At 69.1% G+C, this 57,671-nt stretch carries 54 protein-coding genes and 1 pseudogene (2 of these 55 running past the window's edge); 4 read left to right on the forward strand and 51 right to left on the reverse strand.

What is annotated here, in order from left to right:
* The 39 genes and pseudogenes from gltB to QRN27_RS17150 form a co-directional block, all read right to left on the reverse strand.
* A protein-coding gene (gene gltB / locus QRN27_RS16960) for a glutamate synthase large subunit (protein WP_285043234.1) crosses the window boundary here: on the reverse strand, window positions 1-3,484 show its 5' portion. It extends 1,079 nt beyond the left edge of the window; the window shows 3,484 of its 4,563 coding nt (coding positions 1-3,484); the start codon lies at window positions 3,482-3,484; the stop codon falls past the left edge of the window.
* A 121-nt stretch (window positions 3,485-3,605) separates the two neighbouring features.
* Window positions 3,606-4,619: a prolipoprotein diacylglyceryl transferase gene (gene lgt, locus QRN27_RS16965; protein WP_502929540.1), complete on the reverse strand. Its 1,014-nt coding sequence runs from the start codon at window positions 4,617-4,619 to the stop codon at window positions 3,606-3,608.
* A 122-nt stretch (window positions 4,620-4,741) separates the two neighbouring features.
* Window positions 4,742-5,554, reverse strand: a complete 813-nt coding sequence (gene trpA, locus QRN27_RS16970; protein ID WP_285043235.1) for a tryptophan synthase subunit alpha — start codon at window positions 5,552-5,554, stop codon at window positions 4,742-4,744.
* The gene (gene trpB, locus QRN27_RS16975; protein ID WP_285043236.1) at window positions 5,551-6,801 is read right to left on the reverse strand and encodes a tryptophan synthase subunit beta; all 1,251 of its coding nucleotides are present in this window, start codon (window positions 6,799-6,801) and stop codon (window positions 5,551-5,553) included. The genes trpA and trpB overlap by 4 nt, the downstream gene beginning before the upstream one ends.
* Window positions 6,798-7,574 carry an indole-3-glycerol phosphate synthase TrpC gene (trpC, locus tag QRN27_RS16980; protein ID WP_285043237.1) on the reverse strand — a complete coding sequence of 259 codons (777 nt, stop codon included), beginning with the start codon at window positions 7,572-7,574 and terminating at the stop codon, window positions 6,798-6,800. The genes trpB and trpC overlap by 4 nt, the downstream gene beginning before the upstream one ends.
* Before the next feature lie 2 nt (window positions 7,575-7,576).
* Window positions 7,577-7,807, reverse strand: coding sequence for a DUF6704 family protein (locus QRN27_RS16985; protein ID WP_285043238.1), 231 nt, complete (start codon window positions 7,805-7,807; stop codon window positions 7,577-7,579).
* Window positions 7,808-7,910: 103 nt separating this feature from the next.
* Entirely contained in the window at window positions 7,911-8,579 is a 669-nt protein-coding gene (locus tag QRN27_RS16990; RefSeq protein WP_285043239.1) for a Trp biosynthesis-associated membrane protein, read from the reverse strand.
* 13 nt (window positions 8,580-8,592) lie between these two features.
* Entirely contained in the window at window positions 8,593-8,982 is a 390-nt protein-coding gene (gene hisI / locus QRN27_RS16995) for a phosphoribosyl-AMP cyclohydrolase (RefSeq protein ID WP_285043240.1), read from the reverse strand.
* Window positions 8,979-9,743: an imidazole glycerol phosphate synthase subunit HisF gene (gene hisF / locus QRN27_RS17000; RefSeq protein WP_285043241.1), complete on the reverse strand. Its 765-nt coding sequence runs from the start codon at window positions 9,741-9,743 to the stop codon at window positions 8,979-8,981. The genes hisI and hisF overlap by 4 nt, the downstream gene beginning before the upstream one ends.
* A gap of 47 nt (window positions 9,744-9,790) precedes the next feature.
* Window positions 9,791-10,630, reverse strand: coding sequence for an ATP phosphoribosyltransferase (gene hisG, locus QRN27_RS17005; RefSeq protein ID WP_194670028.1), 840 nt, complete (start codon window positions 10,628-10,630; stop codon window positions 9,791-9,793).
* 107 nt (window positions 10,631-10,737) lie between these two features.
* Window positions 10,738-11,001 (reverse strand): phosphoribosyl-ATP diphosphatase, encoded by a 264-nt coding sequence (locus tag QRN27_RS17010; RefSeq protein WP_194670027.1) that lies wholly within the window; start codon window positions 10,999-11,001, stop codon window positions 10,738-10,740.
* Window positions 11,002-11,067: 66 nt separating this feature from the next.
* Window positions 11,068-11,736, reverse strand: coding sequence for a ribulose-phosphate 3-epimerase (gene rpe / locus QRN27_RS17015; protein ID WP_285043242.1), 669 nt, complete (start codon window positions 11,734-11,736; stop codon window positions 11,068-11,070).
* A gap of 10 nt (window positions 11,737-11,746) precedes the next feature.
* Window positions 11,747-13,234: an RsmB/NOP family class I SAM-dependent RNA methyltransferase gene (locus tag QRN27_RS17020; RefSeq protein ID WP_285043243.1), complete on the reverse strand. Its 1,488-nt coding sequence runs from the start codon at window positions 13,232-13,234 to the stop codon at window positions 11,747-11,749.
* A complete protein-coding gene (gene fmt / locus QRN27_RS17025) occupies window positions 13,231-14,160 on the reverse strand; it encodes a methionyl-tRNA formyltransferase (RefSeq protein WP_285043244.1) in 930 nt (309 codons plus the stop codon). The genes QRN27_RS17020 and fmt overlap by 4 nt, the downstream gene beginning before the upstream one ends.
* 28 nt (window positions 14,161-14,188) lie before the next feature.
* Window positions 14,189-16,147: a primosomal protein N' family DNA-binding protein gene (locus QRN27_RS17030; protein ID WP_350224108.1), complete on the reverse strand. Its 1,959-nt coding sequence runs from the start codon at window positions 16,145-16,147 to the stop codon at window positions 14,189-14,191.
* 2 nt (window positions 16,148-16,149) lie between these two features.
* Window positions 16,150-17,343, reverse strand: a complete 1,194-nt coding sequence (gene metK, locus QRN27_RS17035) for a methionine adenosyltransferase (RefSeq protein WP_194670022.1) — start codon at window positions 17,341-17,343, stop codon at window positions 16,150-16,152.
* Window positions 17,344-17,544: 201 nt separating this feature from the next.
* Window positions 17,545-17,802, reverse strand: a complete 258-nt coding sequence (rpoZ, locus tag QRN27_RS17040; RefSeq protein ID WP_056005756.1) for a DNA-directed RNA polymerase subunit omega — start codon at window positions 17,800-17,802, stop codon at window positions 17,545-17,547.
* Between the two features lie 68 nt (window positions 17,803-17,870).
* On the reverse strand, window positions 17,871-18,749 hold the full coding sequence (gene gmk, locus QRN27_RS17045) for a guanylate kinase (RefSeq protein ID WP_285043271.1): 879 nt from the start codon (window positions 18,747-18,749) through the stop codon (window positions 17,871-17,873).
* Window positions 18,750-18,777: 28 nt separating this feature from the next.
* Window positions 18,778-19,623, reverse strand: coding sequence for an orotidine-5'-phosphate decarboxylase (pyrF, locus tag QRN27_RS17050; RefSeq protein ID WP_285043245.1), 846 nt, complete (start codon window positions 19,621-19,623; stop codon window positions 18,778-18,780).
* On the reverse strand, window positions 19,620-22,910 hold the full coding sequence (gene carB, locus QRN27_RS17055) for a carbamoyl-phosphate synthase large subunit (protein WP_285043246.1): 3,291 nt from the start codon (window positions 22,908-22,910) through the stop codon (window positions 19,620-19,622). Before carB ends, pyrF begins: the two co-directional genes overlap by 4 nt.
* Window positions 22,910-24,076, reverse strand: a complete 1,167-nt coding sequence (gene carA, locus QRN27_RS17060; protein WP_056005767.1) for a glutamine-hydrolyzing carbamoyl-phosphate synthase small subunit — start codon at window positions 24,074-24,076, stop codon at window positions 22,910-22,912. The genes carB and carA overlap by 1 nt, the downstream gene beginning before the upstream one ends.
* A complete protein-coding gene (locus QRN27_RS17065; RefSeq protein ID WP_285043247.1) occupies window positions 24,073-24,666 on the reverse strand; it encodes a PH-like domain-containing protein in 594 nt (197 codons plus the stop codon). Before QRN27_RS17065 ends, carA begins: the two co-directional genes overlap by 4 nt.
* Window positions 24,666-26,033, reverse strand: coding sequence for a dihydroorotase (locus QRN27_RS17070; protein ID WP_502929541.1), 1,368 nt, complete (start codon window positions 26,031-26,033; stop codon window positions 24,666-24,668). The genes QRN27_RS17065 and QRN27_RS17070 overlap by 1 nt, the downstream gene beginning before the upstream one ends.
* Entirely contained in the window at window positions 26,026-26,985 is a 960-nt protein-coding gene (locus QRN27_RS17075; RefSeq protein WP_285043248.1) for an aspartate carbamoyltransferase catalytic subunit, read from the reverse strand. The genes QRN27_RS17070 and QRN27_RS17075 overlap by 8 nt, the downstream gene beginning before the upstream one ends.
* A pseudogene (gene pyrR / locus QRN27_RS17080) lies at window positions 26,982-27,527 on the reverse strand (bifunctional pyr operon transcriptional regulator/uracil phosphoribosyltransferase PyrR); the annotation flags it as partial. The pseudogene pyrR and the gene QRN27_RS17075, both read right to left, overlap by 4 nt.
* 68 nt (window positions 27,528-27,595) lie before the next feature.
* Complete coding sequence (locus tag QRN27_RS17085; RefSeq protein ID WP_285043250.1) at window positions 27,596-28,012, reverse strand: VOC family protein; 417 nt, start codon at window positions 28,010-28,012, stop codon at window positions 27,596-27,598.
* Entirely contained in the window at window positions 28,009-28,425 is a 417-nt protein-coding gene (gene nusB / locus QRN27_RS17090; protein ID WP_056005782.1) for a transcription antitermination factor NusB, read from the reverse strand. Before nusB ends, QRN27_RS17085 begins: the two co-directional genes overlap by 4 nt.
* A complete protein-coding gene (gene efp / locus QRN27_RS17095; protein ID WP_056005785.1) occupies window positions 28,422-28,985 on the reverse strand; it encodes an elongation factor P in 564 nt (187 codons plus the stop codon). The genes nusB and efp overlap by 4 nt, the downstream gene beginning before the upstream one ends.
* A 116-nt stretch (window positions 28,986-29,101) precedes the next feature.
* Entirely contained in the window at window positions 29,102-29,545 is a 444-nt protein-coding gene (locus tag QRN27_RS17100; RefSeq protein WP_285043251.1) for a type II 3-dehydroquinate dehydratase, read from the reverse strand.
* 53 nt (window positions 29,546-29,598) lie between these two features.
* Window positions 29,599-30,696, reverse strand: a complete 1,098-nt coding sequence (gene aroB, locus QRN27_RS17105; RefSeq protein WP_285043252.1) for a 3-dehydroquinate synthase — start codon at window positions 30,694-30,696, stop codon at window positions 29,599-29,601.
* Entirely contained in the window at window positions 30,693-31,211 is a 519-nt protein-coding gene (locus QRN27_RS17110) for a shikimate kinase (protein ID WP_285043253.1), read from the reverse strand. Before QRN27_RS17110 ends, aroB begins: the two co-directional genes overlap by 4 nt.
* On the reverse strand, window positions 31,204-32,418 hold the full coding sequence (gene aroC, locus QRN27_RS17115) for a chorismate synthase (RefSeq protein ID WP_285043254.1): 1,215 nt from the start codon (window positions 32,416-32,418) through the stop codon (window positions 31,204-31,206). The genes QRN27_RS17110 and aroC overlap by 8 nt, the downstream gene beginning before the upstream one ends.
* Before the next feature lie 76 nt (window positions 32,419-32,494).
* Window positions 32,495-33,406: a shikimate dehydrogenase gene (locus QRN27_RS17120; protein ID WP_285043255.1), complete on the reverse strand. Its 912-nt coding sequence runs from the start codon at window positions 33,404-33,406 to the stop codon at window positions 32,495-32,497.
* A 17-nt stretch (window positions 33,407-33,423) separates the two neighbouring features.
* Entirely contained in the window at window positions 33,424-35,055 is a 1,632-nt protein-coding gene (mltG, locus tag QRN27_RS17125; RefSeq protein WP_285043256.1) for an endolytic transglycosylase MltG, read from the reverse strand.
* Window positions 35,056-35,068: 13 nt separating this feature from the next.
* A complete protein-coding gene (gene ruvX, locus QRN27_RS17130) occupies window positions 35,069-35,536 on the reverse strand; it encodes a Holliday junction resolvase RuvX (RefSeq protein ID WP_285043257.1) in 468 nt (155 codons plus the stop codon).
* Between the two features lies 1 nt (window position 35,537).
* Window positions 35,538-38,192: an alanine--tRNA ligase gene (gene alaS, locus QRN27_RS17135; RefSeq protein ID WP_285043258.1), complete on the reverse strand. Its 2,655-nt coding sequence runs from the start codon at window positions 38,190-38,192 to the stop codon at window positions 35,538-35,540.
* Between the two features lie 68 nt (window positions 38,193-38,260).
* Window positions 38,261-38,494, reverse strand: coding sequence for a hypothetical protein (locus tag QRN27_RS17140; protein ID WP_056005804.1), 234 nt, complete (start codon window positions 38,492-38,494; stop codon window positions 38,261-38,263).
* Between the two features lie 159 nt (window positions 38,495-38,653).
* Window positions 38,654-39,283, reverse strand: a complete 630-nt coding sequence (gene rpsD, locus QRN27_RS17145; RefSeq protein WP_056005806.1) for a 30S ribosomal protein S4 — start codon at window positions 39,281-39,283, stop codon at window positions 38,654-38,656.
* Between the two features lie 222 nt (window positions 39,284-39,505).
* A complete protein-coding gene (locus tag QRN27_RS17150; RefSeq protein WP_285043259.1) occupies window positions 39,506-40,948 on the reverse strand; it encodes a replication-associated recombination protein A in 1,443 nt (480 codons plus the stop codon).
* A 161-nt stretch (window positions 40,949-41,109) separates the two neighbouring features.
* Here QRN27_RS17150 and QRN27_RS17155 point away from each other — a divergent pair, with 161 nt between their 5' ends.
* The 3 genes from QRN27_RS17155 to QRN27_RS17165 all read left to right on the forward strand — a co-directional run bounded on the left by QRN27_RS17155 (window position 41,110) and on the right by QRN27_RS17165 (window position 44,051).
* Window positions 41,110-41,916 (forward strand): peptidylprolyl isomerase, encoded by an 807-nt coding sequence (locus tag QRN27_RS17155; RefSeq protein ID WP_285043260.1) that lies wholly within the window; start codon window positions 41,110-41,112, stop codon window positions 41,914-41,916.
* A gap of 133 nt (window positions 41,917-42,049) precedes the next feature.
* Window positions 42,050-43,279: a DUF349 domain-containing protein gene (locus QRN27_RS17160; RefSeq protein WP_502929542.1), complete on the forward strand. Its 1,230-nt coding sequence runs from the start codon at window positions 42,050-42,052 to the stop codon at window positions 43,277-43,279.
* Window positions 43,280-43,373: 94 nt separating this feature from the next.
* A complete protein-coding gene (locus tag QRN27_RS17165; RefSeq protein ID WP_285043262.1) occupies window positions 43,374-44,051 on the forward strand; it encodes a hypothetical protein in 678 nt (225 codons plus the stop codon).
* On the opposite strand, the gene QRN27_RS17170 is transcribed toward QRN27_RS17165, so the two are convergent.
* The 12 genes from QRN27_RS17170 to thrS form a co-directional block, all read right to left on the reverse strand.
* A complete protein-coding gene (locus QRN27_RS17170; protein WP_056005819.1) occupies window positions 44,038-46,293 on the reverse strand; it encodes a RelA/SpoT family protein in 2,256 nt (751 codons plus the stop codon). The two genes, QRN27_RS17165 and QRN27_RS17170, sit on opposite strands and share 14 nt — an antisense overlap.
* A 47-nt stretch (window positions 46,294-46,340) precedes the next feature.
* Window positions 46,341-47,381 carry a protein translocase subunit SecF gene (gene secF, locus QRN27_RS17175; RefSeq protein WP_194670003.1) on the reverse strand — a complete coding sequence of 347 codons (1,041 nt, stop codon included), beginning with the start codon at window positions 47,379-47,381 and terminating at the stop codon, window positions 46,341-46,343.
* A complete protein-coding gene (gene secD / locus QRN27_RS17180; RefSeq protein ID WP_285043263.1) occupies window positions 47,381-49,132 on the reverse strand; it encodes a protein translocase subunit SecD in 1,752 nt (583 codons plus the stop codon). Before secD ends, secF begins: the two co-directional genes overlap by 1 nt.
* A 64-nt stretch (window positions 49,133-49,196) precedes the next feature.
* A complete protein-coding gene (locus QRN27_RS17185) occupies window positions 49,197-49,577 on the reverse strand; it encodes a preprotein translocase subunit YajC (protein WP_285043273.1) in 381 nt (126 codons plus the stop codon).
* 72 nt (window positions 49,578-49,649) lie between these two features.
* A complete protein-coding gene (gene ruvB / locus QRN27_RS17190) occupies window positions 49,650-50,681 on the reverse strand; it encodes a Holliday junction branch migration DNA helicase RuvB (protein ID WP_056005830.1) in 1,032 nt (343 codons plus the stop codon).
* The gene (gene ruvA, locus QRN27_RS17195; RefSeq protein WP_056005833.1) at window positions 50,678-51,304 is read right to left on the reverse strand and encodes a Holliday junction branch migration protein RuvA; all 627 of its coding nucleotides are present in this window, start codon (window positions 51,302-51,304) and stop codon (window positions 50,678-50,680) included. The genes ruvB and ruvA overlap by 4 nt, the downstream gene beginning before the upstream one ends.
* Window positions 51,301-51,933, reverse strand: coding sequence for a crossover junction endodeoxyribonuclease RuvC (gene ruvC / locus QRN27_RS17200; protein WP_285043264.1), 633 nt, complete (start codon window positions 51,931-51,933; stop codon window positions 51,301-51,303). The genes ruvA and ruvC overlap by 4 nt, the downstream gene beginning before the upstream one ends.
* Window positions 51,934-52,027: 94 nt before the next feature.
* Complete coding sequence (locus QRN27_RS17205; protein ID WP_056005840.1) at window positions 52,028-52,789, reverse strand: YebC/PmpR family DNA-binding transcriptional regulator; 762 nt, start codon at window positions 52,787-52,789, stop codon at window positions 52,028-52,030.
* A gap of 97 nt (window positions 52,790-52,886) precedes the next feature.
* Entirely contained in the window at window positions 52,887-53,483 is a 597-nt protein-coding gene (pdxT, locus tag QRN27_RS17210) for a pyridoxal 5'-phosphate synthase glutaminase subunit PdxT (RefSeq protein ID WP_285043265.1), read from the reverse strand.
* Between the two features lie 42 nt (window positions 53,484-53,525).
* Entirely contained in the window at window positions 53,526-54,431 is a 906-nt protein-coding gene (gene pdxS / locus QRN27_RS17215) for a pyridoxal 5'-phosphate synthase lyase subunit PdxS (RefSeq protein WP_056777507.1), read from the reverse strand.
* A 99-nt stretch (window positions 54,432-54,530) separates the two neighbouring features.
* Window positions 54,531-55,091, reverse strand: coding sequence for an HIT family protein (locus QRN27_RS17220; RefSeq protein WP_056005849.1), 561 nt, complete (start codon window positions 55,089-55,091; stop codon window positions 54,531-54,533).
* Complete coding sequence (gene thrS / locus QRN27_RS17225; protein ID WP_056777511.1) at window positions 55,088-57,055, reverse strand: threonine--tRNA ligase; 1,968 nt, start codon at window positions 57,053-57,055, stop codon at window positions 55,088-55,090. Before thrS ends, QRN27_RS17220 begins: the two co-directional genes overlap by 4 nt.
* A 137-nt stretch (window positions 57,056-57,192) precedes the next feature.
* Between thrS and QRN27_RS17230 the strand changes: the two genes are divergently transcribed.
* Window positions 57,193-57,671: the 5' portion of a lysoplasmalogenase gene (locus tag QRN27_RS17230; RefSeq protein WP_162239328.1), read on the forward strand. It continues 205 nt past the right edge of the window; 479 of the gene's 684 nt are visible here — the first part of the coding sequence; it begins with the start codon at window positions 57,193-57,195; the stop codon falls past the right edge of the window.

Here is a 57,671-nt window from a genome sequence, read left to right on the forward strand (position 1 = left end):
AGAAGTTGACGACGAACTCCGGCTTGCCGGTGAACCGCTGCCGGAGCACGGGGTTCTGGGTCGCGACGCCGACCGGGCAGGTGTCGAGATGGCAGACGCGCATCATGACACAGCCGGAGACGACGAGCGGTGCGGTCGCGAACCCGAACTCCTCCGCACCGAGCAGCGCACCGATGACGACGTCACGACCGGTCTTCATCTGACCGTCCACCTGTACGACGACGCGGTCGCGCATGTTGTTGAGCATCAGGGTCTGCTGGGTCTCGGCGAGACCGAGCTCCCAGGGTGTGCCGGCGTGCTTCAGCGAGTTCAGCGGGCTCGCGCCCGTCCCGCCATCGTGGCCGGAGACGAGGATCACGTCGGAGAGCGCCTTCGCGACACCCGCCGCGACCGCACCGATGCCCGACTGGCTCACGAGCTTCGTGTGGATCCGGGCCTTCGGGTTGGCGCGCTTCAGGTCGAAGATGAGCTGCTTGAGGTCCTCGATGGAATAGATGTCGTGGTGCGGAGGCGGCGAGATCAAGCCGACACCGGCCGTCGCGTGCCGGGTCCTGGCCACCCACGGGTAGACCTTCGTCGGCGGCAGCTGCCCACCCTCGCCGGGCTTGGCGCCCTGGGCGAGCTTGATCTGGATGTCGTCGGCGTGCGTCAGGTACATGCTCGTCACGCCGAACCGGCCCGACGCCACCTGCTTGATCGCACTGCGTCGTGTCGGGTCCAGCAGACGATCGACGTCTTCGCCGCCCTCGCCGGTGTTCGACTTCGCGCCGATGCTGTTCATGGCGATCGCCAGCGTCTCGTGGGCCTCTCTCGAGATCGAGCCGTAGCTCATCGCCCCGGTCGAGAACCGCTTGACGATCGAGGAGACCGACTCCACCTCGTCGAGCGGGACCGGCGGGCGTGCGCCGGTGCGGAGGGTGAACATCCCTCGGAGCGTCATGAGCTGCGCGGCCTGCGAGTCGACCATGTGCGTGTACTCACGGAAGATGTCGTACCGGCGGGTCTTCGTGGCGTGCTGGAGCTTGAAGACGGTCTCCGGGTTGAAGAGGTGCGGTGAGCCGTCGCGGCGCCACTGGTATTCGCCGCCGGACTGCAGGCGCTCGTGCGCGGTCGACGCGGCGTCCTCCGGGTAGGCGTAGCGGTGACGCTTCGCGTTCTCCTCGGCGATCACGTCGATGCCGACGCCACCGAGCTTTGTCTCGGTACCCGTGAAGTAGGTCTCGACGAGCTGCTCGCTCAGGCCGACCGCTTCGAACGCCTGCGCGCCCGCGTACGAGGAGACGGTCGAGATGCCCATCTTGGACATGATCTTCAGAACACCCTTGCCGAGCGCCTTGATGACGTTCTTCACGGCCTGCTCGCGCGTGACGCCCTGGATGAGACCGCTTCGGACGAGGTCCTCGCAGCTCTCCATCGCCAGGTAGGGGTTGATCGCTGAGGCGCCGTACCCGATCAGGAGCGCGACATGGTGGACCTCGCGGACGTCGCCGGCTTCGACGACGAGCCCGACCTTCATCCGGTTCTCGGCGCGGATGAGGTGGTGGTGGACCGCGGCGAGGGACAGCAGCGACGGGATCGGGGCGAGATCGGAGTTCGAGTCGCGATCGCTGAGGACGATGAACTCCGAGCCTGCGAGGATCGCCTCGTCGACCTCGGCGCACATCTCGCGGAGCCTCGACTCGAGGCCTGCGGCTCCGTCCTCGACCCGGTACAGCGCCCGCACCGTGGCCGTCAGCGGGCTCCCGGGGGTCGGGTCGATGTGCTGGATCTTCGCGAGCTCGTCGTTGTCGATGACGGGGAAGTCGAGCACGACCTGCTTGGCGTGCTCCGGACCCCAGGAGAGGAGGTTGCGCTCCGGTCCGAGGCCGAGCTTCAGTGAGGTGACGACCTCCTCGCGGATGGAGTCGAGCGGCGGGTTCGTCACCTGCGCGAACTGCTGCACGAAGTAGTCGAACAGGAGCCGCGGACGATCCGAGAGCACGGCGATCGGCGTGTCGGAGCCCATCGCCCCGAGCGGCTCCGCGCCGTTCTGGCCCATCGGCTGGAGGAGGATGCGCACCTCCTCCTCCGTGTACCCGAACGTCCGCTGGCGGCGGGTCACCGAGGCCGGCGTGTGCACGATGTGCTCGCGCTCGGGGAGGTCGCTGAGGTTGATCCGGCCCTGCTCGAGCCACTCGCCCCACGGGGCGGAGGCCGACAGTTCGTCCTTGATCTCGTCATCCTCGATGATGCGTCCCGCGACGGTGTCGACGAGGAACATCTTGCCCGGACGCAGGCGGCCCTTGCGCTTCACCCGGCTCGGTTCGATGTCGAGCACGCCGATCTCACTGCCGAGGACGACGAGACCGTCGGTCGTCTCCAACCAGCGGCCCGGGCGCAGCCCGTTGCGGTCGAGGGTGGCACCGACGAGCGAGCCGTCGGTGAAGGTGAGGGCGGCCGGGCCGTCCCACGGTTCCATCTGCATGGAGTTGAACTCGTAGAAGTCGCGCCGCTGCTGCGAGAGACCGGTCTGCTTCTCCCAGGCCTCGGGCACCATCATCATCATCGCGTGCGGCAGCGACCGACCCGTCAGCGTCAGCAGCTCGAGCACCTCGTCGAAGGACGCGGAGTCGCTCGCGCCAGGCGTGATGATGGGGAGCAGCGGCCGGACGTCGCCGATGAGCTCGGACTCGAGCTGGGACTGCCGGGCGCGCATCCAGTTGCGGTTGCCCTCCACCGTGTTGATCTCGCCGTTGTGCGCCATCATCCGCAGGGGCTGGGCGAGCGGCCACGACGGGAAGGTGTTGGTGGAGTACCGCGAGTGCACGATGGCGAGCTTGGTCGCGAACCGTTCGTCGGAGAGATCCGGGTAGAAGGGTTCGAGTTGCAGGGTCGTGACCATGCCCTTGTAGACGAGGGTCCGGCTCGACAGGGAGATGAAGTACGCGCCGAGTTCGCGCTCCGCGCGCTTCCGCAGACGGAAGGCGAGGCGGTCGAGTGCGATCCCGGACGGCTTCGAGGGGTCCGAACCGGTGACGAACAGCTGCTTGAAGGCGGGCATGGCGGCGCGCGCGAGCTTGCCCAGTTCGTCGGGGTCGACCGGGACCTCACGCCAACCGAGCACCGTGAGCTGTTCGTCGGCGGCGATCGCGGCGATCTGGGACTGGAGGAGCGCTCGTGCCGACTCGTCGGTGGGCAGGAAGGCGATCCCGACGGCGTACTCGCCGAGCGGCGGGAGTTCGAACCCGGCGACGCCGCGCAGGAACTCATCGGGCATCTGGGTGAGGATGCCGGCGCCGTCGCCGGTGCCCGCGTCAGAACCGATCGCACCTCGGTGCTCCAGGTTGCGGAGCGAGCCGAGCGCCGCGTCGATGATGCTGTGCGAGGCGTCGCCCGTCAGGGTCGCCACCATCGCCAGACCGCAGGCGTCCTTCTCGTTCGCCGGGTCGTACATGCCCTGCTTGGGCGGGACTGCGCTGAACGAAGCGTACGGTGCATGCGCCATGGGATTACCGTCCTCACGAATGGGGGATCAGAAGCGGGACGTCACTGGCCCTGGAACGAAACGGTTGGTGAACCCCGTGCGTCGTCGGGATCCACCCGGCCGGAGAGAGGGTACGCCTGGCCTAGGAGGGTGAGCCGGTCTTGCTTGTGGCGACCGTGTCCTTGGACGTCGGAGTGGACGATGCAGTGCTCCGTGATCCACCGGCATCATCGCCGGTCGCGGCACTGCGCAGCCCCAGGTTCTCCGCGTCGGTGTCGTAGTAGTCTACCGCAGCCTTCGGATCGTTCCAGGCGCGACCGGCGACATAGGCCGACGGCTCCGTGCCGGTGTGACGACGCGACTGGATGACGATGATGGCGATACCCACGACGATCGCGAGGATGGCGGCCCACACGTTGGCGCGGATGCCGAAGAGGTACTCGCTCGGGTCGATCCGGATGGTCTCCCAGACGGTGCGGCCGGCGCCGTACCAGATGAGGTAGACGCCGAAGAGCCGACCCCACTGCGGGTTGAAGCGGCGGCCGATCCACAGGATGACCGCGACGCCGAGGAGGTTCCAGACGATCTCGTACAGGAACGTCGGGTGGAACAGTGTGCCGGCCGGCAGGCCGATCGGGAACGCCGGGTTGCTCGCCTCGATCTCGAGGCCCCACGGCAGGTCGGTCGGCAGACCGTACAGCTCGTGGTTGAAGTAGTTGCCCAGGCGGCCGAACGCCTGTGCGAGCAGCAGTCCTGGTGCCAGCGCGTCGGCGAAGGTCCAGAAGCGGATGCCCGTCATCCGGCAGCCGATGTACGCGCCGACGGCTCCACCGAGGAGCGACCCGAAGATCGCGATGCCGCCCTCCCAGATGTAGAGCGTGCGCAGGAGGTCGGCGCCCGGGTAGAAGTAGTCGCCGGGGTGCGTCAGGACGTGGAAGATCCGCGCTCCGATGATGCCGAGCGGAATGGCCCACAGGATGATGTCGAGCACGATGCCCGGCTCGGCGCCGCGCTTCGTGAGGCGACGGGAGGTCAGGATGGTCGCGACGACGATCCCGGCGATGATGCACAGCGCGTACATGTGCACCGTGAACGGACCGACGCTGAACGACGCGATGTCCGGGTTCGGGCTCGGGATGCTGAGGGGTGCAATCACTGCAGTGGTCGCCTTTCGTTACGAACTCTGATCGAGTGTACGGCCTCCGGCATCGCGGACGTGCTGAGGCTACCCTCAGCGCGCCCGTCGACGGAACGCCGCGACGGGTCCGGGCGTGCGGCTCAGCGGTTGGTGCCGGCTGCGAGCGACCGGACGACCTCGGTGACAGCGGGGACGCCGCCGTCGGCGAGGGCCTTGACGAAGACGGACCCGACGATCGCGCCGTCGGCGTATTCGAGGACGGATCGCACCTGCTCGGCCGTCGAGATGCCGATGCCCACGCAGGCGTGCTCGGCGCCGGCTGCACGGAGGCGTCCGACGAGCGTCTTGGCGGCGGCGTCGAGATCCTGCCGCGCTCCCGTGATACCCATCGTCGAGACGGTGTAGACGAAGCCCTTGGAGTGCTCGGTCACGAGCGAGAGACGCTCGTCACTCGACGTCGGGGCCGCGAGGAAGACGCGGTCGAGCCCCAGCCGCTCGCTGACGTCCAGCCACTCTGCGGCGGCGTCCGGGGTGATGTCCGGCGTGATCAGGCCGGCTCCCCCGGCCGCAGCGAGGTCTGAGGCGAAGCGTTCGACGCCGTACTGCGTCACCGGGTTCCAGTAGGTCATGACGAGCACCGGGACGTCGACCGCGGCGCGGATCGCACTGACCGCCGTGAAGACGTCGCGCAGTCTGAAGCCGCCCGCCAACGCCGTCATGGTGGCGGCCTGGATGACGGCACCGTCCATGACCGGATCGGAGTACGGGACACCCAGCTCGAGGACGTCGACGCCGTTCTGCGCCAGCGCGATGGCGGCGTCGATGCTCGTCTGGAGGTCGGGGAACCCGACCGGCAGGTATCCGATGAGCGCGCCGGCACGTTCGGTCGCGGCGGCGTCGATGGCCGTCGAGACGGCCGAGGTCACGGCGGCGCCCGCCTGCTGAGCGGTCATGCGTTGTGCCCGGCTTCGTCGAGGAGCCCGAAGTAGGCGCCCGCGGTCTCGACGTCCTTGTCGCCGCGTCCCGACAGGTTCACCAGGATGGTGGCGTCTGGACCCAGCTCCTTGCCGAGGACGATGGCACCCGCGAGGGCGTGCGCCGACTCGATGGCCGGGATGATCCCCTCGGTACGGCTCAGGAGCCGGAACGCCTCCATCGCCTCCGCGTCGGTCGCGGGGACGTACGTGGCGCGTCCGGTGTCGGCGAGCCAGGCGTGCTCAGGGCCGACGCCCGGGTAGTCGAGCCCGGCGGAGATGGAGTGCGACTCGACGGTCTGGCCGTCCTCGTCCTGGAGGACGAACGTCCGGGCACCGTGGAGAACCCCTGGACGACCACGTCCGATGGACGCGGCGTGCCGAGGGGTGTCGACGCCGTCGCCGGCCGCCTCGACGCCGTAGAGCGCGACGTCCGCGTCGTCGAGGAAGGCGTGGAAGATGCCGATGGCGTTCGAACCGCCGCCGACGCAGGCCACGACCGCGTCGGGGAGGGACCCGTTCAACTCGAGGAGCTGCGCGCGAGCCTCCTCACCGATGATCTTCTGGAAGTCGCGCACCATGACCGGGAAAGGGTGTGGTCCTGCAGCGGTGCCGAAGAGGTAGTTCGTCGTCTCGACCGAGGCCACCCAGTCGCGGTAGGCCTCGTTGATCGCGTCCTTGAGCGTGCGGGAGCCGGAGGTGACCGGGATGACGGTGGCGCCGAGGAGTCGCATGCGTGCGACGTTGAGTGCCTGTCGTTCGGTGTCGACCTCGCCCATGTAGATCGTGCAGTCGAGACCGAACAGGGCGGCGGCGGTCGCCGTGGCGACCCCGTGCTGACCTGCCCCGGTCTCGGCGATCACGCGGGTCTTGCCGATGCGCTTCGTCAGCAGCGCCTGGCCGAGGACGTTGTTGATCTTGTGGGATCCCGTGTGGTTGAGGTCCTCGCGCTTGAGGAAGATGCGCGCGCCGCCGGCGGAGGCTGCGAACCGCGGGACCTCGGTGATGATCGACGGTCGGCCGGCGTAGTCGCGCAGCAGCGTGGTGAGCTCGGCCTGGAAGGTCTCATCGACCTTCGCCGCCTCGTATGCCGCGGCGAGCTCGTCGACCGCGGCGATGAGCGCCTCCGGCATGTAGCGTCCGCCGAAGTCGCCGAAGAACGGGCCGGCTTCGTCTCGCAGGTGCGTGGGCTCGGCGTTCGCGGGCGTGGGGGGTGACAGGGTCATTCGGATGCTCCCAGGAACTGTTCGAGGGTGGCGACGGGGTCGCCAGTGACGAGTGCTTCGCCGACCAGGACGACGTCCGCGCCGTCACGTCGGTAGGCGGCGACGTCCGACGCGCCGAGCACGGCGGACTCCGCGATCTTGATCGCGTCGGCGGGGAACCGGTCCGTCAGCGAGCCGAAGAGGTTGCGGTCGAGTTCGAAGGTGCTGAGGTTCCGCGCGTTGACGCCGATGAGTCGGGCGCCGATGTCGCTCGCCCGAGCGAGCTCGTCGGCGGAATGGGTCTCGACCAGTGGCGTCATGCCGAGCTGGACGACGAGCTCGTGCAGCGACAGCAGGGTGGGCTGGTCGAGCCCGGCGACGATGAGCAGGACGAGGTCCGCGCCTGCGGCGCGAGCCTCGAAGACCTGGTAGGGCAGCGAGATGAAGTCCTTGCGCAGCACGGGGATCCGGATCGACGCACGGACGGCTTCGAGGTCGTCCAGCGAACCGCCGAACTTCCGTCCCTCCGTGAGGACGCTGACCGCGCTGGCACCACCCTGCTCGTACAGCGAGGCGAGGAGCGCCGGGTCGGGGATGTCGGCCAAGGCGCCTCGAGAGGGGCTCGACCGCTTGACCTCGGCGATGATCTTCACACGCTCGGCAGGAGCGAGTGCGGCAAGCGCATCGATCGCCGGAGGGGCATCGACCGCCAGAGCCTCGACGGCTGCAGCCGGACGGCCCGCGAGGCGCCCGAGGGCGTCCTCCTTCGCGCCGGCCATCAGGTCGGCGAGCATGTTCAGTGCTCTTTCGCCAGGGTTTTGGAGCCGCCGACGCCGTACCCGGCCTTGGCGAGGATGCCACCGGTGATCCAACCGAGGAGCAGCACACCGGCCGAGACCCAGACGAGCAGCGGCATGTCGAGCCAGAAGAAGACCGTACCGGCGGCGAACGCGACCAACATGATGATCACGGCGGTCCAGGCGGCGGGCGAGTGTCCGTGGCCGGGGTCCGAGGGGTCGGTGCTCATGGTTCTCCTTCTGTGCGGGTGCGGGTTCCAGTGTACCGGCAAGTCACGGACGGTTCCGTGCGCGGGCCACGAGTTCCCAGGTGGCCTCAGGACGTGTTTCGACTCAGCGGGTCGGGTCGTCGCCGCGACTGAGGTCGTCCCAGGCGCCGACGGGATCGGCGCTCGGGGCCGACTCGACCTGCGTGAAGCGCACGGCCTGGTACTTGCGCGACGGGCCGGGCCACATCCGGTGCGTGACCGCGGTGGCGAGGCCGGCGAGACCGAGGACGATGCCGAGGACCAGTGCGACGGCCGGCCACGCGGTGAGCGACGTCGCGGCGACGAGGTCGATGGTCGACTGGTTGCCGGCGACGCCCGTCGCCTCCGTCACCGCCGCTGCGCCGGCGGTCGCGGGAGCGGTGAGGACGGTGATCGCCGAGATCGCGACGCACACGCCGATCACCGCCTCGAGCACGCCGAGGATGATCCGGAAGACCGGCCCGGCGATCGCCAGGGCGGCGACGAGCGCCAGACCGGCCAGCGCGAGCGCCGAGAGGGCTGGGGCCGCGACGGACCCCACCACGTCGAGGGCGCCGGAGTGCGGTCCGACGCCGACGAGGCTGATCGAGAGCCAGGACTGCGTCCACGCGGCGAGGATGAGGGCGTTCGCCAGGACCGCGGTGACGAGGAGCAGTGTCTTCAGACGGCGCTGTCGGCTGCGGAGGGCACGTGCCTCGAGGTCGTCGGCCGGGGACTCCTCCGGCACGGACGGTTCTGCGTTGGTCTCGGTCATGCTCGAACTCGATTCATGGTGTCGACGATGGCGCGGCGACGGCGTCGAGGCTCCGGGCGTCGAAGCAGCTGCGGGTACCCGTGTGGCACGCTGCACCGAGCTGGTCGACCTCCACCAACAGGGTATCGCCGTCGCAGTCGTAGGAGACCCCGCGCACGAACTGCGCGTGCCCGGAGGTGTCGCCCTTGCGCCAGTACTCCTGGCGGGATCGCGACCAGTAGGTGACGCGCCCCTCGGTCATCGTGCGTCGCACGGCCTCGGCGTCCATCCAGCCGAGCATGAGGACCTCCCGGGAGTCCCACTGCTGGACCACGGCGGGGATCAGCCCCTGCGCGTCGAAGGTGAGTTGCCGGATCGCGGTCTCCGGGTCGGCACCGACGGGGATGGTGATGTCGGCGCTCATGCTCGGACCGTCCAACCCGCATCGGCGAGCTCCTGTTTGACCTGGCCGATCGTGAGTTCCCCATTGTGGAAGACGCTGGCCGCGAGGACGGCGTCCGCACCCGCTGCGATCGCGGGCGGGAAGTCGGCGAGCTTGCCCGCCCCACCCGACGCGATCACCGGCACCCGGCTCACCTCGCGCATGGCGCGGATGAGCTCGGTGTCGAAGCCGGCCTTGGTGCCGTCGGCGTCGATCGAGTTCACCAGCAACTCCCCCGCGCCGCGTTCGATCGCCTCGGCCGCCCAGACGAGCGCGTCGAGTTCGGTCTCACGACGACCACCGTGCGTCGTGACGATCCATCCCGACGCGCTGCCTGCGTGCCGCTTGACGTCCAGTGAGAGCACCAGCACCTGCGCACCGAACCGGTCGGCGATCTCTCCGAGGAGCTCGGGCCGCGCGATCGCCGCGCTGTTCACCCCGACCTTGTCGGCTCCGCTCGCGAGGAGCCGCGACACGTCGTGCGTGGTCCGCACGCCGCCGCCCACGGTCAGCGGGATGAAGACCTGTTCCGCCGTGCGGCTGACGAGGTCGTAGGTGGTCTCGCGTTCGGAGACGGTCGCGGTGACGTCGAGGAAGGTGAGTTCGTCCGCGCCCTGCTCGGCGTACCGCTTGGCGAGCTCGACGGGATCGCCGGCGTCGCGGAGATCGAGGAAGTTGACCCCCTTCACGACGCGGCCGTCGGCGACGTCGAGGCATGGGATGACTCTGGTGGCGAGTGACACGATGGCCTCCGCGGGGCGACTGGAGCGGTCTGGGATGGGGTGGGTGCTCAGAGTCGAGCCGCGTGGATCGCCGTGACGAGGATCGCGCGCGCGCCGAGCTCGTAGAGGCGGTCCATGACGTCGTTCGCCTCGCCGCGCGGGATCATGACCCGGACGGCCACCCACTCGGGGTCGCGCAGCGGCGAGATCGTCGGCGACTCGATGCCACCGGCGACCGCGGTGGCCTGCTCCAGGAGCCGGACGGGGAGGTCGTAGTCGACGAGCACGTACTGCCGCGCGACGAGGACGCCCTGCAGACGACGGATGAGGGTGGCCGTGCTGGGCTTCGTCTCGGGAGAGGCGATGAGGACGGCCGTGGAGTCGAGGATCACGGGGCCGAAGATGCCGAGGCCGGCCTTCCGGAGGGTCGTGCCGGTGGAGACCACGTCGGCGACCGCGTCGGCGACCCCGAGCTGGACGGCGGATTCGACCGCGCCGTCGAGGTGGACGAGCGTCGCGTCGACACCGGCGTCGCGCAGGAAGTTGCCCACCAGGCCGGGGTAGCTCGTGGCGACGGTCTTCCCGGCGAGGTCGGACAGTTCTGCGAACTCCCCCGCCGGACCGGCGAAGCGGAAGGTGGAACCCCCGAAGCCGAGCTCGGCGAGTTCGGTCGCCGCGGAGTGCGAGTCGAGCAGGAGGTCGCGGCCAGTGATGCCGATGTCGAGTGCGCCCGACCCGACGTACGTGGCGATGTCCCGCGGGCGCAGGTAGAAGAACTCGACGTCGTTCCGTGCGTCGACGACGTGCAGCTCTTTGGTGTCGCGACGGGTGGCGTACCCGGCCTCCTGGAGCATCTCGACGGCGGTCTCGGACAACGAGCCCTTGTTGGGCACGGCGACTCTCAGCATGTGGATCTCATCTCGTGACGTGGTGGCGAGCGGGGTGCGCGGACCCGTGGCGTCGGGGTCCGTCCGTGACGGTTCCCGGAAGCAGCGGTGCTCCGGACGCGTCTGGCCTACAGATGTCGGTAGACGTCGGCGGGGGTGAGCCCCTTCGCCACCATCATCACCTGCACGTGGTAGATCAGCTGGGAGATCTCCTCGGCCGTCTCGATGTCGCTCTGGTACTCGGCCGCCATCCAGACCTCGGCCGCCTCTTCGACGATCTTCTTCCCGATGCCGTGCACGCCGGTGTCGAGTTCGCGGACCGTGCCGGACCCCTCCGGCCGGGTCTCGGCCTTCTGGCGCAGCTCGTCGAACAGCTCGTCGAAGGTTTTCACGTGCTCCAGGGTACCGGTTCCGAGCGGAGGTGCGCGCCGCCGGGGTGGACGGAGCGGGTCAGGGGCTCAGTGGCCGTGCGTCGACGCCTCGGCGGCGGCCCGCAGGAGCGCGATGTTGGCCGCCGGGTCGGACCCGCCGTAGACCGCTGACCCGGCGACGAAGGTGTTCGCGCCGGCTTCCGCGGCGATCCCGATCGTGTCCGCGGAGATCCCTCCGTCGACCTGCAGCCAGACGTCGAGACCCGTACGCGCGACCTCGGCGGCGAGCGCGCGCAGTTTCGGCATGGTCTCCGGCATGAACGACTGCCCGCCGAAGCCCGGTTCGACCGTCATGACGAGCACCTGGTCGAACTCCGGCAGCAGCTCGAGGTACGGCTCGATGGACGTGCCCGGCTTCACGGCGATCCCGGCGCGCGCCCCGATGGAGCGCAGGCGCCTGGCCAGCGCCACGGGGTCGGTGGCCGCCTCGGCGTGGAACGTCACCGAGTACGCGCCGAGCTCGGCGTAGCCGGGAGCCCAGCGGTCGGCGTCGGAGATCATGAGGTGGACGTCGAGCGGGATCGGCGAGACGTCCTGGATCCGTCCGACCATCTGCGTGCCGAAGGTGAGGTTCGGGACGAAGTGGTTGTCCATGACGTCGACATGGACGAGGTCGGCGGTGGCGATCCGCTCCAGGTCGGCCTGGAGGTTCACGAAGTCGGCGGACAGGATGCTCGGGTTGATACGCACGGACATGTGATCGAGCCTAGCGATCGACAACTGGTTCGACCGACGCCGACGGCTTCCGCAGCAGCGCGATGAACATGGCGTCGGTCCCCTGCCGGTGCGGCCAGAGCTGCACGGCGCCACCGGGGGCGGCCGCATCGAGCGGTTCCACCGTGACCCGGTCGAGGACTTCAGCCGTGTCGATCCGCTGCATCGTCGGGTGGGCGCGGAGGGCGCTCTCCACGATGAGGGCGGTCTCGGCGACGTGCGGTGAGCACGTCACGTACGCGACGATGCCACCGGGCGCGAGCGCCAGGATCGCGGCGTCGAGGAGCGACGACTGCAGACGGGTCAGGTCGGCGACGTCCTTCGGGGTCTTCCGCCAGCGCGCCTCCGGTCGTCGACGCAGCGCTCCGAGGCCCGTGCAGGGGGCGTCGAGGAGGATGCGGTCGTACCCCTCCGGACGTGAGGCCGCGAGCGTCGCACCGTCGGCGGTCGACACCTCCACCTCGAGCGGGACACCGGCGAGTGCGCGCTCGACGAGGCGTGCCCGAGCGGGGACGAGTTCGTTCGCATCGAGGTGTGCTCCCCCGGCCAGGGCCTCGGCTGCCAGGAGCGCCGCTTTCCCGCCGGGTCCTGCGCAGAGGTCGAGCCAGCGTTCGCCGGCCGTGACCGGCTCAGCCCGGGTGAGGGCGAGTGCCGCGAGCTGCGAGCCTTCGTCCTGCACCCGGAGGCGACCGCCGCCGGTGCCGACGAGCTGGACGGGGTCTCCGCCGGAGCTCCGGAACCCGTAGGGCGAGAACCGGTTGGGCTCGGCGTCGGTCGGCCGTTCGGCGAGGCCTGGCAGCGCGACGAGGTTGACCTGCGGCGCGAGGTTGTCGGCGGCGAGGGCGGCTTCGAGCTCGTCGCCGTGCCCTTGGAGGTCCAGGGACTGGCGGATCGCCCGGACGACCCACGAGGGGTGGGCGGTCGCGATGGCGAGGCGATCGGTGTCGTTCGTGGCCTCGTCGAGGAGGAGACGCTCCCACTCGGCGGGTTCGGTCCGCGAGATGGTGCGGAGCACACCGTTGGTGAACCCGGCGGCCGAGCGCGACCCGGCCGAGCGGGCGAGTTCGACCGACTCGTTCACCGCAGCGTGGCCGGCGACACGCATGGAGAGGAGCTGATGCGCGCCGAGCCGGAGGACGTCGAGGATCGCGTCGTCGATCTCCGTGACGGGGCGCTTCGCGACGAGCGCGATCACCCGGTCGTAGTAGCCGCGACGACGGAGTGTGCCGTAGGTCAACTCGGTGGCGAGTCCGGCGTCCGCCGGATTCAGCTTCGCCTCCGCGAGACGGTGCGGGAGCAGGAGGTTCGCGTACGCGTCTGAGGTGCTGACCGCGTGGATGACGTCGAAGGCGACCCGACGGGCGGGTTGCACGGTCGACGAGTCGCGCGGCCTGGTGGGACGCTGCCGCCCTCGTCGTGGCTCCTCGACCCGGGGACGTCGGTCGCGGCGCGGTCTGTTGTCGGGTTGCTGCGCGCTCATGCGGTCACCAGCCGTTCTGCACCGTTGGCGGCGCCCCGCCACCAGTCGGCGGCCGACATGGTGGTCCGCCCGGCCGGCTGTACCTGGAGCAGCTGCAGCGGTGTGTCGCCGGTCCCCACGAGCACCAGGCCGTCGACCTGGACGACCGTGCCCGGTGCCGGAGGATCCAACGTGTGTTCGGGCGCCAGAGCGGCGGCGTGCACCTTCAGCCGTGCGTCGTCGATGACGGTGTACGCGCCGGGCTCCGGCGTGACACCCCGGATCTGCGACCACACGTCGATGCCGGAGCGATCCCACTGGATGCGGCCGGCGAGGCCGTCGAGCTTCGGTGCGAGCGTGGGCTGTCCTTCCTGGGGCACGGCGACGGCGGTCCCCGCGGCGATCCTGGCGACGACGTCCACGGTCAGCGGTGCCCCGAGTTCCGCGAGGCGGTCGAGGAGTTCCCCTGCGGTCTCCCCCGTGCCGATGGGCGTCTCGATCGTTGCGAAGACGTCGCCGGCGTCGAGCGCCGGCACGAGCTGGAAGACCGACGCCCCGGTGACCTGGTCCCCGGCCATCACGGAGCGCTGGACGGGAGCGGCTCCGCGCCAGGCCGGGAGCAGGGAGAAGTGGAGGTTGATCCACCCGTGCTCGGGCGCCGACAGGAGCGGCTCACGCACCAGCCCGCCGTACGCGACGATGACACCGAGATCAGGACGCAGGGCCGAGATGTGCGCGGTCGCCTCGTCGTCGAGCCTCGCCGCGCGGATGACGTCGAGCCCGAGGCGCTCGGCGGCTGTGGCGACGGGTGACGGCGTGAGGACGCGTTTGCGACCGATCGGCGCGTCGGGACGGGTCACCACGGCAGCGATCTCGTGCCCGGCTTCGACGAGTGCCTCGAGGGTCGGAACGGCGACGGCCGGGGTTCCGGCGAAGACGAGCCTCACGCGGTTCGGCATTCGTGGTCGGGGTGGATCATGACAGCATCTCCGGATCGTCGAATCGTACTCTGAGTGTAGGCGGGGCCTTCGGCGCTCGCCTGCCGGGGGTCGGTCGTCGGCGCTTCGCCGCTTGGGCGACGACGGTCGCTCGCAACTGCTCCGCGACCGCACGGGCGTGTCCGTAGTCGACGCGGAGGATCGCGACGGTCTCCCCCGCGTCGTCGACCGTCGGGCCGAGGACTCGGCTCCGGTACTCCGGCGGCAGGCCGGCGAGGGCAGCGTCGACCGCCTCGCGGGTGCCGGTGAGCGTCGCGCTCCTGACCGCCGGTGGGAAGCCGAGCTCGCGGCGTTCGGCGAGTTCTTCACTCGCGAACCGTGGCTGTTGCCAGAGGGCGAGGGCGTTCGCGACCGGCGCTTCGACGCCGATGAGCAGCACCGGGGCTCGTGGCGCCGCCAGCGCTGCGGCGTTCGACCACCATCGGAGGCAGTCCTCGGCCACGCGGAGCGACTCGCGCGCGAGCATGCGGTCGGCGTCGACCAGGAGGACGGCGGCGTACCCGCCGTCCGCGATCGGTTCGGCACCCCGCGTCGCGATCACGAGGGCCGGTTCCGGCCCCACCTCGAGCTTCGGAGCGTCGCCGTCGGAGACCACGACCCGGTATCGGGGGAAGGCACGACCGAGTTCCTCCGCGGTCCGGCCCGTCCCGGCCGCCGTGACGCGGAACGCGGTGTCGTGGCACGTCTCGCACGACCACCCGGTGGCGAGGTGACCGCACCAACGGCAGGAGGGCTGCGACCGTGCCGTCGCCAGGTGGAGTGGACCGTGACACACCGAGCAGTGCGCCCTCGTCCCGCAACGGCGGCAGGCGAGATGCGGCGCGTACCCGGGACGTGCCACCTGCACGAGCACCGGACCGTGGTGCAGCGCCTCGTCGACGGCCCGCCACGCGCTCGACGGGATGCGGGCCTGGCTCGTCATGGCGTCGTCACCGCTCGCGCGTGACACCACCACCCTCGGACGGACGGGGGGCGTCGGCGACACCTCGCGCAACCATCCGAGCTCGACCAGCCGCTGCGTCTCGGTGCTCCGCGAGTGGGCCGCGAAGACGAGGGCGGCCCCGCTCATCTCCTGCCTCGTCAGAGCGACGTCGCGGGCGTGGACGTACGGGGCCAGCTGTTCCTGATGGAGTGGATCCCCGTCGTCCCACAGGGCGATGAGGCCGAGGTCGTGGGCGGGTGCGTACACGGCCGAACGATTGCCCACCACGATCCTGGGAACGGGGTGCAGTCCGTCCAAGTACGAGCGGTACCGCGCTGCGGGGGTCTGCTTCGCGTCGGCTCGAGCGACGGCGGACCCGGCCCCGAGGTCCTCCAGAGCGGCGAGGAGGTGCTCGACGTCGCGATAGTCGGGCACGGCGAGGATCGTGCTGCGTCCCGCCGCGAGCTGGTTCACCGCGAGGGCCGCGAAGGTGAAGGACCAGTCGGGCAGCGACGTGCCGCCCGAGGTGGCCGTCAGTGCCGGGATCGCCGTGACCGCGTACCGCTCGCCAGGCTCGACACGGTCGAGCGTGCCGGGGGCGAAGCCTGGGACGGTGCGCCGCTCGATGACGACCGGTTCCGGCGGCGGGGTCGCTGCCCACGTCTTCTCCACCCGGACCTGCCGTGGCGGGATAGCGAGGCGCAGGACGTCCATCGCGCTGCCCGCGCTGCGATCGGCGACGCGGCGGGCGAGCGTCCAGAGGTCCGGGGTCAGCACGGGTACCGACGACACGATGGATTGCACCGGACTGAGCGTCCCGCCGAACTCGCTCGAGTCCGTGAGATCGACGATGAACCCGTTCGCCGACCTCCCCGCCGACCGGAACGGCACCGTCACCCTGGCACCGAGCACCGCGTCGTCGGCGAGCTCGGCGGGGACGGCGTAGTCGAACAGGTGGTCGAGCTGCGGCAACGGCGAGTCGAGCACCACCCTGGCGACCCTCGCGCCTGCCACGATTAGAGCCCGGCTGCTGACCGCAACGCCTCCACCCGGTCGAGACGCTCCCAGGTGAAGTCGGGGAGCTCGCGGCCGAAGTGCCCGTAGGCGGCGGTGGCGGCGTAGATGGGCCGGATGAGGTCGAGGTCGGCGATGATCGCGGCGGGCCGGAGATCGAAGACGTCCCGGATCGCGCGGGTGATGTCGGCTTCGGGCACGTGCGCCGTTCCGAACGTCTCGACGTAGAGCCCGACCGGCGCGGCCTTGCCGATGGCATAGGCGACCTGCACCTCGAGGCGCTCCGCGAAGCCGGCGGCCACGGCGTTCTTCGCGACCCATCGCATCGCGTACGCGGCCGAGCGGTCGACCTTCGACGGGTCCTTGCCGCTGAACGCTCCGCCGCCATGACGCGCCGCGCCGCCGTAGGTGTCGATGATGATCTTGCGTCCGGTGAGACCGGCGTCGCCCATGGGGCCGCCGACGACGAAGATGCCGGTCGGGTTGATCAGGTGGGTGACGTTCGAGCTGTCGAGTTCGACCGTCGCGAGGACTGGCTCGATGACGTGGCGCTGGACGTCGCGGCGCAGCTGCTCGGTCGAGACACCCGGTCGGTGCTGAGTCGACACGACGACGGTCTCGACCGTCTTCGGGATGAACCCCTCGTAGCCGATCGTGACCTGGGTCTTGCCGTCCGGACGCAGGTAGTCGAGCTGGCCCGACTTGCGGACCTCGGCGAGTCGCTCGGCCAGGCGGTGCGCGATCCAGCTCGGAAGCGGCATGTACTGCGGAGTCTCGGTCGTCGCGAACCCGAACATGATGCCCTGGTCGCCGGCGCCCTGGAGGTCGTAGGCGTCCACGCTGGACTGCTCGCGGGACTCGAAGGCGTGATCGACCCCGGCGGCGATGTCGGCGGACTGGGAACCGATCGACACGCTGACCCCGCAGGAGTCCCCGTCGAAGCCGATGTCCGACGAGGTGTATCCGATCGCGCGGATGCGGTCGCGGACGATCGTCGGGATGTCGACGTAGCCGCTCGTGGAGACCTCACCGGCGACATGGACGAGACCGGTGGTGACGAGCGTCTCGACGGCGACTCGGCTGCGCGGATCCACCTCGAGGAGTGCGTCGAGGATGCTGTCCGAGATCTGGTCGCAGATCTTGTCGGGGTGGCCCTCGGTCACGGATTCGGAGGTGAACAGGCGCAGCTCGGTCATGCGGTCTCCCGTCGGAAGTGGTGGAGCGGAGGTGGAGGGGCGGCCGTCGCAGACGTCGAGGCCAGAGCCTTCATCACTCTAGCCCAGGCCTCCGACGTGGCATCCGTCCGTGACGTGGGACGTCATCGGCGGCACGCCGTGCCCGGACACGACGAATCCGCCGGTCGTCTCGCGCCCGGCGGATTCGTCGTGGTGAGGGTGCTACTCGGCGATCGGCTTGATCTGGAGCTTGTCCTCGTTGATCTCGTGCATCGCAATGGAGAGCGGCTTGTCCTCGACGGACGAGTCGACCAGCGGCCCGACGTTGTCGAACAGGCTGCCCTCGTGGAGGTCGGCGTAGTAGTCGTTGATCTGGCGCGCGCGCTTGGACGCGAAGATCACGAGCGCGTACTTGGACTCGACCTTGGTGAGCAGGGAGTCGATGGGCGGATCGATGATGCCCTTGAGCTTGTCAGCCATGCAGGTTCACACTCCTCGTGTGGTTGTGTTCGGGGAAGATCTGATCGATGCGGGGTGCGCGTCGGACGTCAATCCCCGTGAATCTTCATCAAGTCTACGACCTCTTGGGCCGCACGGGCCACGTCGTCGTTCACGACACGGTGGTCGAACTCGTCGGCCGCGGCCAATTCGACCTTCGCTGTGCGCAGTCTCCGCTCCCGTTCCTCCTCGTCCTCGGTGCCCCGACCCACGAGCCGACGGACGAGTTCGTCCCAGCTCGGTGGGAGGAGGAAGACCAGGGTCGCCTCCGGCATCGCCGCCCTGACCTGCCTGGCGCCCTGGATGTCGATCTCCAGAAGCGCGCTGTCTCCGGCGGCGAGGGCACGCTCGATCGGCTCGCGCGGCGTGCCGTACCGATACGCGTTGTGCACCGTCGCGTACTCGAGCAGCCGGTCGCCGGCGATGAGCCCGTCGAACTCGTCGTCGTCCACGAAGTAGTAGTTGACCTCGTGCTGTTCACCCGGGCGCGGCTTCCGCGTCGTGGCGGAGACGGAGAGGTGCACCTCCGGATAGTGGTCGCGGATGTAGGCCGCGACTGTGCCCTTGCCGACGGCCGTCGGGCCGGCGAGCACCACGAGTCGGCTGCGCGCCGTGCCCGGGTACCGTTCCGCGATGAACGCGCGGAGGCGTTCCCGCTGCAGTCGGCCGAGTCCGCCGAGGCGTTTGACGGAGGAGATGCCGAGCGATTCGAGGATGCGCCCGAGCTTCGTGACCCCGATACTCGGGATGCTCAGGAGGTACTCGGTGACGCGGACGCCGCCTTCGATGCCGTCGGGCTCGGCCGTCGCGGCGTCGAGGACCTCGAGCGGCGTGCGTGCGCCCGAGGCGATGGAGGCCTTCACGGTGGCGCGTGCGCGGCGCTTGCGCACGGCCTCTCGGGAGGCGGCTGCGCGGTCGACCTCCGGCATGCTCCTCGCGCGCTGGTCCGGTTCCTGGTCAACCACGGGCGCTCCTCACGGCTGCGGCGGAGCGCTCGACGGCGTCCACGATCCCCGAGGGCCCGGCAGCGAGGATGCTGCGGGACTCGGAGACGATGACCCCTGGGGCGAGGTCGCCGTAGATGGACTCGAGGTCGGCGACCGCTGCACCCTGATGGCCGAAGCCGGGTGCGAGGATCGGGACGACCGATGAGAGCGGCACCTCGGTCAGGCCGAACTCCTCGGGGCGGAGCGTCGCACCGATGACGGCACCGATCGACCCGGTCGAACCGGGGTGGTGCCGCCGGTTCCAGTGGTCGATCTCCTCGAGGATCAACGTTGCGACGGTCGTACCGGTACGGTCCTCGGCGAGCTGGACGTCGCGTCCCTCGGGATTCGAGGTCGCCGTCAGCACGAACAATCCTTTGCCCTCGTGTTCGGCGAGCTCGAGCGCCGGCTGGAGCGAGCCGAAACCCAGGTACGGGTTCACCGTGAGCGCGTCGACTTCGAGCGGGGAACCCGGCGTCAGCCAGGCCTCGGCGTACCCCTCCATGCTCGTCCCGATCTCGCCACGCTTGGCATCGCCGATCACGAGGAGTCCGGCGTCGCGTGCTGCGGCGAGGACACCTTCCAGCGCGACGTAGCCCGCCGACCCGAACCGTTCGAAGAACGCCACCTGCGGCTTGACGATGCCGGCCCGGCCCGCGGTCGCCTCGACGACGGCCAGCCCGAAGGCCCCGGCGCCGGCTGCGGTGTCGGGCAGACCCCACGCCTCGAGCAGGAAGCGGTGCGGATCGATGCCGACGCAGAGCCGACCCGACCGGACGAAGACCTCGTCCAGCCGGGTTCCGAAGGAAGCCGTCACGAGCGTGCAGCCCGATCGAGCGCGTACTCCTGGAGGGAACGGACCTCGAAGCCCCCGCCGAGTGCCTCGAACGAGCCGACCGCGGCCGTCAACTGCGCGATCGTCGTGAAGAGCGGCTTGTCCGCAGCGACCGCGGCCGCGCGGATCTCATAGCCGTCCGCCCGGGCGGACCGGCCACTCGGCGTGTTGATGACCATGTCGACCTCGTCGCGGTTGATGAGGTCGACGATCGAGTCGTCCTCCCCCGCCGCAGTCGTCTCGCTGTACTTGCGCACCGTGCGCGCGCTGATGCCGTTCCGGTTCAGGACCTCCGCCGTGCCGTCGGTCGCGAGGATGTCGAAGCCGAGCTGCTGCAGACGGAGCACCGGGAGGATGATCGAGCGCTTGTCGCGGTCGGAGACCGAGACGAACACCGTGCCACTCGAGGGCAGACCGCCGTAGGCCGCCTCCTGGCTCTTCGCGAAGGCGCGCGGGAAGTCCTTGTCGATGCCCATCACCTCGCCGGTGGAGCGCATCTCCGGCCCGAGCACGCTGTCGACGATCTGGCCGTCCTTCGTGCGGAACCGCTTGAAGGGCAGCACGGCCTCCTTCACCGACACCGGGGAGTCGATCGGCACGCGCGAACCGTCGACCGGGGGCAGGAGCCCCGAGTCCTTGAGTTCGGCGACCGTCGCTCCGGTCATGATGAGGGATGCGGCCTTCGCCAGCGGGATGCCGAGCGCCTTCGAGACGAACGGCACGGTGCGGGACGCCCGCGGGTTGGCCTCGATCACGTAGAGGATGCCGGCGCCGATGGCGAACTGCACGTTGAGCAGGCCGCGGACACCGATCCCCTGGGCGATCGCGAGCGTGGCGGTACGGACCCGGTCGATCTCGGCCCGGCCGAGGGAGACCGGCGGCAGGGTGCAGCTGGAGTCGCCCGAGTGGATCCCGGCCTCCTCGATGTGCTCCATGACACCGCCGATGTAGAGTTCCTCACCGTCGAACAGGGCGTCCACGTCGATCTCGATCGCGTCGTCGAGGAAGTGGTCGACGAGCAGTGGCTGCACCGGGCCCACGATGCCCTGGTCCTCGATGCGCACGAAGTAGTCCGTCAGCGAAGCGCTGTCGTAGATGATCTCCATGCCGCGACCGCCGAGGACGAAGCTCGGACGCACGAGGACCGGGTAGCCGATCTCCTCAGCGACCCGAAGGGCGCCCTCGATCTCGACGGCGGTGCCGTTCTTCGGTGCGACGAGCCCGGCGGCGTCGAGGATCTGCTGGAACTGTCCGCGCTCCTCGGCGAGGTCGATGGCGGTCGGCGTGGTGCCGAGGATCGGGACGCCAGCGGCTTCAAGCCCCTTCGCGAGGCCGAGGGCCGTCTGACCGCCCAGCTGGACGACCACCCCGACGAGCTCTCCGGACTCGCTCTCCGCGTGGATGACCTCGAGCACGTCTTCGAGCGTGAGCGGCTCGAAGTACAGGCGGTCGCTCGTGTCGTAGTCCGTCGAGACCGTCTCGGGGTTGCAGTTGATCATGATGGTCTCGAAGCCGGCGGCCTGCAGCGCGAACGAGGCGTGCACGCAGGAGTAGTCGAACTCGATGCCCTGACCGATCCGGTTGGGGCCGGAGCCGAGGATGACCACCTTGCGGCGGTCGCTCGCGACCACCTCGGTCTCCGTGTCGTAGCTGGAGTAGTGGTACGGCGTGAGGGCGGGGAACTCCCCGGCGCAGGTGTCGACCGTCTTGTACACGGGACGCACGCCGAGGATGTGCCGGACCTCCCGGACCTCCTGCTCGCCGAACCCGCGCAGCTGGCCGATCTGCGCGTCGGAGAACCCGTGGTTCTTGGCGGTCCGGAGCACCTCGGTGTCGAGGCGTTCGGCTGCGGCGATCCAGTCGGCGACGTCGTTGATGAGGACGATCTGGTCGATGAACCACGGGTCGATCTTGGTCGCCTCGAAGACCTGCTCGGCGGTCGCACCCTTCCGGAGCGCCTGCTGCACCACGACGATGCGGCCGTCGGTCGGCGTCTTCGAGATCTCGAGCAGCTCGTCGGCGCTGCGGGACTCCTCACCCCAGTGGAAGCTGGAGCCGCGCTTCTCGAGCGAGCGGAGCGCCTTCTGGAGGGCCGTGGCGTAGTTGCGGCCGATCGCCATCGCCTCGCCCACCGACTTCATGGTCGTGGTCAGCGTCGGGTCCGCGGCCGGGAACTTCTCGAACGCGAAGCGCGGGACCTTGACGACCACGTAGTCGAGCGTGGGCTCGAAGCTCGCCGGGGTGACCTTGGTGATGTCGTTCGGGATCTCATCGAGCCGGTAGCCGATGGCCAGCTTCGCCGCGATCTTCGCGATCGGGAAGCCGGTCGCCTTCGAGGCGAGGGCGCTCGAGCGGGAGACGCGGGGGTTCATCTCGATGACGATGATGCGGCCGTCGGCCGGGTCGACCGCGAACTGGATGTTGCAACCACCGGTGTCGACACCGACGGCGCGGATGATGTCGATGCCGATGTCGCGGAGCTTCTGGTACTCGCGGTCGGTGAGCGTCAGGGCGGGTGCCACCGTGATGGAGTCACCGGTGTGGACACCGACGGGGTCGACGTTCTCGATCGAGCAGACGACGACGGTGTTGTCGGCCGTGTCGCGCATGAGTTCGAGCTCGTACTCCTTCCAACCGAGGATCGACTCCTCGAGGAGGACCTCGGTGGTCGGGCTCTGGTGCAGGCCGTCGCCGACGATCCGCCGGAGCTCAGCCTCGGTGTACGCGAAGCCGGAGCCGAGACCGCCCATGGTGAACGACGGGCGGACGACGAGCGGGTAGCCGAGGTCCTCGGCGTAGCCGACGGCCTCCTCGACCGTGTGGGCGATGTAGGAGCGGGCCACGTCGGCGCCGGCGTCGAGGACGAGCTGCTTGAAGATCTGGCGGTCCTCGCCCTTGTTGATCGCCTCGAAGTTCGCGCCGATGAGCTCGACATCGTACTTCTCGAGGATCCCGTGCTCGTGGAGCTGGATCGCCGCGTTCAGGGCCGTCTGGCCACCGAGCGTCGGGAGGATGGCGTCGGGCTTCTCCTTCGCGATGATCTTCTCGATGACCTGCCACGTGATCGGCTCGACGTAGGTCGCGTCGGCGAAGTCGGGGTCGGTCATGATCGTCGCCGGGTTCGAGTTGACGAGGATGACGCGGACGCCCTCCTCGCGCAGGACTCGGCAGGCCTGGGTACCCGAGTAGTCGAACTCCGCGGCCTGCCCGATGACGATCGGCCCGGAGCCGATGACGAGGACGCTGTTGATGTCGTCGCGCTTGGGCACTAGTTGTTCTCCTTGGTGCTGGAAGTGGTGGCGTGGCCGGTCACGAGGTCGCGGAACCGGTCGAACAGGTAGACCGCGTCGTGCGGACCGGAGGCGGACTCCGGGTGGTACTGGACCGAGAAGGCGGGGATGTCGATGCAGTTGATGCCCTCGACGACCTCATCGTTCAGGCTGTAGTGGCTGACCTCGGCGAGCCCGAACCCGGCAGGCGTCTCGTGACGGCCCTCGATGGGCAGGTCGACCGCGAACCCGTGGTTCTGCGAGGTGATCTCCACCCGGCCGGTCGCCTTGTCGAGGACCGGCTGGTTGATTCCGCGGTGCCCGAAGGGCAGCTTGTAGGTGTCGAAGCCGAGCGCGCGGCCCAGCAGCTGGTTGCCGAAGCAGATCCCGAAGTACGGCACGCCGGCCCGGAGCACGTCCTGCAGCAGCGCGACGTGCGCGTCGCTGGCAGCGGGGTCGCCGGGGCCGTTCGAGAAGAACAGGGCGGAGGGCTCGAGCGCGAGGACCTCGGCCGAGGTCACCGACTGCGGCAGCACCACGACGTCGAAGCCGCGGGCGGCGAGGTGGTTGAGCGTCGAGGTCTTGACGCCGAGGTCGAGGACCGCGACGGAACCGACGCGCTCGCCCACCGCCTCGACGGTGTACTGCTCGGTGGTGGAGACCTGACCGGACAGGTTGAGACCGGCCATCTGCGCGCCGGCGCGGACGAGACTGAGCTGCTCGGCGCCGGAGAGCTCGAAGTCCTCGCCGGAGAACACGCCGCCGCGCATGGAGCCGGCGGAACGGATGTGGCGGGTCACCGCGCGCGTGTCGATGCCGCTGATGCCCACGACGCCGTCCTGGACGAGTTCGTCGTCGAGCGAGCGGTCGGCACGGAAGTTGGACACGACGCGCGAGGCGTCGCGCACCACGTACCCGGCGACCCAGACGCGGGCGGACTCCATGTCCTCACGGTTGACGCCGGTGTTGCCGATGTGCGGCGCCGTCATGAGGACGATCTGGCCGGCGTAGGACGGGTCGGTCAGCGTCTCCTGGTAGCCGGTCATGCCGGTCGCGAAGACGACCTCGCCGAGGGTGCGGCCGGTCGCGCCGTAGGCGTGCCCGACGTACCGGTTGCCGTCCTCGAGGACGAGTACCGCTGGACTGGGTGGGGTGAAGGAGGTCATGGTCGAGCCCTCTCGTGAGGCGGTGGGGTGCGGTCGTCGGTCGAGGAGGCCTCGACGACGGTGTCTGGGGTGCCGGTCGGCCGGAGTCCGGCGTCCGCGGCGGGGATGATGCTCGTGACGGCGTCGATGATGCGGGCGCGGTCGGCCTGCTCGAGGACGCGGAAGGTGCTGTCGGCGATCACCGACGGGACGGGGTGCCAGCTCAAACGGAGGAGCCCGCCCGGCTCGACGACCCGGTCGATCGTGAGGTTGGTCTGGTCGATCCCGACGATGCTCGTCGCCGGGATGAACGTCGGCCGCTCCCCCGGGACGTCGACGACGACACCGGCGGCTCCGAGCTCGAGCGTCACCCGCGAGCGGTAGCGCAGGCCTTCGAGGGCCAGACGCTCGAGCGGCTGGTCGTGCTTCGAGGTCGCGACGTAGAGCACCTCGACGGTCAGCGACGGGACCGGACGGGGCTCGGGGAGCTCGGGGAGCGGTCCGACCCTGGCGTCGCGCGAGACCCGGCGTCGCCAGGCGAGCGCCATGAGCGCGAGGACGCCGAGGAGGAAGACGGCGACGAGGATGGCGGCGAGGATGCGTCCGTCCATCAGTGCTCGACCTCGGCGGAGCGCGCGGCGCGTCGTGCGGCGGCCGCGACCTGATCCGACGGCAGTACGGCGCCGTCCAGCACGGTCGCGTAGCCCCGGTGGAACGTGGCGATGACCCGGCCGGGCAGCTCTAAACCGAGGTAGGGCGAGTTCACACCCTTGCCGGCCAGGTCGACGGTGCCGAACGGCCGGGTGGCGGCGGTGTCGTACAGCACGAGTTCCGCGGGAGCACCCACCTCGATCGGGGAGCCCTGACCGGTGATCCGTCCGATCCTCGCGGGCGTCGCCGACAGCACCCTGGCGACGTCGTTCCAGTCGAGCAGCCCGGTCGCCACCATCGACGCGTGCACGACGGACAGGGCGGATTCGAGGCCCACCATGCCGTTCGCCGCGGCGTCCCACTCGCAGTCCTTCGCCTCGACCGGGTGGGGCGCGTGGTCCGTCGCGACGATGTCGATCGTGCCGTCCGCGAGCGCCTCGCGCAGTGCCTGGACGTCCTCGGCCCGGCGCAGCGGCGGGTTCACCTTGTAGCGGGCGTCGTAGCTCGCCACGGACTGCTCGGTGAGCAGCAGGTGGTGCGGCGTGACCTCAGCGGTGACGGGGATGCCGCGGGCCTTGGCCCACCGGATGACGTCGACGGACCCGGCCGTCGAGACGTGACAGATGTGCAGGCGGGAACCGACGTGCTCGGCGAGGAGCACGTCCCGCGCGATGATCGACTCCTCGGCGACCGCGGGCCAGCCCGTGAGACCGAGCTCGCCGGAGAGGGCACCCTCGTTCATCTGTGCGCCCACCGTGAGCCGCGGCTCCTGCGCGTGCTGCGCGATGACGCCGTCGAAGGCCTTCACGTACTCCAGCGCGCGGCGCATGAGCAGCGGATCGGAGACGCAGAGGCCGTCGTCCGAGAAGACGCGGACCTTGGCGCGAGAGGATGCCATCGCACCGAGTTCGGCGAGCCGCTCCCCCGCGAGTCCGACCGTCACAGCGCCGATCGGCTGCACCGTGGCGTAGCCGGCGCGTTCACCGAGCGATTGCTCCTGCTCGACGACCCCGGCCGTGTCGGCGACCGGCGAGGTGTTGGCCATCGCGAACACCGCGGTGAACCCACCGGCCGCCGCGGCACGCGTCCCGGTGAGCACCGTCTCGCTCTGCTCGAAGCCGGGCTCGCGGAGATGCGTGTGGAGGTCGACGAGCCCGGGCAGGGCGAGCAGGCCGTCCGCATCGACCACGGTGGCACCTGCGGCGCTCAGGCCGGAGCCGAGCTCGGCGATCCGTCCCTCGCGCAGGACGAGGTCGGTGCGCGACCCGTCGGCGAGCGTCGCTCCGGTGATCAGCGTGACGTCAGGGTTCGATACGGGCTCAGACACGGGTGGATTCCTCTCGATCGCCGGACAGCAGCAGGTACAGCGCGGCCATCCGGACCGACACCCCGTTGGCGACCTGTTCGAGGACCGTGGAGCGGGGCGAGTCGGCTGCCCCGGACGAGATCTCCAGTCCGCGGTTCATCGGTCCGGGGTGCATGACAATGCTAGCCGGGTCGAGGCGCGCGAGCCGTTCGTCGTCGAGCCCCCAGCGCCTGGAATACTCCCGGCTGTTCGGGAAAAACGCGGCCTGCATGCGTTCGGACTGGATCCGGAGCATCATCAGGACGTCGGGACGCTGGGCGATGGCGTCGTCCAGGTCGTAGCGGACGGTCGCCGGCCAGGGGCCGAGGTCTACCGGGAGCAGCGTCGGCGGCGCGACGAGGGTGACCTCGGCGCCGAGGGTGTCCAGCAACCAGACGTTCGAGCGGGCGACCCGTGAGTGGAGGATGTCGCCGACGATCGTCACCGCGACGCCGTCGAGCGCCCGGCCGCGTGACCGGCCACCGTGGATGCGCTTGCGCATCGTGAACGCGTCGAGCAGGGCCTGTGTCGGGTGCTCGTGCGTGCCGTCCCCCGCGTTGAGGATGCCGGCGTCGATCCACCCGCTGTCGGCGAGCGTCTGCGGAGCCCCGGAGGCGGAGTGTCGGATCACGACGGCGTCGGCGTGCATGGCGGCGAGCGTCTGCGCGGTGTCCTTGAGGCTCTCGCCCTTCGAGACGCTCGACCCCTTGGCGCTGAAGGTGATCACGTCGGCCGACAACCGCTTCGCCGCAGCCTCGAAGGAGATCCTGGTGCGGGTCGAATCCTCGAAGAACAGGTTCACGACCGTCTTGCCGCGGAGCGTCGGAAGCTTCTTGACCTCGCGCGACTGCGTGTCGGCCATGTCCTCGGCGACGTCGAGGATCTCGATCGCCTCGTCGCGCGTCAGCGTCTTCGTCGACAGCAGGTGCCTCACTCGCCGCTCCCCTCGATCGTGACCGCGTCGACCCCGTCGAACTCGGTGAGCCTGACGTAGATGCGCTCCGCCTGCGAGGACGGCAGGTTCTTGCCCACGAAGTCGGGTCGGATCGGGAGTTCGCGGTGGCCGCGGTCGACGAGGGCGGCGAGCCGCACGACGCGCGGGCGGCCGAGGTCCGTGAGGGCGTCGAGGGCGGCGCGGATCGTGCGTCCCGAGTACAGGACGTCGTCGACGAGGACGACCGTGCGGCCGTCGATACCCTCCGGTGGGAGCGTCGTCGGCTGCGGTGCACGGGTCGGGTGCTTCGCCAGATCGTCGCGGTACATCGTGACGTCGAGGGCACCAGAGCGGATGGTGGCACCGGAGATGGCGGAGATCGAGGCGGCGATCCGCTTCGCGAGGATGACCCCGCGGGTGGGGATGCCGAGGATGACGAGGTCGTCCGCTCCGCGGTTGGACTCGAGGATCTCGTGGGAGATCCGAGTCAACGCCCGCGTGATGTCAGCTTCGTGCAGCACGGTACGTGCGCTCATCGCCGACTCCCTTCTCCGCCTCTCTGGACGGTCTTAAAGGTTGTCTTGGTCAACACCCGAGCCTAGCAGCCGGATCAGGCCTCGTAGAGCTCCAAGGGGAGACCGTCGGGATCGAAGAAGAACAGCATCTTCCGGGAGGTGTGCGGATCGATCCGGACGTCTTCGACGCGGACACCCAGCTCGACCAGACGGGCGTGGCCGGCGTCGACGTCGTCGACCGCGAACGCGAGGTGCCGCAGACCGAGCGCTTCCGGCCCTGACGCGCGCGCCGGCGGATCCGGGAAGGAGAACAGCTCGATGAGGTATTCGCCGTTCAGGGCGAGATCGCCCATCCAGGAGTCACGCTCCGCGCGGTACACCTCGGTGATCAGCTCGCAGCCGAGCACCGAGGTGTAGAAGCGCTTCGACCGCTCGTAGTCGCTCGCGATGATCGCGATGTGGTGCACGCGCTTCAGCGGGAGAGCCGTGCCGCTCTCATCGCCCATGGTCATCGCGGGTTGATCTGCGAGATCTTGCCGAGGAGCCCGTTGATGAACCCCGCCGAGTCGTCGGTCGACAGCGTCTTGGCCGCCTCGACCGCCTCGTCGATGGCGACGCCGTGCGGCACCTCGTCGTTGAACAGGATCTCCCAGATGGCGATCCGGAGGATGGCGCGGTCGACCGTCGGCATCCGCGCGAGGGTCCAGCCCTGGGCGTAGGTCTCGATCTGCTCGTCGATCTCCTCGGCGTGGTCGCCGACGCCGTCGACGATCTCACGGGCGTACAGCCAGGAGGCCTGGCGGTCGGGTTCGCTGACCGCACGTGCCGCCTCAGCCGAGAGGACCTCGGCGAGGGTCTGCTGACGGACGTCGGCCTGGTACAGGAGATCGAGGGCGCGCTTCCGCGCCTTGGTCCGAGCGCTCACTCGTTTACGCGACCGAGGTAGTCACCCGTGCGGGTGTCGACCTTGACCTTGGTGCCGGTCTCGAGGAACAGCGGGACCTGGATCTCGTAGCCGGTCTCGACGGTCGCCGGCTTCGTGCCACCGGTCGAGCGGTCGCCCTGGAGACCGGGCTCCGTGTAGGTGACCTCGAGGATGACCGACGCGGGGAGCTCGACGTACAGCGGGTTACCGTTGTTGAGGGCGACCGTGACGTCCTGGTTCTCCAGGAGGAAGTTCTTGGTGTCGCCGACGACGACGGCGGGGATCGTGATCTGGTCGTAGTCGCTCTTGTCCATGAACACGAAGGAGTCGCCGTCCGCGTACAGGTACGTGAAGTCACGGCGGTCGACGTTCTCGACGTCGATCTTCGTGCCCGCGTTGTACGTCTTGTCGACGACCTTGCCGGTCATGATGTTCTTCATCTTGGTGCGGACGAACGCGCCACCCTTGCCCGGCTTGACGTGCTGGAACTCGATCACCGTCCAGAGCTGCCCGTCGATGTTCAGGACGATGCCGTTCTTGATGTCAGCGGTAGAAGCCATGCGCGAGAATGTCCGTTCGTGGAAAGTGTGCGGCCGGATACGACCCAACGAACGAGTGTAACCGCTGGGAGGACCGCTGACCAACGCGGCCGTGGCGTTCCGGGTCGTGTCGGTCGTCAGGCGGCGCTGCGCCGCGCCACGAGGTCGAGGGCCAGACGGTAGGAGTCGAAACCGAATCCGGCGATCACCCCGGTCGCGACCGCCGAGATGACACTCGTGTGCCGGAAGGCCTCCCGGGCGTGCGGATTCGACAGGTGCACCTCGACGAGGATGAGACCCGCTTTGGTGACCATGGCCGCGGCATCCCGGAGGCCGTAGCTGTAATGCGTGAACGCCGCCGGATTCAGGATCACGGGTGTCCGTGCATCAACGGCCTCGTGGAGCCAGCCGATGAGTTCGCCCTCGTCGTCCGTCTGGCGCAGGTCGATCCGCGTGCCGGAGTGCGCCTCCCCCTCGAGCAGGGTGCGCAGCGCGTCGAGGTCGGCCGAGCCGTAGACGTCGGGTTCGCGGCTGCCGAGGCGTCCGAGGTTCGGTCCGTTGAGGACGAGCACGGTGGTCATGTTGTCGAGGGTATCCGTTCCGGACGAGCGCTCGGGGCGCGCGTGGGCGTCGATCAGGAGCCGATCTCCTGGTAGGCGGCGAACAGCAGCGAGGTCTCGGGACCCTGCAGGACCGTCGGCTTGGCCAGGTCGTCGAGCACGATGAACCGCAACATCGATCCACGGGTCTTCTTGTCGCGCTGCATGGTGGCGAGGAGGGTGTTCCAGCGACCGACGGGATAGGAGATCGGCAGGCTCAGCAGCTCCAGGACGCGGCGGTGGCGGTCGACGACCTCGTCCGACAACCGACCCGCGAGGCGGGACAGCTCCGCGACGTACATCATGCCGATCGCGACGGCGGCGCCGTGCCGCCACTGGTAGCGCTCGGCGTGCTCGATCGCATGACCCAGCGTGTGGCCGTAGTTCAGGATCTCGCGGAGTCCCTGCTCGGTGAAGTCCTCGCTGACGACATCGGCCTTCATCCGGATGGCCAGCTCGATGCACCGGCGGAAGGCCGGGGTCGTCGGATCCGTGGCCGCGTCGACGTCCGCCTCGATGAGGTCGAGGATCTCGGGATAACGGATGAACCCGGCCTTCGCGACCTCCGCGAAGCCGGCGAGGATCTCGTTCTTCGGCAGCGTGTCGAGGGTGTCGAGGTCCGCGACCACGGCTGCGGGTGCGTAGAACGCGCCGACGAGGTTCTTGCCCTCGGCCGTGTTGATGCCGGTCTTCCCGCCGACGGCCGCATCGACCATGCCGAGGACCGTCGTCGGGAGCTGCACGAGTCGCACGCCGCGCAGCCAGGTGGCCGCCACGAAGCCGGCGAGGTCGGTGACGGCGCCGCCTCCGAAGCCGATGACCGCGTCAGACCTCGTGAAATCGGCCTGGCCGAGCACGCCCCAACAGAACGCCGCGACCTCGACCCGCTTGCCGGCTTCGGCGTCGGGCACCTCGGCGAGGAGCACCTGGTACCGGTCGCTGAGCGACTCGCGCAGCTTCGAGGCCTTCTCCCCCAGTGTCGACGGGTGCACGACGAGGACGCGCTGCACGCCCGTGCCGAGCGCGTCGACGATCGTGTCCTCGAGCCCGCGGCCGATCGTGATCGAGTACGGTGCGGAGCCCGTGACGTCGATGACGGTCCGCTCGGACGAGGTGGTCGGTTCGGTGCTCATGCAGGCTCCTTCACCCAGGCGACGAGCTCGTCGACGATGCCTGAGATGGGTCGGTGCGAGGTGTCGAAGGTGACATCCGCGAGTCGTTCGTAGAGGGGGCGTCGGGCTTCGGCGATACGGGACCAGGCACCGGGATCGTCGCGCAGGAGCGGACGCTTGTCGAGGTTGGCCCGAGCCAGCACGGCCTGCTCGGTCACGGTCAGCAGCACGACCCGCGCATCGGTGAGTTCGTGCTGCGTGTGCTCGTCGAGCACTGCTCCGCCGCCGAGTGACACGATCGCCGGCTGTCCGAGTGCCGCCGCGACCGCCTCGCGCTCGAGGGCGCGGAAGCGGGCTTCACCATGCTGCTCGAAGATCCGCGCGATCGGACCGTGTTCGCCGGAGACGACGTGGTCGGTGTCGATGAACGGGAGCCCGAGGCGTTTCGCGAGCTGTTTGCCGACTCGGCTCTTCCCCGAGCCCATCGGCCCGATGAGGACGACCGGGAGCCGCAGCCCGTCGGCCTGGTCAGGCATCGGCGCCGGAGGCGTGGTCGCCTCGCGTGCGCAGGTTCGACGGGATCGCCGCGAGGTATCCGTCGAGGTTGCGCTTCGTCTCGGTGACCGAGTCGCCGCCGAACTTCTCCAGCACCGCCTCGGCGAGTACGAGGGCGACCATGGCCTCGGCCACGACGCCCGAGGCGGGCACCGCACAGACGTCGGACCGCTGGTGGTGGGCGGTCGCGGCCTCGCTCGTCGCGACGTCGACCGTCCGGAGCGACCGCGGGACCGTCGCGATGGGCTTCATGCCGGCGCGGACGCGGAGGACCGTGCCCGTCGTCATGCCGCCCTCGGTGCCACCGGCGCGATCGCTCTGACGGGCGATGCCGTCGGCCTCCTGGACCAGTTCGTCGTGCGCTGCCGAGCCACGGCGTGTCGTGGTGAGGAAGCCGTCGCCGACCTCGACGCCCTTGATGGCCTGGATGCCCATGAGCGCGGCGGCGAGCCGGGCGTCGAGTCGTCGATCCCAGTGGACGTACGAGCCGAGCCCCGGTGGGAGGCCGTAGGCCAGGACCTCGACGATGCCACCGAGGGTGTCGCCGTCCTTCTTGGCCGCGTCGACCTCGGCGACCATCCGCTCGGACGTGGCGGCGTCGAAGCAGCGCAGCGGATCGGCGTCGAGTGCGTCGACGTCGGACGGGAGCGGCAGCCGGGCGTCTTCCGGAACGCGGACGGGGCCGATCGACAGGGTGTGGCTGACGAGCGTGATCCCGAGCTCGGCGAGGAAGGATCGTGCGACGGCACCGAGGGCGACACGGGCGGCGGTCTCCCGTGCGCTCGCGCGCTCGAGGACGGGGCGGGCCTCGTCGAAACCGTACTTCTGCATGCCGGTGAGATCGGCGTGGCCGGGGCGGGGACGGGTGAGCGCCGCGCTGCGACCGCGGGACTTCTCGGAGACCTCGGTCGGCTCGGGGCTCATCACCTCTTCCCACTTCGGCCACTCGGTGTTGCCGACGCGGATCGCGACCGGGCTGCCCATCGAGAAGCCGTGACGGACGCCACCCGAGAGGTGCAGCTCGTCCGCCTCGAACTTCATGCGGGAGCCGCGGCCGTACCCGAGCTTGCGGCGGGCGAGGTCGGCACGGATGCCGTCCATGGACACGGGGACGCCGGACGGGAGTCCCTCGAGGACGGCGATGAGTTCCGGGCCGTGAGACTCTCCGGCAGTGAGCCAACGAAGCATGGGTCCTATCCTTCCACAGTGCTGGGACCCACCAGTGCGCGGCGGACTGGACGCCGGCCGATGGTGGCCCGTTCGGTCATCTCGGAGGATGAGATCCGTCGACCGGTGTCCCCGCCGCGTCCAGGTCGACGGCTGCGAGCATCGCGCTGAGGACCGCCGGTTCGTCGTCGAGCGGGACCGAGGGGTCGCCGTCCACGAAGATCCGCACCTGCAGCAGCGCCTGATGGACGAGCATCGACAACCCGCTGAGCACGGAACCTCCGGCCGCCGACCAGGCCGTCGCGAGGGCGCTCGGCCAGGGATCGTACGCGACGTCGAGCAGGAGCCCGCCGGGCGCGAGCGTCAGGACCGGACCCGGCTCGGTGAGCGCACCGCCAGGGAGCGTGCTGATGACGAGTGGTGCGTCAGGCATCCGACCGTCGATCGGTCCCGAACCGAATCGCAGCCCCAGGTGCTCGGCCAGCGTCTGGAGCGGCTGCGCCTGCGCCGGCGTGCGAAGTGCCACGTGCACCTCCTGGGCGCCGAGCTCTGCCACCGCCATGACCGCGGAGGACGCCGTCGCTCCCCCGCCGAGCACGACCGCGGCGGTGACGGTGTCGACACCCGCCGCACCGATCGCACGCACGATCCCGCCGACGTCGGTGTTGAATCCCTCCACCCGACGTGAGCCGTTCTCGGTGTACCCGATGCGAAGGGTGTTGACGGCTCCGGTCTCGTGAGCCGCACGGTCGGCGTGGTCGACGAGTTCGAGCGCTCGATGCTTCAACGGCATGGTCAGGGAGAGGCCGCGCCAGGCCGGCCCGAGGTCCGCGAGGAAGCCTTCGAGTCGCGCGGCGTCGAGTTCGTGCCGACCGTAGCTCCAGTCGAGGTCCAGCACCCGGTAGGCGGCTGCATGCAGCGCCGGTGACTTGGAGTGCTCGATGGGAGACCCGAGCACGGCGAGGTGCGATCGGTCGTCGCGCCCGTCAACCGCTTCCGTCCCACGCATGGTGTCCTGCACGGCCGCTACTGGTACTCGGGGTGTTCGTCCATCCAAGACAACCACTTGGCGACCGCCGCCTCGTGCTCCTCCTGGGTGGTGGAGAAGATGGTCTCGCCGGAATCGAGGTTCCAGGTGACGAAGTAGAGCCAGGGCCCGTCCGCCGGGTGCAACGCCGCGTCGATCGCCAGGTCCCCCGGGTTGGAGATCGGACGCACGACCATCCCCGGGTGGACGTAGGTGTTGTACGGGTTCGAGGCGTCCTCGCGCTCGGCGTCCGTGGTCGAGACGCGGTGCGTGTTCCCCGTGCCGTAGGCCACCGTCGCGTCGGACTGCAAGAGGCCGCTTTCCCACTGGGACGGGTCGAGACGGTTGAGGAAGACGCGCGAGACCTTGTAGTAGTCGTCGCGAAGGCCGGCCTCCTTCTGGATGAGCGAAGCGAGGACGATGGTCTTCCAGCGGTCCTCCGGCTTCACGCCGGCATCGTCGAGCGCCTGGAACGAGCGGTTCACGAGCGTCTGCAGGACCGCGTGCGCGTCGCCGCCGTCCGGGAGACTGTACGTGGCCGGGAAGAGGAAGCCCTCGAGGGAGGTCGCCTCGGCGGGCAGACCGAACGACGCGACGTCCGCGGCCGCGGCCTGCAGCTCCTCCAGCGGGATGCCGGTACCCTCGGCGATCGACGGCAGGGCGTCCTGCTCGGCCGTGCCCTCGGGGATCACGAAGGTGTCCTCCATGCGGTTCGCCTCGTCCGTCAACGCCGCGAGGGCGGAATCGGCACTCATCTTGAGCTTCAGCTTGTACGCGCCGGGGAAGAACTCCGGCTGGGTCGGCTGCGCGAGGAGGAGGTCGTAGAACGCGTCGAACGACTTCGTGACGCCGGCGTCGTGCAGGTTCGTCGCGATGTCCTCGCCGATGTCGCCCTCGTTGATCATCACGACGACCTCGCCGCTCCCGGCGCCCTCGAAGTCGTTGGGCTCCTCCCAACCGAGCACCTTCCGGATCTGCGGCTCGTAGCTCGTCCAGACGACCGCGGCACAGGCCACGAGACCGCCGACGACGACGATCGACACGATGAGGGCGATGAGTCCACGACGACCGCGGCGCCGCTTCGGTGGCTCGCCGCCCGCCAAAGCGCGGCGTCGGCCGCGGTGGATCGGCTGCGCGCCGGCGTCGTCGGCGGAGTCGTCCTCGAGGAGCAGGTCCTCGAACGCCGGGATGGTCGTCGTCCTGGCCGGCTTCGGCGACGGCTCTTCGGCGAGCGAACTGGCCTCGGACGACTCGGGATGGACCGGCACCGTGGTGGGTGCGCTCGGCTCGGGCGATTCAGGGATGGCCGGCGAGGCGTCGGACGGCTTGGACGGTAGCGGGCCGAGCGGGGTGGTCGGAACCGGTGCGGACGGGTCCGAGGGGGCTGCTTCCGACGCGGTGGCGCTCGGGGTCGCTTCGCCGGATGCCTGCGCGGTCTCACGGTCCGCAGCATCCGCGGGGTCGCCCTGGTCGGCCGGCGTCGATGCGGCGGCTGCTGCTTCGCGTCGCTGGCGGGCCTCCCGACGGGACATCGGTACCGGCTGCTCGGAGCCCGCGGCGTTCCGCTCGGACGTGAAGAGGTCCGCCAGCGGGTCGTCTTCTGGGCTGTTCTGAGGTGTCAGATTCGACACAGGCACGTCCTGTTCACGGGTCGACGGGGGTTCCGGGGGGACGCCCCGAACCGCGTTCGGCGTCGAGGGCGTACTGCAAGAGTATGACGGCCGCCACTTGATCGACAATCGAACGCGTCTGCTTCTGTCGTTTCCCAGCCGAGCGCAAGGCGCTGTGCGCGGTCACCGTCGTCAACCGCTCGTCGACCAGTCGGCCTGGGACACCCGTCAGCGCCACCAGCCTCGCCGCGAACTCCCTGGCGTCCTGCGTCGACGCGGTGTCCTTGCCGGACAACGCGATGGGGAGTCCGACGACCAGCTCGACGACGCCGAGGTCCGTCGCGATCGCCGCGATCGCCCTGATGTCGGCGTCGCCTCCGAGGTCGCGCTGCACCGTCTCCACCGGCGTGGCGAGCAGGCCGTCGGGGTCGCTCCGCGCGACCCCGACCCGCGCCTTCCCGACGTCGACGCCGAGGCGTACGCCCCGGCGGAACGTCTCCACGTCAGCCGATCTCACGGGCGACGGCCGCGAGCGCGTCGCCCAGCGCGGAGGCGTCGACGCCGCCACCCTGCGCCATATCGTCCTTGCCGCCACCGTTGCCACCGAGCACGCCGGCGGCGACCCGCACGAGCGCGCCCGCCTTGAGGCCCGCATCGCGAGCGCCCTGGTTGGTCGCCACGACGATGGCCGGCTTCCCGGCGACGACGGCGCCGAGCGCGACGACCGCCGGCGCGGCACCGAGGCGTTCCCGCAGCTGCGTGACCAGCGTGCGGACGTCGTTCGGCGAACCGAGCTCGCCGAGGTGCTCGGCCACGAGCGACACCGATCCGACCTGGTGCGCGGTCTGCACGAGCGCCGGGAGGCGTTCGCTCAAGCCGCGGGCTTCGAAGGCCGCGATCTTCTTCTCGGCGGCCTTGAGGCTCGCCACGAGCTCGGAGATGCGCTCGGGCAGCTGCTCCTTCGGGGTCTTCAAGCTGCCGGAGAGCTGGGAGACGAGCGCCCGCTCAGCCGTGAGGTCGCGGAAGGCCTCCAGCCCGACGAGGGACTCGACACGGCGGTTCGTCGAACCGACCGAGGACTCGCTGATCAAGCTGATGAGCCCGATCTCGGCGCTGGAGTCGACGTGCGTCCCCGCGCACAGTTCGCGAGACCAGGGGCCACCGATGTCGACGACCCGGACCGTCTCGCCGTACTTCTCACCGAAGAGCGCCATGGCACCGAGCGCCTTGGCGTCGTCCAACGCCATCTCGCGAGTGGACACCTGGAGGTTGTCGCGGATCGCGTTGTTCGAGATCTCCTCGATCTCCGTCTTCGTCGCCGGAGAGAGCGGCTGGTTCCAGGTGAAGTCGAGCCGCAGGTAGCCTGCCTTGTTCGACGAGCCGGACTGGTGTGCGCTGGAACCGAGGACCTGCCGGAGTGCGGCGTGGATGATGTGCGTCCCCGAGTGCGCCTGCTGGGCCCCCCGCCGGTAGCTCGCGTCGACGACCGTGGTCGCCGGGGCGTCGAGACCGACCTCGCCCTGGCTCACCTGCACCTTGTGCGCGATGAGGCCCTTGACCGGCTTCTGGACGTCGAGGACCTCGAGCTCGAACCCGGGACCGACGATCACGCCCTGGTCGGCCTCCTGACCGCCGGACTCGGCGTAGAGGGAGGTCTCCGCGAGGATCACCTCGGCGATGTCTCCGGCGACCGCACGCTGGACGGGGTGTCCGTCGACGATGATCCCGAGGATGCGGCTCTCCGTCTCGAGCTCGGTGTACCCGGTGAACACCGTCTCGCCCTTGGCGCGGATGTCGCTGTACACGGAGAGGTCGGCGAGGACGCTCTTCTTCGCCTTCGCATCGGCCTTCGCCCGCTGGCGCTGTGCCGTCATGAGGGAGTCGAACGCGCCGCGGTCGACGGAGAGGCCCGCCTCCTCCGCGATCTCGAGCGTCAGGTCGATGGGGAACCCGTAGGTGTCGTGCAGGAGGAAGGCCGAATCCCCGGCGAGTGCCTGCCGACCGGATTCCTTGGTCTTCTCGAGGGCGAGGTCGAGGATGGTCGTACCGCTGGCCAGCGTGCGGAGGAAGGTCTCCTCTTCGGCGTAGGCGCTCTGCGAGATCCGGCCGAAGTCGGTCTCCACCTCGGGGTAGGCCGCCTTCATGGCGTCGCGAGAGGCGGAGAAGAGCTCGGGGAAGGTGGCCGTGTCGACACCGAGGAGGCGCATGGCACGGACGGTCCGGCGCATCAGACGACGCAGGATGTACCCACGGCCCTCGTTCGACGGGGTGATCCCGTCGCTCATGAGCATGAGTGAGGACCGCACGTGGTCGGCGATGACGCGCATGCGGACGTCGTCGTCGTGATCCGCGCCGTACCGACGGCCGCTCAACTCCGCCGCGCGGTCGAGCACGGGCCGAACCTGGTCGATCTCGTACATGTTCTCGACGCCCTGCTTGAGGAAGGCGACGCGCTCGAGACCCATCCCGGTGTCGATGTTCTTCTTCGGGAGCTCACCGACGATGTCGAAGTCGACCTTGCCGCGCACGTTCTCGATCAGGTACTGCATGAAGACGAGGTTCCAGATCTCGACGTAGCGGTCGTCGTCCGTCGCGGGACCGCCGTCGATGCCGTACTTCGGGCCTCGGTCGAAGAAGATCTCCGAGCAGGGCCCGGCGGGACCGGGCTGGCCGGTCGACCAGTAGTTGGTGTCCTTGTCGAGACGCTGGATCCGGTGCTCCGGCAGGCCGGCGACCCGCTTCCACAGGTCGATCGCCTCGTCGTCGTCCTTGTAGACGGTGACCCAGAGGTCCTTCTCGTCGAAGGCGAGGCCGCCGCTCGACTCACTGCCGGTCAGGAGTTCCCAGGCGTAGGTGATCGCCCCCTCCTTGAAATAGTCGCCGAAGGAGAAGTTCCCGTTCATCTGGAAGAAGGTGCCGTGACGCGGGGTCTTGCCGACCTCTTCGATGTCATTGGTCCTGATGCACTTCTGGACGCTCGTCGCACGATCGAACGGGGCGGGGACGACCCCGGTGAGGTACGGCACGAAGGGCACCATGCCAGCGACCGTGAAGAGCAACGACGGGTCGTCGCTGACGAGGGAGGCGGAGGGGACGACGGTGTGCCCCCGATCGCCGAAGAAAGTGAGCCAGCGGGAGCGGATGTCAGCGGTGTCCATGGTGTCCGTACGTCAGGGGGTGTGCGTGTCGATGTTCGTGTAGCGGCGGCGCCCGGGTGGGCGGCCCGTCACGGCTTGGTGAGGCCTTCGGCGGCGTCCTCGACGCGGGAGACGACGGTCTCCGCCGAGTCGCGCAACTGCGCCTCGCGCTCCTTGTAGGCGTCGCCGACGGTGTCGGTGAACTCCCTGATGCGGGAGTCGAGCTCGGAGAAGAACCGCTTGCCGGACTGTGTCTTGTTGATCTCATGGGCGACGACGAAGCCGGCGCCGATACCGACGATCAGCCAGAACACGTTCTTCATGGGGACTCCTCATCTGCGGTGCGATCGCCCGGGTGTGCTCGGGCGTGCCAAGCAACCATCGTAGTCGAGCCCTGGAACCGGATGGCGTCGGTGAACGACGAAGAGGCACCGGCCGGAGCCGATGCCTCTTCGTGGTTCGCCCGGGACCGGGCAGCAGTCCTAGCGGGCTGCGTAGTACTCGACGACGAGCTGGACCTCGCAGGTCACGGGGATCTCGGCGCGCTTGGGGCGACGCTCGAGCCGTGCCTGGAGCTTGTCGAGCTCGACCGAGAGGTACGACGGCACCTTCGGAAGGACGTCGACGTGGCCGCCGGCTGCAGCGACCTGGAAGGGCTCGGTGCCCTCGGAGCGCGGCTTGACGTGGATGAGCTGACCCGGCTTCACACGGAACGACGGGCGGTCGACGAGCTGGCCGTCGACCATGATGTGACGGTGCACGACCATCTGGCGGGCCTGGGCCGTGGTGCGGGCGAAACCGGCGCGGAGGACGAGCGCGTCGAGACGCGTCTCGAGGATCTCGACGAGGTTCTCACCGGTCAGGCCCTGCGTGCGACGCGCCTCCTGGAAGGCGATCTTGAGCTGGGCCTCGCGGATGCCGTACTGGGCGCGCAGACGCTGCTTCTCGCGCAGACGGACCGCGTAGTCGCTGTCGGCCTTGCGCTTGGTGCGGCCGTGCTCACCGGGAGCGTAGGGACGCTTCTCGAGGTACTTGGCAGCCTTCGGGGTGAGGGCGATGCCGAGGGCCCGCGAGAGGCGGGTCTTGCTGCGGGTACGTGACTTGGTAGACACGGTTTCCTTTCAATGAAGTCTCGAACGATGAATGACCGACGCGAGAACGCGCCGGTGATCCGGAATCACACCGGACAAAGTCAGAGGGGTCCGCCGGGGCTGTTCGGCTACAGAACACGCCCGTCGAACACGGTGATCGAGCAGCCGCGCAGTCACACCGGTTCTAGGCGGATCAATACTAGCACGAGGTGCCCTCTGGACACGGACGGCGACGCGGGTGGCTCACTCGCCTCGGACGATCTTGCGGAGCTTGTCCAACCGCGCCGAGATGTCGCGCTCGTGACCGTGGTCGGTGGGCTCGTAGTAGCGCACCTCGGTGAGCTCGTCGGGGAGGTACTGCTGGGCGACGACACCGATCGGGTGGTCGTGCGGGTAGCGGTAGCCCTTGCCGTGTCCGAGACGCTTGGCGCCCGCGTAGTGGGCGTCACGCATGGGCTTGGGCACGCGACCGAACGCTCCGGCGCGGACGTCGGCGATGGCCCGGTCGATCGCGACGTACGCCGCGTTCGACTTCGCCGCCGTGGCCAGGTACACCACGGCTTCGGCGAGCGGGATCCTGCCTTCCGGCATGCCGATGAACTGGACGGCGTCGGCCGCCGCGACCGCGATCGGCAGCGCCTGCGGGTCGGCGATGCCGATGTCCTCGGCCGCCGAGATGATGATCCGGCGGGCGATGAAGCGCGGGTCCTCCCCGGCCTCGATCATGCGAGCCAGGTAATGCAGCGCGGCGTCGACGTCCGAACCCCTGATGCTCTTGATGAACGCGCTGATGACGTCGTAGTGCTCGTCGCCGTTCCGGTCGTATCGCAGCAGGGCGCGGTCGACCGCCTGGGACACGAGTTCGTCGGTGATGACGGGACCGCGTGGTGCTGCGTCACCTGCATCCGAAGCCTTCTCGTCGTCGTCTTCGTCTTCATCGTCGCCGACGTCCAGGAGACCCACGTCGTCGAGGTCGAGCTCGTCGGGGTCGATCGCGGCACCGAGGTCGGAGTCGGCGGCGATGGCCGCCGCCTCCAACGCGGTGAGCGCTCGGCGGGCGTCGCCGGAGGAGAGCTGGATGATCGCGGCCCGTGCTTCAGGGGTGACCGTGAAGCGACCGGCGAGGCCACGTGGATCGGTGACGGCGCGATCGATGAGGATGCCCAGGTCGTCGTCGCTGAGCTGCTCGAGCGTGAGTAGGAGCGAACGGGACAGCAGTGGGGAGATGACCGAGAACGACGGGTTCTCGGTCGTGGCGGCCACGAGGATGACCCAGCCGTTCTCCACTCCCGGGAGCAGGGCGTCCTGTTGCGCCTTGGTGAAGCGGTGGATCTCGTCGAGGAAGAGGACGGTCGAACTGCCGTAGAGGTCGCGGCTCGACATCGCCTCCTCCATGACCTGACGGACGTCCTTCACGCCGGCGGTCACCGCTGAGAGCTCGACGAAGCGTCGGCCGGAGCTGTGGGCGATCGCCTGCGCCAGGGTCGTCTTGCCGGTGCCCGGCGGGCCCCAGAGGATGACCGACACGGCCGCCTGCGTCCCCTCGCGGTCGCTCGCCAGACGGACGAGCGGTGAACCGGGGCGCAGCAGATGCTGTTGACCGGCGACCTCCTCGAGGCTGCGAGGGCGCATGCGCACGGCGAGTGGGACCGGTGCGCCGGCGATGCCGGGTCCTCGACTGAACATTCCTCCAGGCTAGCCGCAGCCTCGGACACGGTTCCACGAAGCGTCGTTTGGTCCGCGCGGAGCGGTCCCCGTAAGGTTCTCCTGGGCAGCCCGCCGCAGGCGGGACGCCAGACGACAGCGCGATGCCGCCGCTCACCGCGACGGCACCTGGAGGGAACGACGTGGCAACGAGCAAGGGTCCGGACAAAGAGGCACGCGCAGCACGCGCACGGCTGCGTGCCTACAACGCCCGTCGCACCGTGCACGAGCACCGCTCGAAGCGGCGCGTGCGGGACAACGTCATCGCGGCTGCGGCGCTCGTCCTCGTGCTGGCCGGCGCCACCGCCGCACAGGTCTTCTTCTTCGCCGGTGGCCCGGGGGCTCCGGTGGCTACGCCGACCGCGTCCGCCGAGGCGGGAGCGTGCGGCGTGACCGGCGCGACCGACGGAGCGAACACCGGAACGGTGCCCGCGACTACGGTCGCCGAGGATCGGGACTGGACCGGCGAGATGACGATCAACGACGTCGTCATGAACCTCACCCTCGACGGTGCCTGCGCACCGCAGGGCGTGTCGTCCTTCATCTCCCTCGCGCAGTCCGGCTTCTACGACGGGGTGACCTGCCACCGCCTCACGACGAGCGGGATCTTCGTCCTCCAGTGCGGCGACCCGGACGGCACCGGCACCGGTGGACCCGGGTACAGCTACGGCCCGGTCGAGAACGCCCCGACGGACGACGTCTACCCGGCCGGCACCATCGCGATGGCCCGGCAGGGCGGGAACGGGTACAGCAACGGCTCGCAGTTCTTCCTCGTCTACCAGGACTCGACCATTCCGTCGGACGCCGCAGGCGGGTACACCGTCCTCGGGCAGATCACGAGCGGTCTGGACCAGCTCGTCTCCGGCGTCGTGTCCGGTGGTGTCGCTGACGGCAGCGGCGACGGCAAGCCCGCGGTGCCGGCCACGATCACCTCGGTGACGGTGCAGTAGCCGGTGCAGTAACCTGCACCAGACGGAACCGACCGGCGCAAGCGGTCTCCCCGAGCTCGGCTCGGGGTAATAGGCTTGTGGATCGATCACGATCGCCATCAACGGCGGTCAACACACAGCAAGGGTGATGCGCGTGACCAGTCCAGAGATCGAACCGTGGGGCCGTGTCGACGACGACGGTACCGTCTACGTCCGTGAGGCGGACGGCGAGCGAGTGGTCGGCCAGTATCCTGACGGTTCCAAGGAGGAGGCGCTCGCCTACTTCGAACGGAAGTTCACCGATCTCGCCGGGCAGGTGACGCTGCTCGAACAGCGCGCCAAGCGCGGTGCCCCGGCAGCCGACGTCGCGAAGGCGGTCAAGTCGATCACCAAGCAGGTGGAATCGGCCAACGCGGTCGGCAACCTGCAGGCCCTCCTGACCCGCCTCGCTGCCCTCGACGGCACGGTGACCGAGCTCACCGAGGCCCAGAGCCAGGAGAGCAAGGCGGCGCTCGACGAGGCGGTCCGAGCTCGCCTCGCCATCGTCGAGGAGGCCGAACAGCTCGCGCAGCAGGATCCCGCGCGGGTGCAGTGGAAGCAGACCTCCAGCCGACTCGACGAACTGTTCGCGGAGTGGCAGCGCCAGCAGCACGACGGCCCACGGCTCCCGAAGAACGACGCGAACGACCTGTGGAAGCGGTTCAGGACCGCCCGCGCGGCGATCGAGCAGCACCGACGTGCGTTCTACACCGAGCTCGACTCGGTGCACAAGGAGGCCCGCGCGATCAAGCAGAAGCTGGTCGAGCGCGCCGAGGAACTCATCGCGAAGGGTGCTGACGGCATCCCGGCCTACCGCAGTCTGCTCGACGAGTGGAAGCAGTCCCCCCGTGCCGGGAAGCGTCAGGACGACGCGCTCTGGGCCAAGTTCAAGGCCGCCGGCGACGCGATCTACGGTGCCAAGGCCGAGATCGACGCACGCGACAACGAGGAGTTCCAGGGCAACCTCGATCTGAAGCTCGCGCTGCTCGCCGAAGCCGAACCGATCCTGTCGAACACGAACCGCGATTCCGCCCGTAAGGCGCTCACCGACATCCAGCGTCGTTGGGACGAGATCGGCAAGGTCCCTCGCGAGCAGGTGCGGGTCGTCGAAGACCGACTCCGCAAGGTCGAGTCGCACGTGAAGCAGCTCGAGGACGAGCACTGGAAGCGGAACAACCCGGAGACGAAGGCGCGCACCGAGGGGCTCGCGAGCCAGCTCGCCGATGCCATCGCCAAGCTCGAGGACGAGGTGGAGGCTGCTCGTGCCTCCGGCGACGCGGACCGGCTCACGGCGGCCATCGAAGCCCTCGACGCACGGAAGGCATGGCTCGGCGCGATCCGCTGAGCGAACACGCTCCACGCGCCGCCCGCCGGCCGCGTTCTCCACAGATGCATCCCACGATCCTCCTGCAGGAGCACTCCTGCAGGAGGATCGTCGTATGTCCACGGCACTTCCCACGCGCTCCCCCGGCCGAACCCCCACCAGTTCGACGAAGGGGGTGCGCTCCGGTCGCCTGGCGGTCTACCTGCAGCCGCCGGAGCTCTCGGTCGCCGAGTTCGCCGCCGCCCGCTTGGACGGCGAGGTCTTCGCCTTCGAAGACGGCTACTGCAGTGTCGACGAACCGGACACGGTCCGGCTGCGTGCCGCGGTCCTGACACGGTTGTCGGGTCTGGACGGTGCGACCATCGCCGAGACGAGTGCTGCCTGGCTCCATGGTGCGGCCCTGGTCGCACCCCGCGTCCACACCGGGTTCGTGACGCCGGATCGCCGGAGTCGACGGGTGGCCCGGGTACAGCTCCGCCAGGTGTCCTTGCGACCGGACGACAGCGAGCCGTGCGGCCCGCTGCGGGTCACGACTCCCACCCGCACGGTGGCCGACCTGGCTCGGCGGACCGGCGCGGACGCCGAACCGGCATTGGCCACGATCCGCAACTACTTCCTGCTGGGTCTGACCAGCCCTGAGGAGGTCGTCGCCTGGGTCCGCTCGGTCCCGCGGGTCCTCGGTGGCTCGCGGATCCTCCGCGTCGTGTCGGGCGCGACCGAGGTGATGCTCCCCGGTCTCGAACCGAGCGCCGGAGAACTCGCCTCGTGGTCGCTCCCGCTCAGCCGCCGTTGACGCGGTAGACGTCGTAGACGGTGTCGATGCGCCGGACGGCGTTGAGGACGCGGTCGAGGTGGGTGGTGTCACCCATCTCGAACACGAAACGACTGATCGCCAGACGGTCGCTCGAGGTGTTGACCGTCGCGGAGAGGATGTTCACGTGGTACTCGGACAGCACCCGGGTGACGTCCGACAGCAGGCCGGCGCGGTCCAAGGCCTCGACCTGGATCTGCACGAGGAACACGCTCTTCGACGACGGCGCCCACTCGACGTCGATCATGCGCTCCGGCTCTTGCAGGAGGCTCTGCACGTTGTGACAGTCGCCCCGATGGACGGAGACGCCGGACCCCCGGGTGACGAACCCGACGATTTCGTCCCCCGGCACCGGAGTGCAGCACTTGGCGAGCTTGACGAGGATGTCGGGGGCACCGAGCACCAGGACGCCGGAGTCGCTGTTCTGCAGCCGCTCTCGTCGGCTGCCGCGGACCGGCACGGTGTACTCCGCGTGCTCGCTGTCCGCGTCCTTCTGCAGCAGCGCGACGACCTTCTCGAGCACCGACTGTGTCGACACGTGGCCCTCGCCGACGGCGGCGTAGAGCGCGGTGACGTCCTCGTAGCGCAACTGCGCCGCGACCTCCGCGAAGGAGTCCTGGTTCATGAGCTTCTGCAGGGGCAGGTTCTGCTTCCGCATGGCGCGCGCGATGGCGTCACGACCCTGTTCGATCGCCTCGTCCCGGCGTTCCTTCGTGAACCACTGACGGATCTTGTTGCGCGCCCTGGGGCTCTTGACGAAGTTCAACCAGTCCTGGCTCGGACCGGAGTCGGGGTTCTTGGAGGTGAACACCTCGACGACGTCACCCGTGTTCAACGAGCTCTCGAGCGGCACGAGGCGACCGTTGACCCGGGCACCCATCGTGCGGTGGCCGACTTCCGTATGGACCGCGTACGCGAAGTCGACCGGGGTGGCGCCGGCGGGCAGCCCGACGACGCGGCCCTTCGGGGTGAAGACGTAGACCTCTTTCGCGCCGATCTCGAAGCGCAACGAGTCGAGGAACTCCCCCGGGTCGGCGGTCTCGGCCTGCCAGTCCGAGATGTGCGCGAGCCAGGCCATCGAGTTGTCCGGTTCAGCGGAGGTGGCGGTCTTCCCGCTGTTCATCCGCTCCTTGTACTTCCAGTGCGCCGCGACACCGAACTCGGCACGCTGGTGCATCTCGTTCGTCCGGATCTGGATCTCCACCGGCTTGCCACCGGGGCCGACGACGGTGGTGTGCAGCGACTGGTACAGGTTGAACTTCGGCGTCGCGATGTAGTCCTTGAAGCGACCGGGGACGGGCGTCCAGCGCGCGTGGATCGAGCCGAGGACCGCGTAACAGTCGCGCAGCGAGTTGACGAGCACCCGGATGCCGACGAGGTCGTAGATGTCGTCGAACTCGCGGCCCCGGACCACCATCTTCTGGTAGATCGAGTAGTACTGCTTGGGTCGACCGGCCACCTTGCCGCGGATCTTCTGTGCCTTGAGGTCTTCGTTCACCGCGTCGATGACGTGCTGCACGTACTCCTCGCGCTGCGGCGTCCGCTGCTTCACGAGGGACTCGATCTCGGCGTACAGCTTGGGGTACAGCACGGCGAACGAGAGGTCCTCGAGCTCCCACTTGATCGCCTGGATACCGAGCCGGTGGGCGAGCGGCGCGTAGATCTCGAGCGTCTCGGTGGCCTTCTTCGCAGCCTTCTCGGCCGGGACGAAGCCCCAGGTGCGCGCATTGTGCAGACGGTCCGCGAGCTTGATGATCAGGACCCGGATGTCCTTCGACATCGCGACGATCATCTTCCGGACCGTCTCGGCCTGCGCGCTGTCGCCGTACTTGACCTTGTCGAGCTTCGTCACCCCGTCGACGAGCATCGCGACCTCGTCGCCGAAGTCCGCGTGCAACTGGTCGAGCGAGTACTCGGTGTCTTCGACCGTGTCGTGCAGGAGTGCGGCGACGATGGTCTTCGGGCCGATACCGAGATCGGCCAGGATCTGGGAGACGGCGACCGGGTGGGTGATGTACGGCTCGCCACTCTGTCGCTTCTGCCCCGAGTGGGCCCGCTCAGCGACCGTGTACGCGCGCTCGATGAGCGCGAGGTCCGCCTTCGGGTGGTGCTGACGCACCGTCCGCATCAGCGTGTCGACGGCTCCCGCAGGCTGCGCCTTCGAGAAGATCCGAGGGACGAGACGGCGCAGGGAGGCCGTCGAGGAAGTCGTGGTGTCCGCCATCTCAGGCCTCCCTGCGTCCGTGCACGCGGTTGTTCGTCGCTCTCAGGTCAACGCGCCAGCGGCGCGTCGGCTTCCGTGCGTTCGCCGTCGGCGGCATCCGATCCCTGGGCCCGCTCGCGCGCCTGCAGCACGCGCTTGTCGTGCTTGGCGATGCGAGGCTCGTTGTGCCGGAAGTTCGCGTAGAGCGGCGCGGCGACGAAGATCGTCGAGTACGTGCCCACCAGGATACCGACGAGCAGGGCGAGGGAGATGTCGCGCAGGGTGTCCGCTCCGAGCACGAAGGCACCGAAGAAGAGGATTGCGGCGACCGGAAGGGCAGCCACGACACCCGTGTTGATCGAGCGGACGAGGGTCTGGTTCACCGCGAGGTTCACCGACTCCCCGAACGTGCGCGCAGCGCCATCGGCGTCGAGCGTCGTGTTCTCACGGATCTTGTCGAACACCACCACGGTGTCGTAGAGCGAGAAGCCGAGGATGGTGAGGAACCCGATCATCGCCGCCGGGGTGATCTCCCACCCGGTCGCGGCATACACACCCGCGGTGATCACGAGGTCGTGCATGAGGGACAGCAGTGCAGCCGCCGACATCTTCCAGGTGCGGAAGTACAGCGCCATGAGGATCGCCGCGAGCACCAGGAAGACGATCAGTCCGACGATCGCCTGCTTGGAGACGTCTTGGCCCCAGGAAGGACCGATGAACGAGCTGGTGATGTCGGACTGCTCGACCCCGTAGGCGTCGGCCAGTGCCGCAGCCACCTGCTGGGTCACCTTGTCGTTCTCGAGCTGGTCGGTCTGGACGCGGACGGCGTCTCCACCCACGACGGTCACGTGGGTCGTCGCGCCGGCGACGACGGAGGAGACCGCGTCTTCCGCGAGGGTCTGATCGGTGCTCTTGACGTCCGCGATCTGGAACTGCGACCCACCGCGGAACTCGATGCCGAAGTTGAAGCCGCCCTTGACGACGGGGATCAGGATGGAGGCGACGACCGCGATGATGGCGATCGTGTACCAGATCTTGCGCTTACCGACGAAGTCGTAGGAGCGCTTGCCGGTGTAGAGCTCGTTTCCGAACCGTGCGAACGCACCCATCAGGAGTCCTTCCCATCGGTCGGCAGATCGTCTGATCTGGTCTCTGAACCGCCGCCGACGAGCGCGGCCTGCTTCCGCTCGGCGATCGTCTGCCGCTTCGCCGCCTCACGGCTGCTGGATGCCGACTTGGCGCCGGGGACGCCAGCGGGCTTGCGGAACTCGGCACGGCCGCGGTAGATCGCCCCGAGCGCGGACGGGTCGAGGCCCGTGAACGGCTTGCCGCTGTTGAACAGCTTCGTCTGCCCGAGGAGCTGCATCATCGGGTGCGTGAAGAGCAGCACGACGATGACGTCGATGATGGTCGTCACGCCGAGGGTCAATGCGAACCCACGGACGTTGCCGATGGCGAGGACGTAGAGCACGACCGCCGACAGGAGGTTGACGCCCTTCGCCGCATAGATGGTGCGCTTCGCACGCTTCCATCCGGCCTCGACGGCGGACTCCAGCCCGCGTCCGTCGCGGAGCTCGTCCTTGATGCGCTCGAAGTAGACGATGAACGAGTCGGCCGTGAACCCGATGGCCACGATCAACCCCGCTATGCCGGCGAGCGACAGTCGGAAGCCCTGTCGCCAGGACATCAGCAGGATCACGATGTACGTCAGGACCGCGGCGGCGACGAGCGAGGCGATCGTGACGGTACCCAGCAACCGGTATTGGAACAGGGTGTAGATCACGACGAGGATGAGTCCGATGAGCCCGGCGATCAATCCGCTCTCGAGCTGCGTGGACCCGAGGGTCGCCGAGATGGTGTCCTGGCTCTGGACCACGAAGCTGATGGGCAACGCGCCGAACTTGAGCTGGTCGGCGAGGGTCTTCGCGGACTCCTCGGTGAACGACCCGCTGATCTCCGGCTTGCCGTCGGAGATGACCGCGAGGGACTGCGGTGCGGAGATGACGTTGCCGTCGAGCACGATCGCGAACTGGTTCTGTGGGCTCTGCAGCGCGGTGAGTCGACCGGTGACGTCGGCGAAGAGCTTCGTGCCCTGCTCGTTGAAGACGGGGTAGACGGCCCACTCGCCGGTGCTGGCGCCGTTCTGCGTGGTCTTGATGCCGGCGCTCGCGTCCGAGAGGTCCTGACCGGACACCTCGACGGGACCGAGGACGTACTTGAACGTGCCGTCGACGTCGCAGGTGACGAGCGGTTCCGCTGCAGGTGCTGCCGTGGCGTCGAGCGAATCGGCCTCGGCGGCGCAGTCATACGCCTGGAACTGGGCGTACAGCGCCGGCGTGACCTGGGAGAGGTCGCTCGCGTCGGTGGGGGCGGCCGTCGGGGTGCTCTCGAGACCGGGGTCGGGTGTCGGGTACGGCGTCGAAGCGCCGTCCTCTCCGATGAAGGTGTTCGACGGCTGGCCGGGCGTCAACTGCTGCGACGTCAGGACCGGCCGGAACTCGAGCTTCGCCGAGGACTGGATGCGCTGCAGCGTCGCCTCGTCGGGCGTGCCGGGGATGGCGACGACGACGTTCTGGCCCTGCGTGGTGATCTCGGCTTCGGAGACACCGGACGCGTCCACACGCTGCCGGATGATGGCCACCGCCTGGTTGAGCTGCTCGTTCGAGACCGTCTGGCCGGACTCGAGCTTCGGCGCCAGGATGATCTGCGTGCCACCCTCGAGGTCCAGGGCCAGCTTGGGCGCCCAGGAACTGTTCCCCCAGAGGACTCCGGCCGCGTTGATCGCGAACAAACCGATGAGGATTACGCCAAGCCACGTGAGCGAACGCCACGCCTTCTTGACCGGAGTCGACTTTGCCAAACTCGGAACTCAGCTTTCTCTGCGAGCAGACGCACGACGGCGCCTGCCCGGGAAGGGATTGGGACTAGTCGTCGCTCTTCTGGGGCTTCGAGGAGTCCTCGACGCGCTGACCGTACTCGGCCTTGGTCTCGATGCCTGCGGCGTCGTCCGGGATCGACTCGACGACGGGAGCGTCCTCGACGGTCTCGGAGACGGCCGAGGGAACGACGGCACCGGCGTAGCGCGGGTCGATCGTGACGATGACCCCGGGAGCGATCTCGACGTCGGCCTTCCGGGCGTCGCGGTCCATGGAGATGAGCGTGCCGTACACGCCGAAGCCGGTGAGCACCTCTGCACCCGGGAGGAGCTTCTGCTCCGTCTCCGCGGCCTGCTTCTTCCGCTTGTTGTTGCTCACCATCATGAACACGATCATGACGCCGGCGAGGCCGAACAGGACGAGGGTCATTGCATCCACGATGGGAACCTTCCAGAGGAGATTGAGGGCGGGAGACGTTGGGAACGCACCGCCAAAGGGAAATTATAGGCCATCGAGGGTGGCGCCGGGCTGGGAAGGTGTTCTGCCGAAGTGGCGCCAGGCCGACGGCGTCGCCACACGGCCCCGCGGTGTCCGCGTGATGAGGCCGATCCGGACGAGGAACGGCTCCACGACGGACTCGATCGTCTCGGGTTCCTCACCCACGGAGACCGCCAGGGTGCTGAGGCCGACCGGGCCCCCGGCGAAACGATCCAACATGCCCTCCATCACCGAGCGGTCGAGACGGTCGAGGCCGAGGGCGTCGACGTCGTAGAGCTCGAGGGCTGCCCGGACCGTGTCGAGGTCGGCACGGCCGCCATGCACGAGCGCGTAGTCGCGGACCCGACGCAACAGCCGGTTCGCTATCCGAGGGGTTCCCCGACACCGACCGGCGATCTCTTCGACCGCGCGGGCATCGATGTCGAGACCGAGCATGTCCGCCGTCCGGTGGAGCACCTGCTGGAGTTCCGGCTCGTCGTAGAACTCGAGGTGCGCGGTGAACCCGAAGCGGTCACGCAGCGGGTTCGGCAGGAGTCCGGACCTCGTGGTGGCGCCGACGAGCGTGAACGGAGCGAGCTCCAGCGGGATGCTCGTCGCACCGGCACCCTTGCCGACCATGATGTCGATGCGGAAGTCCTCCATCGCGAGGTAGAGCATCTCCTCCGCCGGCCGGGCCATGCGGTGGATCTCGTCGATGAACAGGACCTCGCCCGGCGTCAGGGAGGACAGGACGGCGGCAAGGTCTCCGGCGTGCTGGATCGCCGGGCCGCTCGTCAGTCGGAGCGGCTTGCCCGTCTCGTGCGCGACGATCATGGCGAGCGTCGTCTTGCCGAGACCGGGCGGACCCGCGAGGAGGATGTGGTCCGGCGTGCGGTTCTGCATCCCGGCGGCGGTGATGAGCAGCTGCAGTTGCCCGCGGGCCTTGGACTGCCCGACGAACTCGGAGAGCGATCGCGGACGCAGTGCGCCTTCGAACGCCAGTTCCGCGTCGGACTCGGATGCCGGGTTGGTGAGGTCTTCGGGGGTGTCCGTCACGAGGTGCGGCCTCCGGCATGCGCCGGACCGAGTCTCCCGAGGGCCAGACGGATGAGGGACGGGACCGCGGAGAGATCGGCGGCGCTCGCCTCGGCAGAGGCCTCGACGACCGCCTGGGTCGCGGTCTTCTCAGGCCACCCCAGGCCGATGAGGGCCGTCACGACCTGATCGGCGACCGCGGCGGCGTTGACCGTGGTGGCCGGAGCCTCCGGGGCCGTGCGGGTGACGCGCAGCTTGCCGGCGAGCGAGAGGGTGATGAGTTTGGCGGTCTTCGGGCCGATGCCGGAGACCTTCCGGAACGGCGCGTCGTCATCGGCGGCGATGGCGGTCGCGATCTGCTCCGGAGTGAGGGCCTCGAGCACACCGAGCGCAGACTTCGGGCCGACGCCGGTGACGCTGACGAGGAGTTCGAAGACCGACAACTCCTCGGCGGACCGGAAGCCGAACAGGGACAGCGAGTCCTCGCGGACGATGAGGGTGGTGGAGAGCAGGGCCTCGGAGCCGACGCGCAACGACAGCGCGTGCGCCGGGGTCACCTGGACCGCGAAGCCGACCCCGCCGACCTCGACCACCACGAGGTTGCCGACCGCGCTCAGAACGGTGCCACGGAGGGAGGAGATCATGCTTCCAGCCTAGGGCTCTGGGCGGCGCGGGCTCGGACCGCCGCCTCGCGTGGACCCCCGCCCCGCTCCGCAGCAGCCCAGGCGAGCTGCGCCGGGGTGAGCGCGGCGCTCCCCCGCGGTGATGCACCGGCCGGCGCCGCGGCGGTCGATACGACCGGTCTCCAGGCGTGGCAGATGGCGAGTGCCAGGGCGTCGGCGGCGTCGGCCGGTTTGGGCAGCTCGTCGAGACCCAGGATCCGCGCGACCATCGTCTGCACCTGGAGTTTGTCGGCGCGTCCGTACCCGGTCACGGCGGCTTTGACCTCGCTCGGGGTGTGCAGTCCGACGGGAATCCCGTTCGCGGCCGCGGCGTGCAGCGCCAGGCCGCTCGCCTGGGCCGTGCCCATGACGGTCCGGACGTTGTGCTGCGCGAACACCCGTTCGACGGCCATGGCGGTCGGCGACGTGCGTTCGATCGCCTCGGCGATGCCCTGAGCGATCAGCAGCAGCCGTTGTTCGAGAGGCGCGTGCGCGTCGGTGCGGATGACGCCGTACTCCACCATCGTGGCCTTCCGTCCCGGCATGACGTCCACGACGCCCACCCCGCATCGGGTCAGGCCGGGATCGATGCCGAGGACACGCAGAGTCATGCTCCGACCCTAAGCGAGCCTCGGGCGGGTATCGGCTCCTCGAGACGGAGTGTCGTACATCCGTTCGAACGCGGGCGCCCGGTCGGGACAGGTGCTACTCGTCGTCGGACTCCAACTCGGCCTGCACCTCGGGGGTCAGGTCGAAGTTGCTGTAGATGTTCTGGACGTCGTCGTTGTCCTCGAGCGCATCGATCAGCTTGAAGACCTTCCGGGCGGTGTCGGCGTCGATCTCGACCTTGAGGCTCGGGACGAAGGCGACATCGGCCGAGTCGTAGTCGATGCCCGCCTCCTGCAACGCCGTGCGGGTCGCGACCATGTCGCTCGGCTCGGTGACGACCTCGAAGGTCTCGGCCTCGGCGTTGACCTCCTCGGCACCGGCGTCGAGCACCGCGGCGAGGACGTCGTCCTCGGTGGTGCCCTCGGCCTGGACGACGATGAGTCCCTTGCGCTGGAAGTTGTAGGCGACGGAGCCCGGGTCGGCCATGGTGCCGCCGTTGCGGGACATCAGTGTCCGGACGTCGGCTGCGGCTCGGTTCTTGTTGTCGGTGAGGCACTCGACGAGGAGGGCGACGCCGTTCGGACCGTACCCCTCGTACATGATCGTGGTGTAGTCGATGACCTCGCCGGTGAGGCCGGCGCCACGCTTGACGGCGCGGTCGATGTTGTCGTTCGGGACCGAGGTCTTCTTCGCCTTCTGGATGGCGTCCTGCAGCGTCGGGTTGCCCGCGAGGTCTGCACCGCCCATCTTGGCGGCGACCTCGATGTTCTTGATGAGCTTGGCGAAGGACTTCGCGCGACGGCCGTCGATGACCGCCTTCTTGTGCTTGGTCGTGGCCCACTTGGAGTGTCCGGACATGTGCTCCCTAACTGCGTGAAAAGAACCTGACCAGTCTAGGCCAGCGGCCCGGAACTCGCGATCACGGTGCGCGTCGCGGCGGTGCCGCACCCGAGCCTCAGACGGCCGAACGGACCGTGTCGAGGAAGTAGGCGTGGAAGCGGGTGTCCCCGGTCACCTCCGGGTGGAAGGAGGTGCCGAGCAGTCGCCCCTGCTGGACGGCGACCATCCGGCCGTCCGGCAACGAGGCGAGTGGCGTCACGTCGGGACCCGCCGCCTCCACGACCGGCGCGCGGATGAAGACCGCGTGCACCGGGGGTTCGCCGAGGACCGGGATGCGCAGCTCCGTCTCGAAGGAGTCGAGCTGCGAGCCGAAGGCGTTGCGGCGGACGGACACGTCGAGTCCGCCGAGACCGTGCTGTCCGGCGATGCCGTCGAGGATGCGATCCGCCAGCAGGATCAGGCCGGCGCAGGTGCCGTACACCGGCAGTCCCTCGGCGATCGCCTGGCGCAACGGGTCGACGAGGTCGAAGGCACGCGCGAGCTTCTCCATGACGCTCGATTCGCCACCGGGGAGGACGAGTCCGTCGACACCCGACAGCTCGGACGGACGCCTGACCAGCCTGACGTCCGCTCCGAGGTGTTCGAGCACCGCCGCGTGCTCGCGGAAGTCCCCTTGGAGCGCGAGGACGCCGACCCGCGGTCGCGTCGTCATCGCCCGACCTGGGCCGAGGCGTCGCGCAGCGCCGGGAGGCCGCTACCAGCCACGCTCGGAGAGCCGGTGCGGGGCCGCGAGGTCGGCGACGTTGATACCGACCATCGCCTCGCCGAGTCCGCGCGAGACCTCGGCGATGACGGCGGGATCGTCGAAGAACGTCGTCGCCTTGACGACCGCCGCCGCGCGCTGTGCGGGGTTGCCGGACTTGAAGATACCCGAGCCGACGAAGACGCCGTCTGCTCCGAGCTGCATCATCATCGCGGCGTCGGCAGGCGTCGCGACGCCGCCGGCGGTGAACAGCACGACGGGGAGCTTGCCGGTCTCGGCGATCTCGACGACGAGGTCGTAGGGCGCCTGCAGCTCCTTGGCCGCGACGTAGAGCTCGTCCTTCGACATCGACGACAGGCTCGCGATCTCCGAGCGGATCTTCCGGATGTGCTTCGTCGCCTCGGAGACGTCGCCCGTACCCGCTTCCCCCTTCGAACGGATCATCGCAGCGCCCTCGGTGATCCGTCGCAGCGCCTCGCCCAGGTTGGTCGCACCGCAGACGAACGGGACGTCGAAGTTCCACTTGTCGATGTGGTTGACGTAGTCGGCCGGACTCAGCACCTCGGACTCGTCGATGTAGTCGACGTCGAGCGCCTGCAGTACCTGCGCCTCGACGAAGTGGCCGATGCGGGCCTTGGCCATCACCGGGATGGACACCTCGGCGATGATGGACTCGATGAGGTCGGGGTCGCTCATCCGCGCGACGCCACCCTGCGAGCGGATGTCGGCGGGAACGCGCTCGAGGGCCATCACGGCGACGGCCCCGGCGTCCTCGGCGATGCGGGCCTGCTCGGCGGTGACGACGTCCATGATGACGCCGCCCTTGAGCATCTCGGCGAGGCCTCGCTTCACGCGGTTCGAGCCGTGCTGTCCAGTGGTCGTGCTGCTGTCGGTCATGGTGGCGAGCGTAGCCCCGAGTGGCCTGGCGATGCTCCGTCCAACGGCCGGAAATTGGACTTGGGCTCGAGCGGTCTTGACCGGGTCGGCCCCGGCGGATCAGTCGGACGTCGGCCAGGCCTCCGCGATGGATCGGCGCACGTCGCCGAGGAGCTGCGGGAGCGCCTTGGTCTGGGCGATGATCGGGAAGAAGTTCGCGTCCGTCGCCCAGCGCGGGACGATGTGCTGGTGGAGGTGGGCGGCGATCCCGGCGCCGGCGACCGCACCCTGGTTCATGCCCAGGTTGAAGCCGTCGTTGTTCGACACCGATCGGAGGACCCGCATCGCCGTCTGCGTCAGACTGCCGATCTCGGCGACCTCGGCAGGCGTCGCATCGTCGTACATCGCGACGTGGCGGTACGGGCAGACGAGCAGGTGCCCGGAGTTGTACGGGAACAGGTTGAGGAGCACGAAGGCGTGTTCTCCGCGGTGCACGATGAGCGCGGACTCGTCGTCGAGGGTCGGTGCGATGCAGAACGGGCAGCCGTCGTCGGACGGTTGACCCTGCTTGATGTACACCATCCGGTGGGGCGTCCACAGACGCTGGAACGCGTCCGGGACGCCCACCAGGTGGGAGGTGTCGATCGACTCGAACGACTCCGGATCCGTGCCCGAGGTCATGCGGGCAGATCCGATGCGGTGTTCACCTGCAGCTTCGCGGCGATGGCGGCTCGGATCCGACGTACCGCGTCGGCGACGGGCACACCGTTCTCCTGGGTGCCGTCGCGGAAGCGGAAGCTCACCGCGCCGTTGGCCTGGTCCTCCTCGCCCACGATCAGCTGCACCGGGGTCTTGGCCTTGGTGTGGTTGCGGATCTTCTTCTGCATCCGGTCGTCGGAGGCGTCGAGTTCGGCGCGGACGCCGGACGAGCGCAACTCGGCGACGACCCCGCCGAGGAATTCCTCGTACTGCTCGGACACGGGGATGCCGACGACCTGGACGGGGGCGAGCCACACGGGGAACGCTCCGGCGTAGTGCTCGAGGAGGATCGCGAAGAAGCGCTCGATCGAGCCGAGCAGTGCCCGGTGGATCATCGCCGGGCGCTTCCGCGTGCCGTCTGCCGCCGTGTATTCGAGTTCGAAGAGCTCGGGCAGGTTGAAGTCGAGCTGCACGGTGGACAGCTGCCAGGTCCGGCCGATCGCGTCGCGGGCCTGCACGGAGATCTTCGGGCCGTAGAACGCGGCGCCGGCCGGATCGAGCACGAGTTCGAGACCGGATTCGATCGCGACCTCCCGGAGGGTCTCCGTCGCTTCGTCCCAGACCTCGTCGGTGCCGACGTACTTGTCGGGGTCCTTCGTCGAGAGCTCAAGGTAGAAGTCGTCGAGGCCGTACCCGCGGAGGGTCTCCAGGACGAACTGCAGCTGACGCCCGACCTCGTCCTTGACCTGGTCGTCGGTCACGTAGATGTGGGCGTCGTCCTGCGTGAGCCCACGGACGCGGGTCAGGCCGGAGAGCGTCCCGCTCTTCTCGTACCGGTAGACCGTGCCGAACTCGGCGAGCCGGAGCGGGAGCTCACGGTAACTGCGGCCGCGTGCACGGTAGATCAGGTTGTGCATCGGGCAGTTCATGGGCTTCAGGTAGTAGTCCTGTCCCTGGCGGGTGACGTGACCGTCGGCGTCGACCTCCTGGTCGAGGTGCATCGCCGGGAACATGCCGTCCTTGTACCAGGCGAGGTGCTGGCTGACCTCGAAGAGGTGCCCCTTGGTGATGTGCGGGGTGTTGACCAGCTCGTAGCCGGATGCGAGCAGACGCTCGCGCATGTAGTTCTCGATCTCGTTGCGGATGATGCCGCCCTTGGGGTGGAACACCGCGAGACCGGAGCCGATCTCCTCCGGGAAGCTGAAGAGGTCGAGTTCGGCACCGAGCTTGCGGTGGTCGCGCTTGGCCGCCTCCTCGATCCGGGTCTGGTAGGCGCGGAGCTCGTCCTTCGTCGCCCAGGCCGTGCCGTAGATGCGCTGCAGCTGCGGGTTCTTCTCGCTCCCCCGCCAGTAGGCGGCGGCGAGGCGGGTCAGGGCCCAGCCGTTGCCGATCATGCGGGTGTTCGGGAGGTGCGGCCCGCGGCAGAGGTCCTTCCAGACCGTCTCCCCCGTTTTCGGGTCGACGTTGTCGTAGATGGTGAGCTCGGCGCCGCCGACCTCGACGTTCTCGTCGTCGGCCGCCGATCCGCCCTTGAGGCCGATCAGCTCGAGCTTGTAGGGCTCCCCGGCGAGTTCCGTCCGCGCCTCGTCCTCGGTCACGACGCGGCGCACGAACCGCTGGCCCTGACGGATGATGCGCTCCATCGTCTTCTGCAGCACCTTGAGCGCCTCAGGCGTGAAGGGCGCGGCGACGTCGAAGTCGTAGTAGAAGCCGTCGGTGACGGGCGGTCCGATGCCGAGGTTGGCATGTGGGTCGATCTGCTGCACGGCCTGTGCGAGCACGTGGGCGGCCGAGTGGCGCAGGATGCTAAGACCGTCCGGCGAATCGAGGTGGACCGGCTCGACGGTGTCCGTCTCCGTCACGGTGGCCGCGAGGTCCTTCAGTTCGCCGTTGACGCGCATGGCGACCACGGATCGGTCGGTGAACAGTGCGAACCCGTCACTCACGGATGATCTCTCTTTCTCAGGTGAAACCTTGGCCGTGCAAGCCTATCGTCGTCCGCGACGACGGGACGCTGCGGCCATGGTTCACGCTCGGCCGCATCGCTAGAGTGAAGGCCTACGACGTGACGGGGGTGGCGCTGATGACGGCTGGGCACAGGACCGGGGCCGCGACCGCGCTCTTCGCCGCGCTCCCCGCGGTCGCACTCGTGCACATCGTCGCCCTCGCCGCCGGCCAGGAGTGGCTGTCGCTCCTCACCAAGCCGTTCATCATGCTCGTCCTCGCATTGGCGCTCGTCTGGTCGATCCGACGACTGACGGCCGCTGCGGTCACCGCGCTCGTCGCGATCCTCTGCAGCTGGGCGGGCGACATCGCGCTCATGGTTCCGGGGCAACTCGCGTTCGGTGTGGGGATCCTGTTCTTCATGCTCGCGCAGGCCGGCTACGTCGTCCTCTTCGTGCGGCATCTGCGGACCAGGAAGCGTCCGCCCGCCTGGGCGCTCGTGTACCTGGTGTGGCTCGTCGCCGGCATCGCACTGCTCAGCCAGCAGGACATGGGGGCGCTGTATCCGGCGGTCGTCCTCTACGCCGTCGTGATCGGGGCCATGGCGGCGGCGTCGAC

The organism is Plantibacter sp. LMC-P-059a (assembly GCF_030209505.1).
Taxonomy (GTDB): domain Bacteria; phylum Actinomycetota; class Actinomycetes; order Actinomycetales; family Microbacteriaceae; genus Plantibacter.

Excerpts from the sequence above, each read along its gene's own strand:
- trpA (WP_285043235.1), bottom strand. The coding sequence starts at position 5,554 with ATGACCGCTCAGCAGGCGGGCGCCGCCGTGACCTCGGCCGTCTCGACG.
- trpB (WP_285043236.1), bottom strand. The coding sequence starts at position 6,801 with ATGACCCTGTCACCCCCCACGCCCGCGAACGCCGAGCCCACGCACCTG.
- trpC (WP_285043237.1), bottom strand. The coding sequence starts at position 7,574 with ATGCTCGCCGACCTGATGGCCGGCGCGAAGGAGGACGCCCTCGGGCGC.
- QRN27_RS16985 (WP_285043238.1), bottom strand. The coding sequence starts at position 7,807 with ATGAGCACCGACCCCTCGGACCCCGGCCACGGACACTCGCCCGCCGCC.
- QRN27_RS16990 (WP_285043239.1), bottom strand. The coding sequence starts at position 8,579 with ATGACCGAGACCAACGCAGAACCGTCCGTGCCGGAGGAGTCCCCGGCC.
- hisI (WP_285043240.1), bottom strand. The coding sequence starts at position 8,982 with ATGAGCGCCGACATCACCATCCCCGTCGGTGCCGACCCGGAGACCGCG.
- hisG (WP_194670028.1), bottom strand. The coding sequence starts at position 10,630 with ATGCTGAGAGTCGCCGTGCCCAACAAGGGCTCGTTGTCCGAGACCGCC.
- rpe (WP_285043242.1), bottom strand. The coding sequence starts at position 11,736 with ATGTCCGTGCGTATCAACCCGAGCATCCTGTCCGCCGACTTCGTGAAC.
- QRN27_RS17020 (WP_285043243.1), bottom strand. The coding sequence starts at position 13,234 with ATGAGCGCGCAGCAACCCGACAACAGACCGCGCCGCGACCGACGTCCC.
- metK (WP_194670022.1), bottom strand. The coding sequence starts at position 17,343 with ATGACCGAGCTGCGCCTGTTCACCTCCGAATCCGTGACCGAGGGCCAC.
- rpoZ (WP_056005756.1), bottom strand. The coding sequence starts at position 17,802 with ATGGCTGACAAGCTCAAGGGCATCATCGATCCGCCCATCGACTCCCTG.
- gmk (WP_285043271.1), bottom strand. The coding sequence starts at position 18,749 with ATGCCGGAGGTCGACCGCGCAGCCGCCTCCCGAGAGGCCGTGCGCAAG.
- carA (WP_056005767.1), bottom strand. The coding sequence starts at position 24,076 with ATGACCTCCTTCACCCCACCCAGTCCAGCGGTACTCGTCCTCGAGGAC.
- QRN27_RS17065 (WP_285043247.1), bottom strand. The coding sequence starts at position 24,666 with ATGGACGGACGCATCCTCGCCGCCATCCTCGTCGCCGTCTTCCTCCTC.
- QRN27_RS17085 (WP_285043250.1), bottom strand. The coding sequence starts at position 28,012 with ATGACCATGGGCGATGAGAGCGGCACGGCTCTCCCGCTGAAGCGCGTG.
- efp (WP_056005785.1), bottom strand. The coding sequence starts at position 28,985 with ATGGCTTCTACCGCTGACATCAAGAACGGCATCGTCCTGAACATCGAC.
- QRN27_RS17100 (WP_285043251.1), bottom strand. The coding sequence starts at position 29,545 with ATGACCACCGTGCTCGTCCTCAACGGACCGAACCTCGGACGCCTCGGC.
- aroB (WP_285043252.1), bottom strand. The coding sequence starts at position 30,696 with ATGAGCACCGAACCGACCACCTCGTCCGAGCGGACCGTCATCGACGTC.
- QRN27_RS17110 (WP_285043253.1), bottom strand. The coding sequence starts at position 31,211 with ATGCCTGACCAGGCCGACGGGCTGCGGCTCCCGGTCGTCCTCATCGGG.
- aroC (WP_285043254.1), bottom strand. The coding sequence starts at position 32,418 with ATGCTTCGTTGGCTCACTGCCGGAGAGTCTCACGGCCCGGAACTCATC.
- QRN27_RS17120 (WP_285043255.1), bottom strand. The coding sequence starts at position 33,406 with ATGCGTGGGACGGAAGCGGTTGACGGGCGCGACGACCGATCGCACCTC.
- alaS (WP_285043258.1), bottom strand. The coding sequence starts at position 38,192 with ATGGACACCGCTGACATCCGCTCCCGCTGGCTCACTTTCTTCGGCGAT.
- QRN27_RS17140 (WP_056005804.1), bottom strand. The coding sequence starts at position 38,494 with ATGAAGAACGTGTTCTGGCTGATCGTCGGTATCGGCGCCGGCTTCGTC.
- QRN27_RS17150 (WP_285043259.1), bottom strand. The coding sequence starts at position 40,948 with ATGTTCAGTCGAGGACCCGGCATCGCCGGCGCACCGGTCCCACTCGCC.
- QRN27_RS17165 (WP_285043262.1), top strand. The coding sequence starts at position 43,374 with ATGTCCACGGCACTTCCCACGCGCTCCCCCGGCCGAACCCCCACCAGT.
- QRN27_RS17170 (WP_056005819.1), bottom strand. The coding sequence starts at position 46,293 with ATGGCGGACACCACGACTTCCTCGACGGCCTCCCTGCGCCGTCTCGTC.
- secF (WP_194670003.1), bottom strand. The coding sequence starts at position 47,381 with ATGGGTGCGTTCGCACGGTTCGGAAACGAGCTCTACACCGGCAAGCGC.
- QRN27_RS17185 (WP_285043273.1), bottom strand. The coding sequence starts at position 49,577 with ATGACCCTCGTCCTGTTCGGCCTCGCCGGCGTCATGATCGTGTTCATG.
- ruvA (WP_056005833.1), bottom strand. The coding sequence starts at position 51,304 with ATGATCTCCTCCCTCCGTGGCACCGTTCTGAGCGCGGTCGGCAACCTC.
- ruvC (WP_285043264.1), bottom strand. The coding sequence starts at position 51,933 with ATGACTCTGCGTGTCCTCGGCATCGATCCCGGCCTGACCCGATGCGGG.
- QRN27_RS17205 (WP_056005840.1), bottom strand. The coding sequence starts at position 52,789 with ATGTCCGGACACTCCAAGTGGGCCACGACCAAGCACAAGAAGGCGGTC.
- pdxT (WP_285043265.1), bottom strand. The coding sequence starts at position 53,483 with ATGACGACGCGACCGCGGGTCGGCGTCCTCGCGCTCCAAGGGGACTTC.
- pdxS (WP_056777507.1), bottom strand. The coding sequence starts at position 54,431 with ATGACCGACAGCAGCACGACCACTGGACAGCACGGCTCGAACCGCGTG.
- QRN27_RS17220 (WP_056005849.1), bottom strand. The coding sequence starts at position 55,091 with ATGACCTCGGGCACGGATCCGGAGTCGTTCGAGTCGATCGACACCTCC.